The sequence below is a fragment of the Bradyrhizobium oropedii genome (assembly GCF_020889685.1).
GTDB classification, from domain to species: domain Bacteria; phylum Pseudomonadota; class Alphaproteobacteria; order Rhizobiales; family Xanthobacteraceae; genus Bradyrhizobium; species Bradyrhizobium oropedii.
On sequence record NZ_JACMYO010000056.1, the window covers coordinates 1 to 45,126 of the forward strand.

Here is a 45,126-nt window from a genome sequence, read left to right on the forward strand (position 1 = left end):
GCCGCGGCCGCCGGTGTGGCGGCCGGCGCTGGCGCGGCGCCCTTGGCGGGCGGCGTCTGCGACCAAGCTGCGCTCGACGCGAGCAACGATACGGTCCCTGCGAAAATCAGACCTGCCGCAATGCGCATGGCGTGTTCCCTGCTGATCGCGCTCCAGGTGGCGGCATCGCCGCGACCGGGCCGCTTTCGCCCCCAACCGATCGTACCCTAGTCGCAGTCGCGACGCCAAGGCAATGAACGCGGCGAGCCTGTGCCCAAAATCCTCGTGGGATCAGTTAATTCCGGGGATTATCGCCGCTTGTCAGGCGGCCGCCAATGCCCGTGCGATCCCGGTCTTGATGCGGGTATCGTCGGGCGTGACCGACTCAGGGAAGACGTCAGCAATGTAGCCGTCGCGGCCGATCAGGTATTTGTGGAAGTTCCAGCGCGGCACGTCCTTCGGCCGGGCCTCCGCCGCCCACCGGTAAAACGGATGCGCGCCCGCTCCCCGGACCACCGCTTTCGCTGCGATCGGGAAGGTGACGCCGTACTGATGCTGCGCGGTCTCGGCGATCTCGGTCGGGCCGCCGGGTTCCTGGCCGCCGAAATCGTTGGAGGGGACGCCGATGATGACGAAGCCGCGATCGCGGAATTCGGTCCACAATTGCTGCAGCCCTGCATATTGCGGCGTGAATCCACAGAGCGAGGCGGTGTTCACGATCATCAGGGGATGGCCGGCGTAGTCGGCAAGGCGAATGTCGCCGCCGCTGAGTGCCGGGAACGAGAAGGCGTAAGCCGTGATCCGGCTCATCGCGGGCTGCTCGGCATGCAACGCACGGGATCCTGCGGCCGCGGCGAACGCCGCCACGATCAGTGTCCTGCGGTCCATCATGGTCTCGTCCCCGGAACGGATGTTCCGGCGATTATAGTCCAGCAGGGCAAGCGCGGGCCTTCAAGAAGGCGTTATGGCTTGCAGTCAGCGCAGCGGCAGGATGAAGTCGGTGCCTTCGCCGGTCTCGCCCTGGTTGACGCCGAGGTCGGACACGATGATCGATCCGCCGGTGCCGAGCGCTTCGTTGACCCGCGCCATTGCGTCGGCCGGAATCGAGATGCGGTCGAGTGCCTCTGCCGGGGTATTGGTTGCCGGCTGCGGCTTGGCTTCGACCGGTGATGCGGCCGCCACCTTGCGGCGATGCGAGGCACGCTCCTCGACGTCGATGCGCGCGGCATTGCGGGTCGGCAGCGTCACCACCGACCAGCGCAGTTGGTTCGTATCGGTCTTGTCGGCTTCCGCCGTGAACACGTGGGTACCGAGCGGCCGGTCACTTTCCGCGATCGTCACCGGCACCTCGAACAGCGGCGCAAAGTTCTGCCGCACATAGAGCTTGGAATCCTTCCGGCTGATGAACACCGCGATCTGGCCGGCGCGCTTCGGCGCGTCGATCCTGGCGACGCCCGGCAGCCGGGCCGGATCCTTGGCTACATCCTTCTTGGCATCGGGCGCATCGGCGGTAGCTGCCTCGGCGGGCTTGTCAGCGGTCTTGACCGCATCCGTAGTCTTGGCCGTGTCCGTAGCCTTAGCCGTGTCCTTGCTTGCCGCGTCAGCCTTGGCCGCATCGGTCTTCGATTGATCGGACTTCGATTGATCGGTCTTGGGCGCATCCGCAACGCCGGGCGTGGCGGCGTCCGCCTTCAGCTCGTCGGCCTTGGCTTCGGCCTTCACCGGGTCGTTCGCGGAGACCTCGGTCTTCGGCGTGTCGGTACTGCCGGTGGATTCGCCGACCGTCTTGTCGTCGGTGGCGACGCTGCTGTTGCCGGCGGCGGAATTGGTTTCGGCCGGCGTGTCAGCGGCGGTGGTCTCGGGCTTGGTCAGCTCGGGCCTGTCAGCCGCAAGCTTCTCCGCGATGGCGTCGCGTGCGGCGGAAGTGGACGCATCGGACATCGTCACCGACGCGCTCGCCGCCGGCATCGCGCCGCTGGCATCGGCGGTGTGGGTGTTGTCGCGCAGCGAGGCGGCATGGCCGACGCTGCTGCGCAGATCGAGGCCGGTCTGCGGCTTGTCGGCGCCCTTGTCGGTCTTCACGCCGAGCGGCGCATCCATCTTCAGAACATCGTCGGCAACCGGCTGCGGCGGCGCGACCTTCTGCGTCACCAGCAACGGGTGCGAGAAATTCTCCGGAGAGATCGTGCCCGGCGTGACGAACACGCGGGCGCCCATCCGCGTCCAGTTGTACATCTTGACCGCAAACGACATCGGCATGCGGATGCAGCCATGGGAGGCCGGATAGCCGGGCAGCACACCGGCGTGCATCGCGATGCCCGACCAGGTGATGCGCTGCATGTACGGCATCGGGGCGCCGCTATAGATGTTGGACTGGTGGTACTTCTGCTTCTGGATGACGCTGAAGACGCCCATCGGGGTCGAGTGACCCTTCATGCCGGTCGACACCGGGCTCTCGGCGTAGAGGCCGTTGGCGTCGTAGACGCTGACCCGCTGCTGGTCGATCGAGACCGAGATGATCAGGGGACCCTGCGGCTTGCTGCCGGCCTCCTTCTCGAGTGCCGGATTCTTCTTGGTCAGATTGCGCTTCGGCTTCTGCCGGTGTTGCGCCGGCAGCGGCTCGTAATCGCCGCCGTAGTAGGCGGAGTCCCGGTTCCAGTAAAACAGCGCAGCATCGGCCTGTGAGGAAGCGGCGAGGGTGCCGGCCGCCGTCAGAATTGCAAACTGCCAGAACCGCCCATTCGCAGAATCAAAAATCGAAATCCGACGTCCGCTTGCGCGCATATTCCGAATCCCAGTCCAAACTATCCGTTGGTTGTTGCAGACGCCGAACGCGTTCACCAGCGCAAGCAATCTAACCCTTCCGTGAGGGGCAAAGTTTCGACGAAACAGTAACAAAAAAGCCTCACAAGAGGTTAAAGCGCACGGTCTGATCACCGAACTGTCAGCGCCTTCCTGTGCGGCGTTTGCGCACTACATAGGCGGGAACCATCCCGCGGAGACCTCAATGACATCGAGAACTGTGAGCTTGTGTGACGTGCGACTGTTGTCTCGATGGGGATGCGCGGCGCTGCTGATGGTGCTGAGCTTGGTGTTGACCTTGGGGCAGGCGGCTCCCGCGGCCGCAGCGGATGAGCCGGACCTGATTTTTCGCCGCTCGACCGTGTTCAAATGGGTGAGCCCCAACGACAAGCTCGCGACCTATGGCGTCGACGACCCCGAGGTCGAGGGCGTTGCCTGTCACTTCACGGTGCCGGAGAAGGGCGGCTTCAAGGGCTGGCTTGGCCTCGCCGAGGAAGTCTCCGACATCTCGCTGGCCTGCCGGCAGATCGGGCCGATCCGTTTCAAGAACAAGCTCGGCCAGGGCGACGACATGTTCCGGCAGCGCCGGTCGCTGTTCTTCAAGAAGATGCAGATCGTGCGCGGCTGCGACGCCAAGCGCAATGTACTGGTCTACATGGTCTATTCGGACAGGCTGATCGAAGGCTCGCCGAAGAATTCGACGTCGTCGGTGCCGATCATGCCCTGGGGCGCAGCCGACGCCACCGCCGTGCAGAAGTGCGGCGAGTTCATTCAATAGCCGGAGCAGGGACTTGGCCGGTTCGGCTGAAGCGGCGGGCGAGCTAGCGCTTGGTTTGCCCGAACTGCTTCGTACCGAGGCTGAGGCCGGGACGGACCGGACGGACCTTCGAGTCGCGGCAGCCGACGAGGCGGACCAGCTTCTGCGGCGCGCACTCGTTGTCGCCCATCACATAAGCGCCCTGCTGCGGCATCGCGGCCGTCATCTGTTGCTGCTGGCCGGATTTGCTCGCCGCGGATTCGTTGCCAACACCCATGTTGCCATTGCCCACGACCGACATCCTTCGTTGGATCGGATCACAACAACCGTTGTGATCGGGAATCACCACAACGTGCGACCGCGGAGATGGTTGCACGGCGCCCAGATGAGTCGGCCGAACCGTCGCCCGGTTCATGCGGCCCTTGCTGTGCTGCATCCTGTCTCAGCAGAGGAAAGTTAAGAAAGCGCGGTAGGGCGCTCAATTTGCACGCATAATCGAGCTATCCACAGCCAGGCAGGTTGAACGCTCGAAATCTTGAGCAGGCTGCCTGCAGCGTAGCGGCTACTGAAAACATTGGCATTTTTCGGCCAATGTTTCGTGGACCGCTCGTCGACGAAACAAGTCTCGCGCCGACGAAACCATTTTCAGCTTGTTCCGCAGAACTCCGGAAACGGCAGATCGTTATCAAGCCGTCAACACAACGGCGCCGGGCGCCAAGTCGGAATGACGGAGACAGCCAAATGCGGACCATGAGCCTGATCCTCGCCTTCGCCTTCGTGATGGCCGGTTCGTCGATGGCTGGCACCCCGGACAGCGGTTTGCCCGGCATCGGCACCTTCTCCTATAACGGCTCGCCGGTCGTCACCTCGGCCCCGATGGTGATGGCGCAGGCCAACTGAGCGCGACGCGACAAACAGAACTGCCGGTAAAGGCTCCCCATGTTGCTCCGTATCTGTTCCGCCGCGATCTTTGCATCGCTTGTTCTGGCGGGTTCCGCGCAAGGCCAATCCCAACTCCCGCTGGAGTCGATGCAGATCCGGTCGCTGTACCGGGTGCCTGAACCGCGCGACGAATTCGTCCGCCAGTGCGCGCCGCATATGCTCGGCCGCTGGGCGCATCCCGAGGCCGTGTGCGGCTGCCTGCATGATCATGCCGCTGCGACGGTGGATGATCCCGATCTCCGCCAGGCGCTGCTGCGCGGCATCAGCGAGACCGGCGTGCCGACGATCGAGACCGATTGGGTGCCGTCGTCCAAGCAAAGCGAGATCGGCCCGACCTTCACCAAGATCGCCAAGCCGACGCTGCAATGCATGTTCGAGCCGATCTCGAACTGAGCGGCGTGTTGATGCAATGACGATGCAGGCGCCTCGCGGAAGCGGGGCGTTATTTTTTGGCGAGGCGCGGCACGCAGCTGAGGGTCCGCACCACGCCGTTCTGGCTCAGCTTGGCGCCGATGACCTGCTTGATCTGTCCGGCTGGGCACGAGCCGTCATCGACAAGGACGCGCTGACCGACCCGGAGGTCGACGATGTCGCCCTCGCGCATGTAGGATTGCTCCGCGGCGGCGGAGTGAACCATCGCGCCAAGTGCTGCGGCGCTGACCAGCGCGACCAATCCGATGCGCGGCATCGCGGCCTCCTTCACTTGTTCTGGATCTTGACCCCATCGGGGCCGACATTGATCTGCAGGCCTTCGGGCTGCTTCTTCGCCTGATAAAGATTGTAGCCGAGCATGCCTGCGATCACGACCAGCGCGCCGATCACGAGATACAGGACGTTCCGATTGGGCATCCGGTATCTCCGTAAGCGGACACTGACTGAACGGGGCGACCTTAGTCAGGCGGCTGCGATTCTCCTAGAGCGTGGCAGCCTGGCGGCTGGCTTGACAGATATCTTGCGCGTCGCGCGCAGCGCAGTCAGCGTTGTCTTCGCCAGCTGTTCCGCCGACGCGACGAGTTGCGGAACCGGATGACCGGAAAATCCCAGCACGAATCCTGGCAATGGCCGCGCGCGATAATAGGTCTCGGCGAGCAGCCAGCCACCGACGCCGGCGGCCGCCTTGGCCTGCGCGGCCACCAGCGGATCCGTCGAAGGATCGAGCCGCGCCACGAGGTGCAGGCCCTGCGACGGCACGGGAACTGTGAGCTCGCCTTCGGATGCATTCTGAAGCGTCGATGCCAACACGTCGCGCGCCTCGCGATAAAGCTTGCGCGCCTTGCGCAGATTCGCGGCGAAGGCGCCGGAGTTCAGCATGTCGGCGACCGCGCCTTCCATCAGGGTGCCGGGGAAGCGATCCAGCGCGGCGCGCGCCGCCGTCACCGGACCGATCAAGGCCTCTGGCAGGGCGCAGTAACCGATCCGCAATCCCGGAAACAGCGTCTTTGCAAACGTGCCCATGTAGATCACACGCCGCAAATGATCGATGCCCGCGAGCGACAACAGCGGCGCGCCGTCATAGCGGAACTCGCTGTCGTAATCGTCCTCGAACACGAAGGCCCCGGCATTCCTGGCCCAGTCGAGCAATTCAAGCCGGCGCGGCATCGACATCTGCACGCCGAGCGGAAACTGGTGCGATGGTGTGACGTAGGCGGCGCGCGCGCTCGGCGCGGACGCGCGGCCCTTGTCGACGCGCATGCCGGAGCCGTCGACCGGCACCGACACCGGCCGATAGCCGCAATGCTCGATCGCGCGCCGCGCAGCCGGATAGCCGGGGTCCTCGCACCAGACCTGGTCGCCCGGCTTGAGGATAGCCCCTAACACGATCCGCAGCGCATGCAGCGTGCCCGACGCCAGCATGATCTGGTCGGGGTCGCAGCGCAGCCCGCGCGCCGACAGCAAATGGTCTGATATCGCGGCGCGCAGCTCGCTGCTGCCGCGGGGATCGCCGTAGTGCAGGTGCTCGGAGCCGAAGGCGCGCAGCCTGCGGCCTGCAAAGGCGCGGAAGCGCTGCAACGCGCGCTCATCGATATGGGTGCAGCCGAGCGACAGCGCATTGTGCTGCGGCGGCTCGATCTCGATCCTGGCACGCCGCGGCGCTGTGACCTGCGCCGGAATGCGCGCGGCGACGAAGGTTCCGGAGCCGGTGGTTGCCACCGCAAAGCCATCGGCGATCAGCCGCTCATAGGCCGTGGTGACGGCGTTGCGGCGAAAGCCGGTCTGCCTGGCGAGGGTGCGCGACGGCGGCAGCGGCTCGCCGGGCTTGACGAGGCCGCCGACGATGGTGCGGCACAGCGCCTGATAGAGCCGCTGCTGCGAGGCCGCGCCCGCCGTCACATGCGGGCCGGTGAGGTCGAGTGGCAGCTCCGGCTTGCGCGCCGCGGGCTTGCGGGAATTGGTCGGAATCTTTCGCATGGAATTGGCACTATCGCAGACCAAATGGGCCGCTACAACTCTGGACATATTCCAGATTTCGCGAGGCTCACCGTGACCGAAGGCGCATCCACTCCGTCCTACCCCAAGTCGTCCTACCCAATGTCGTCCCGCAACCGGGTGAAGCGCCGCCACGATCGCGGCTTCTACGACCACGCCACCGTGCACAAGATCCTGGACGCCTCGATGCTGTGCCACGTCTCCTATGTGATCGACGGTCAGCCCTATTGCACGCCGACCTTCTTCTGGCGCGAGGGCACCAAGCTCTATTGGCACGGCTCGAGCGCAAGCCGGATGCTGGAGAACCAGTCCGAGGGCCAGCGCGTCTGCCTGACGGTCGCCCATCTCGACAGCCTGGTGCTGGCGCGCTGCGGCTTCAACCATTCGGCCGACTATCGCGCGGTGATGGCGTTCGGCTCGGCCTATCTTGTTACCGATCCCGAGGAGAAGGAGCGGGCGATCGTCGCGATGGTCGACCGCTTCTTTCCCGAGCGCACCGGGAGCCTGCGCGCCAGCAACAAGCAGGAGATCAAGGCGACCTCGTTCATCGCGATGGAGATCGAGGAGGCCTCGGCGAAGGTGCGCGCCAAGGGCGTCGCCGACGACGACGAGGATTACGAATTGCCGATCTATGCCGAGCGCATTCCGGTGCGCACCGTGCTCGGCGCGCCCGAGCCGTGTCCGCGGCTGCTCGACGGCGTGACGCGGCCTGCGACGCTCGATGGCTATTCGGAAGGCCGTCTGCTCGAAGATGCATTGCGGGATGCCTATTTTGCGCAATACCCCGCTGAGTGAAATCAGGTTACGTTGCGGCTCCCACCTTTCTGCCTTTCCCGATGGAGCCACCGCATGACTGCCGAGACGCAACAACGAATCCTTGCCGCCGTTGACGAAGGATTCGATGCGCAGCTTGCGACGACGCAGGCCTTTGTCGCGATCCCCTCGACCCGCGGCGCCGAGGGGCCGTGCCAGGACATGATCGCCGATCTCCTGCGCGAGCGCGGTTATGAGGTCGACGACTGGCACATCAATCTCGACGAGCTGAAGGACCTGCGCGGCTTCGGCCCGATCGAGCATGATTTCTCCAAGGCCCGCACGGTGGTGGGTACCTACCGTCCGGCCATCAACGCCGGCAAATCGCTGATCCTGCAGGGCCACTGCGACGTGGTGCCGACCGGCCCGCTGGAGATGTGGGAGACGCCGCCGTTCTCGCCGGTCATCAAGGACGGCAGGATGTACGGCCGCGGCGCCTGCGACATGAAGTCCGGCACCATCGCCGCGCTCTATGCGCTGGATGCGATCAAGAAGGCCGGGCTGAGGCCGACGGCGCGGATTCACTTCCAGTCCGTGATCGAGGAGGAGAGCACCGGTGTCGGTGCGCTGTCGACCTTGCAGCGCGGTTATCGTGCCGATGCCTGCTTCATTCCGGAGCCGACCAACGGCAAGATGATCCGCTCACAGGTCGGCGTGATCTGGTTCCGGCTGAAGGTGCGCGGCTTCCCGGTGCATGTGTTCGAAGCCGGTGCGGGCTCGAACGCGATCATGGCGGCGTATCATCTCGTGCACGCGCTGGAGAAGCTCGAGATCGCCTGGAACGAGCGCGCCAAGGCCGACCGCCATTTCACGGACGTCAATCATCCGATCAACTTCAATCCCGGCATCATCAAGGGCGGCGACTGGGCGTCCAGCGTGCCGGCCTGGTGCGACGTCGACTGCCGCATCGCGGTGCTGCCGGGCTGGTCGATCGCCGAATGCCAGAAGGAGATTCTGGCCTGCGTGTCGGCGGCGGCGCGCGATCATCGTTTCCTCTCCAACAATCCGCCGCAGGTGGAATGGTCGGGATTCCTGTCGGAAGGCTATGAGCTGGTGAACTCCGAGGCGCCGGAAGCCGCCTTCGCCAAGGCGCATCAGGCGGTCTATGGCGGCGCGGTGGAAGATCGCGCCTTCACCGCGCTGACCGACACGCGCTTCTACGGCCTGAACTACGACATCCCGAGCCTTTGCTTCGGCGCCAACGGCGCGGCAATGCACGGCTTCAACGAATATGTCGATCTGGACTCGCTGCGGAAGTCGACCAAGGCCATGGCGCTGTTCATCGCGGAATGGTGCGGGGTGGAGAAGGCGTAGCCTTTTGTGTTGCGGGCTCAGCGCGCTATCGCTCCGCTTGCCGGGGGGCTCGGGCGAGGATCACTGCCCGAGTGGAGAGAGCCCGGCGCTTCGCCGCTGGCCTCCGCAATCGGGAGAGGCGAATCGAACCCGCGGCCCAATCGACCACTTGCCTGAAAAAGCGGTCCCGATGCTTTAAGCTTCAAATAAGGGCTGGGCGAACAACCCCGCCGGTGGCAAAGTGGCGTCCGATCGACGGCGAATCCTCGGAGAGCCACGATGCGCGATTGGGATGATGCCTACGCCAATTCGGCCCACGTGCCGGGTTCGGACGAGCTGCCGGCACGGTGGGCGGAGCGCGCGGCGGCCTATCGCGCCAGACTCAAATCATTCAAGCCGGACATCGCTTATGGATCCGAAGAGCGGCAGCGTCTCGACTTGGTCTTGCCGGACGGCGACAGCAAGGGTCTCGTCGTCTTCGTGCATGGCGGTTATTGGATGCGCTTCGATAAATCGTCATGGACCGACCTCGCGGAGGGCGCGCGAAGCCACGGCTGGACGGTGGCGCTGCCAAGCTACACGCTGACACCGGCCGTGCGCATCTCCGACATCACGACCGAGATCGCGGTCGCGATTGCCTCGGCTGCCGCCCAGGTCTCGGGGCCTATTCGATTGGCCGGCCATTCCGCAGGCGGCCATCTCGTTACGCGCATGCTGTGCGACGACGGCCTTCTCGAACCTGAGGTCTACGACAGGATCGTGGCGACGCTGTCGATCAGCGGTCTGCACGACCTGCGACCGCTCCTGAAGACCGTGATGAACGAGACGCTCCGGATGAACATGGGCGAGGCAGCGCTCGAAAGCGCCGCCTTGCATTTGCCACGGGGCAAGTCGCCGCTTACCACCTGGGTCGGCGGTAGCGAACGACCCGAGTTTATCCGTCAGGCAGAGCTGATGGCCAACATCTGGACCGGATTCGACGTGCCCACGCACCTCGTCGTCGACCCCGGGCATAACCATTTTACTGTTGTCGATGGGTTGAAGGATCCATCCTCCGCCATCACGAGGCGTCTTCTGGGCCTTGTTTGAGGCAGTGGATCGATCGAGAGGATGTGTCATGAGCAGCAACGACTACGATCCCGCGGTCGAGGGCGCCGAGACCGATTTCGCCCGGAAAATGTCGTATGGCGACTACCTGCGGCTCGATGCACTGCTTGGCGCCCAGCATCCGATTTCGGAGGCGCACGACGAGATGCTCTTCATCATCCAGCATCAAACCTCCGAACTGTGGATGCGGCTCGCCATCCACGAGCTCCGTGCCGCCCGTCACGCCATCGCCCGCGAAGATGTGTCGCCGGCGATGAAGATGCTCGCGCGTGTCTCCCGCATCTTCGAGCAGCTGAACAATGCCTGGGATGTGCTGCGTACCATGACGCCCAGCGAGTACACCCATTTCCGTTCGCGGCTGGGCCAATCCTCTGGCTTCCAGTCGTATCAATACCGGCTGATCGAGTATCTGCTCGGCAATCGCAATGAGGCGATGTTGAAACCGCACGCGCATGACCCCGAGGTGGTGGCTTTGCTCAAGATCGAGCTTGCGACGCCGAGCCTTTATGACGAGGTGCTCCGGTTTGCCGACCGCAAGGGGCTCACCATGCCCGTGACCGTCCTGTCACGCGACGTCCACGACACCCATCACTTCGACGAGGGCGTGATGCAAGCCTGGCGCCGCGTCTACGAAGCTCCCGAAGCCAACTGGACGCTCTACGAGCTCGCCGAGAAACTGGTCGACTTCGAAGATTATTTTCGTCGATGGCGCTTCAATCACGTGACGACGGTGGAGCGCGTCATCGGCTTCAAGCGCGGCACTGGCGGCACCGATGGGGTCAGCTATCTGAAGCGGATGCTCGAGGTCGAGCTGTTTCCTGAACTGTGGCGCGTCCGTACCATCCTCTGAGCGAATGGCCATGATCGAAGCGAAATCGCAATTGCGCGTCTACGACGACACCAAGGCAATGTTCCATCTGCCCGCGGATGTCATCTATCTTGACGGCAACTCGCTCGGTGCGCTGCCTACGGGCGTTGCCGAACGCGTTGCGCATGTCATCACGGCCGAGTGGGGCGATGAGCTCATTCGCGCCTGGAACAGCGCTGGCTGGTACGTGCAGCCACGCCGCCTTGGCGACCGCCTCGCTCGCCTGATCGGCGCCGCGCCAGGCACGGTAATGATCGGCGATACGTTGTCGCTCAAAGTTTATCAGGCGCTTGCGGCCGCGCTCGAGATGAACCAGGAGCGCAAGGCCGTTCTGTCCGATACGGGTAATTTCCCGACCGATCTCTATATGGCGGAAGGGCTGATCGCCACGCTCGGGCGTGGACATCAATTGCGGCTGACGGCCCCGGAGGAGGTCGAGCCATCGCTGTCGGACGAGATTGCGGTGCTCTATTTGACTGAGGTCGACTACCGCACCGGCCGTCGCCACGACATGCGGACCCTGACCGCGAAGGCGCATGCGCTAGGCATCGTCACGGTCTGGGATCTCGCGCATTCGGCCGGCGCGCTGCCTGTCGATCTTGCCGGCGTCGGCGTCGATTTCGCAGCCGGCTGCACCTACAAATATCTCAACGCGGGCCCCGGCGCTCCGGCCTTCCTCTACGTCGCGCCCCGGCATGCTGATCAGGCGCGCGCTGCGTTGTCGGGCTGGATGGGGCACGCAAAGCCGTTCGCTTTCGATCTCGGCTATCAACCTGCGGGCGGCGTCGAGCGCATGCGTGTCGGCACACCGCCGGTGCTGGCGATGGCCGCGCTGGAGGCATCGCTCGACATCTGGGATCGGGTCGATATTGGCGAAGTCCGCGCGCGCTCACTCGCGCTCGGCGACTTGCTGATAGCTGAGATCGCGCGACGCTGTCCGTCGCTGAGGCTGGTAACGCCGCGGGCGCATGCGCAGCGCGGCTCGCAGGTTTCCTTCGCCTTCGCCGGCGGGTATGCCGCCATGCAGGCGCTGATTGCCCGCGGCGTGATCGGCGACTTCCGGGCGCCGGACATCATGCGGTTCGGGATCACGCCGCTCTATATCGGCGAAGCCGAGGTGCTGAAGGCCGCCGAGATCATTGAGGAGGTGATCAATGGCGAGGTGTGGCGCCGGCAAGAATATCAGGTCGTGAATGCGGTGACGTGAGCAACGAGCGTTATCCCGAAGCCTCATAGTGACTGCGGCGAGCAATCAAAGGTGCCGCGCCCATAACGCCTTCACGATCGCATCGAGCCCATCGGTCAGCGCGGCAGGGCCGGGCTGCAGGATGATCGGCGACTTGATCTCGACGATGCGGTCGTTGCGGACAGCCGGAATGTCGCTCCAGCCGGGGCGCTGGCGGATGCGGTCGGGCACGACCTTCTTGCCGCACCAGGAGGCCAGGATCACGTCGGGCATCGCCTCGCGCACGGCATCCGGCGTGACGATGCGATCCTTGGCGGCTTTATAGGTGCGTAGGTGCGGCAATGCGTCCGTGCCGCCGGCGATCTCGATCAGGTCGGAGACCCAGCCGATGCCGCTGATCAGGGGATCGTCCCATTCCTCAAAATAGACTTTTGGCCGCGGCCCCGGGCGCGGCGCGGCCGCAATTGCGGCCAGCCGTTGCTCGAGGTTTTGCGCGAGCCCACCGGCGCGATCGGCGGCGTCGACCATCGCGCCGAGGGTGCGGATCATCGCCAGGATGCCGGCGACGTCACGCTGGTTGAAGACATGGACGGCGACGCCGGCACGCACGAGATCGGCAACGATGTCGGCCTGCAGATCGGAGAAGGCGAGCACCAGATCGGGGTCGAGCGCCAGAATCTTCGGAATGTCGGCGGATATGAAGGCGGACACGCGCGGCTTCTCGCGGCGCACCCGCGGCGGCCGGACCGCATAGCCGGAGACGCCGACGATGCGGTCCTGCTCACCGAGCAGATAGAGCGTCTCGACCGTCTCTTCGGTGAGGCAGACGATCCGGCGGGGAGGGAAGTCGCGCATCGGCGAGGGTATGCAGGCTGGGCGGCACATTGTCACGGTGGCGATAACGTCATGGTCGCCATTACCTCGGACGTCATTGCCGGGCCCGATCGGGCAATCCATCATACCGGCACCAAACCTCGAAGAAGGCCACAAAGCAGGGAGTGCCCATGACGCCGCTCGAAAAGATCCAGTCGATGAAGATGCCGTTTGCGGAACTTAAGGGCGTCACCTTCACCGAGGCGGGCCAGGATCGCGTGGTCGCGAAAATGCTGGTGCGGCCGGACCTCTGCACCCTCCGCAACACGATCCACGGCGGCGCGGTGATGGCCTTTGCGGACTCGGTCGGCGCCGCTGCCACCGTGATCAACCTGCCTGAAGACGCCAAGGGCACCACGACGCTGGAGAGCAAGACCAACTTCATCGGCGGCGCTAAGGAGGGCACCACCGTGATCGCGACGGCGACGCCGGTGCACCGGGGCCGGCGGACCCAGGTCTGGCAGACCAGGCTGGAAACCGAGGACGGCAAGCTGGTCGCGGTGGTCACTCAAACGCAATTGGTACTATGATGGGGCAATGATGTGATTTATCGATCACATCATTGTTTACTTAAATGAATCTAGACACTTGAATTATATTGTGCGGCGCACAATATAGAGCTGCTAGGGACTCGACGCCTCCTCGAGGGCTACCAAGAGGAGTTATGAAATGAACTATGATTCCATCCGTCCGACGGCTGCCAAGGGTACCGTGCGGACGTTGAGCCAGCAGGAGGAACTACCTCTGCTGCGCGATCATTTGCTGCGGCTGGATCGTACGAGCCGTCATGATCGTTTTCATGGCTTCATCGACGACAGCTTCATCCGCCGTTATGCCGAGCGCTGCGCTAACGACGGGACGGTCATCATCGCTTATTTCGAGGATGGCGTGGTCCGCGGGGCGGCGGAACTGCATCCGCCGGAGCAGTCACCGAATGCCCAGCCCGAGATCGCCTTCAGCGTGGAGCGGTCGGTGCGGCGCGCAAGGGCGTCGGCAGCACGCTGTTCCGCAAGCTGATCGCCGAGGCACATGCCAAGGGCTACACCAACCTGCGCATCACCACCGGCGCGCAGAACGACGCGATGCGTGCGCTCGCCACCAAGTTCGGTGCGCAGCTGACCTTCCGCCACGGTGAGTCCACCGGCAGCATCGACCTGACCGAGCAGCACCAGGCTGAACCGGCGCCGGCACTCGCCCCGGTTACACCGGTCGAAGCTGCGCGCGCGATCGTCGACATGAACCGCGCCTATTGGCGCATGGTGATGCAGATGTCCGGCTGGGGCAGGGCGGCTTGAGCTGAGATCTCGGATCAAACGTAAAAAGGGCAATCCGCTCAGCGGATTGCCCTTTTTCTTTGAGTAAACGGATGTCGCTGCTCAGGTGCCGGTGCGCTTGTCGGTCGCGAAGCGGCGGACCACGCGGCGCTCGACCACGACCGAGCGCTGCGCGCCCTGTTCGCCGGCGATCACGCGGGTTGCGGTGCCGGTGCGGGCGCTGACGCGCGCGGTCTTCTTCACCTCGGCCAGGACTTCCTCATAAGGCAGTCCCATCAGGGACGACGCGATCTCGGCCTGGGCCTCCACGTCATCGGTAATACCGATGGCGGCGAAGATTGCCTCCTCAAGCGTCGGCGGATCGTGCCGCACGCGCCTTGTGCCGTATTTGGTGTTCCAGTCTCCGCTCATCGCCGCCTCATCCTTGAATCGCGGGAGATACGTAAGGTGCCCAATGTTGCATTGCAATATGAATGTGAGATGGCAATCCAGCCATGCAGCTAGAGTCTCTCAATCTTGTGAGCGTCATAAAGTTCGATCGTGGTCGCTGCTGCGGCAAGAGATTGCAGGGACCGCACGAAATCACGTGACGCAGGGACTGCGAAATGCGCCGCCAGCGCGCCGCGGTCGGCCCATTGCTCGAAAAACACCAGCCGGAGCGGATTCTCGCAGTCGACGTGGACCGCGTGCGAGATGCAGCCGGGCTCGGTGCGCGAGCGATGGACATGCTCGAGGCTCAGCCGTCGCACTTCGTCGAAGCTGTCGGGGCGGGCGGTGACGCTGCCGGTGACGACGATCATGATCTCCCCCAGTTTGTTACGGGGCGGCTTCGGCCCCTGATGCACTCATCGGCTGTTGCGGCCAGCGCTTCAGCGCGGCGCGGCCGGCATCGGTCAGCACATAGATGCCGCGCTCGGCACGATCGAACCAGCCATAGACATTATGCAGCAGGATCTTGCCGGCGTCTGGAATGTCGGCCCGCAGGTCGCGAACCCGCCGTGGCCCGTCCGAGAGTGCACAGGCACAGGCAAGCGCCTGCTGGCGGTAGGCGGTCATGATCGGCGCGCGCGTCGATCCGCCCATGGCGGGATCGCCCTTGCGCTTGCGGTGCTCGGTGATCAGGCGGGAGCGCTTCTTCGGATTGCGCCTGATAGCCGTGGTCGGCGGCGACACCAGCACCTCGACGTCGCCGCGATCGGTGACGCCGAGCATGCCGAAGCCGAGCCGCCGGCACAGATTGCGATAGCGCGCGTCGCTCTCGCGGCCCTTGCCGCGGGCCGACACCTTGGCCGCGATCCACACCTCGTCGGCGGCGGCGGCGCGATCAACCGCCTGCAGGATCAGTTCGAGATTGAAGGCGAGCTTCAGTTCACCGATCACGACAACGGGTGGGTCGTCGCCGCTCAATGCCACGAGGTCGCAGCCGCCGATCTCGCCCTTCACCGCGAAGCCGAGCTTTTCGAGGAAGCGTTTGACGGGCAGGTAAAGCGCGGTTTCCAACGGCGAGGGCTCCGGCGGCCGTTCCGGCCGCGACTCGATTCGCAGCAGCATAGCCGGATCGACCGCTGCCGACGTGGACGGAATTTGCTCACAGCGCGCCTGAGCGGCTATTGTGAGGCGGGGACAACGGCGCGACCATTTCATGATCCGGAACGGGCTCTATCACATCACCATCGAATTTCTCGACGGCGTCTCGGGCGGCAACCAGGGTGTCATGGTGCTGCGTGACGGCCAGATGCGCGGCGGCGACTCGTTCTTCTTCGCCCATGGCAGCTACACCGCGGCCGACGGCAAGTGGAAGGGCGAGGTCACCAACGAGGAGCACTCGCCGACCTATGGCGAGCGCCCGGTGTGGGAGCGCAAGGTGGTGACGATCGGATTTACCGGCACCTACACCGATCAGACCGCCGAGGGCGACGGCATGGCGCTCGCCGGCAAGCAGAGCATCCGCTTCAAGTCGAAGCTGCGGTTGCTGGTTGCGGACTAGACCCGCCCGTTCACCGGCAGCAGCGCGCCGGTGACGGCGCTTGCGGCGTCGCTCGCGAGGAACAGGATCACCTCGGCGAGTTCCTTCGGCGTCACCCATTTGGAGATATCGGCTTTCGGCATCGCGGCGCGATTGGCTGCCGTATCGATGATCGAGGGCAGCACGGCGTTGACCGTTACCTTGCCTTTGAGTTCCGCAGCGAGCGACTCAGTGAGGCGGTGCACGCCGGCCTTCGAGGCGGCATAGGGGCCCATGCCGGATGCGGCCTGCAAGGCGCCCAGCGCACCGATATTGATGATCCGTCCGGCGCCGGACTTGATCAGATGCGGGATGGCCGCGCGCGACGTGTTGAAGGCGGTCATCACATTCATCGCATACATGCGCTGCCACGTTGTGGGATCGCCGTCGCTCACGGCTTCGAAGGTAAAACCGCCGGCGATGTTGATCAGCCCGTCGAGCCGGCCGAAATGCGCTGCCGCCTTGTCGATCGCAGCCTTCGCCTGCGCCGTGTCGGTGAGGTCGACGCCGCCAAGCTCGATGCGGTCGGCCGTCGCCGCAAGCTGCGAGGCGGCATGGTCGATACCGGCGACGCGCGCACCGCGCGCCAGCGCCTGTTCGGTGACCACTTTGCCGAGCGCGCCGAGCGCGCCGGTGATGACGATGGCTTTTCCGTTCATGGCGGTCTCCGTACTCGTAGGCAGGCAGGGTGCTCACTATGATCGGGCGGATTTCATTTGCAATGCCGCTGATTTCACCTCCTACTGCGCGCATTCATCAGTTCATTCGCGTCAAGGATGTTTGCGATGCCGACTTCCAGGCCGTGCGAAACCCATCTCGAACTCGTCAAGTTCGGACATCCGTTGCCGCACTTTGCAGAGGCGCTCCGGCATCAGCGCAAGATCAAGGTGGTGGCGCTCGGATCGTCGTCGACGGCGGGCGCCGACAACATTCTGCCATTTCCGCCGCGGCTCGAGATGCTGCTGCGGCAACGCTTCTTCGGCCGGATGATCGACGTGATCAATCGCGGGATCGGTGGCCAGGAGGCGCCGGAGGAATATTCGCGCATCGAGTCCGACGTGACGGCTGAGGCGCCGGTGCTGGTGATCTGGCAGGTCGGGACCAACGCGGTCTACAAGAGCTACAATCCCGCCGAGGTGCGCGCCACGCTGGAGGCAGGGCTCGACGTGCTCGCCGCGCTGCCGCTCGACGTCGTTGTGATGGACTCTCAGTACACGCAGGCGATCGTCGGAACGCAAGCCGCGCTCAATCTCGCGAACATCATCATGCCTATGATTGCGGACGTCACGACCAGCAAGCGGGTCAACCTGTTCAGCCGCTTCGCGCTGATGAAGCGCTGGGTCGATGACGGGATTCCGCTCGCTGAACTCGACGATGGCGGGCAGCTTCACACCAGCGAATGGGCGACAGGTTGCGTGACGCAGGCGCTGTTCGGCGCGATCGACGACGCCTTGAAGCCGGAGGCGATCACGTGAGCCGGACTACGTAAGACTACGGTAATGGGCCGGTTGGATAAAATTTGCAGCAGTTCCGTAAGTCGTTTGCAGAACCCTTCTCGTAGAAGCGGAACTCCAGCCAAGGTAGGGGTTTTCGATGGGATATCTTCCGGACCACGGTTTACCGCTCGTTCAGCTTAAGGAGCAGCGGCGCGATCTTGTGGTGGCGCTGCAAAACCGTAACGGACCAGTGGGCAGCTGGGAATTGATGCAGATCGCAGCGATCCAGCAGGCGATCTCGGCATTCGAGGACGTGATTGCCGACCTCGATGCGGAGCTCGAGCTCGAGGCCGCCGCGGCCTGAGCCGAGTGAACTGATCAGCGAGCTGATCAAGAGAACTGATCAGGCCTGCAGATAGCGACCTTCAAGCGCCTTGCGCTCGGCCTGGCCGAGCCCGAGGCCTTCGCGGAAATAACCGTCGAGACTGCCGTAGTCGGCATCGATCGCCTCGAACGAAGCCTCCAGAAATGCTGCGCGCACGGTGCCGAGCACCTGCTTGACGTCGTCGGGCAGCTCGGTGCTGTGGGCCGGATCGCGCTTGTAGAACTGATTGGTCAGGAGATAATCGTCCGCGATCACCTCACCGGACACGCCGAGCGCGTGCAGGATCAGCGCGCAGGCAAAGCCGGTGCGATCCTTGCCTGCGGTGCAGTGGATTACCAACGGCGCATGGTCCTCGAGCAGATGGGCAAACAGCGTGCGGTAGCGCGCCGTGTTGTCCTGAACGTAGCCGCGGTAGGAATCCCGCATCACATCGATCGCATCGGCTTCGGATAATTCACGGTTGCTTGCGATCTCGCGCAGTGAAGCCACCACCGTCGGCTCGACGGGGAGCGAATGCACGGTGACGTCGGTCATGCCGCACAGCGCCTCGGCGCGCTCGGCGACGCCGCGAAAATCGAACGCGCTTTTGACCCCGAGGGAGCGCACCACGGCAACGTCCTGCTCGGTGAGATGCGCAAGATGATTGGAGCGGAAGATCTGCCGCCAGCGCACCGTCCGGCCGTCACGCGTCTGGTAACCGCCGAGGTCGCGGAAATTGCTGGCGCCGGCGAGATTGAGGTGACGGGCAGGGGCTTCTGACATCGGCGGGCCTGTTGCAGCTTGTGAGGTCTTGGCGCAGGAGTATCGGCGCAGACAGGTCTATAACCGGCCTCTCGGGGGGAGAATATGACTTATCGCGGGGGCGCCATTCTCATCGGCGCGATTCTTGTCGAGGTTTGGAGTTTCTCGGCGGCATCGGCGCAATCCGCCTTCCGGAATTATCGCTGTGCCGACGGCACACAGTTCATCGCGGCGTTCTTCAACGGCGATAACCGCGCGCATCTGCAACTCGACGGCAAGGCGGTGACGCTGACCAAGCGGCTGTCGCTGTCGGGCGCGCGCTACAGAGGCGGCGGTGTCACGCTCGAGATCACTCGCGCCGGACTTACCAGGCTTCGGCATGCGAAGCGGCCGGTGACGGCCTGCGAACTGGTGGCATGAAAAAAGGGCCGAAACGCTGTGTTCCGACCCTTTCCTACTGCCCTGATGCCGTCTGACGTTTTTGCGTCACGCGTCTCTGCCGGATCGACATCAGTGATCGCGGCTCGGCTTGGCGTCCTCGATCGCCGCCTGGTGGTACCAGCTCTCGCTGCATGCCGAGGTCTCGACCTCAGCGGCAAGATCGCGCGCCGGTCGCATTTCGCCGTAGCGGCGTCCGCCGAGAGCCGCGCGGCCCCCAGCCGGGAATTGATAGATCGTTGCCGATCCCTGATTTTGGCCCGTGGTGATCATGTCAAAGTCTCCTTTGGCCGGAGCGAGCCTCCATGGTGCGCCCGACTCATTCGCGTGTGGTTACCGTCACTTTGATATCGGTCCGGGCCCGACAGGGCGCAAGCTGACTAACAAATAGTCGGACTCTGTCTAATTCGTGTGCAAATCCCGGTTTGCATCCTGCGAGGCAGGATGCAGCTGACCAACACTTGGGCCGGGGCCATGGCTGCCGGGCGACCGACGTTTGGACGCAAACTGTCACATAGGGCTGCCGCCGCATTAATCGAGTGCTGATGCCGTAGCCGAATTTGCTGCAGAAACGGGCGGCGGAGCGGGCCGAGAGAAGATTTTGGCTGACCGCAGCGCATGCCAGCCGCGCTGCTATGTCGCAGCTAAAAATGCGATGTCCGCTGTGGACATCCCCGGCCCGGCGGGTGCCGCAGTGCAGCGACTGGCATTTTAATTGCTTAGTAAGAGCCGGCCGATGGTGGCCGGGTACGCGTGCGGCGGCCGACTGGCTTTCGGTTCCGCACGGTTTTGCATCATCAACAGAGAGGTTCAATGACCAAGTACAAGCTCGAGTATATCTGGCTCGACGGATATACGCCGACGCCGAGCCTGCGCGGTAAGACGCAGATCAAGGAATTCGCGTCGTTCCCGACCCTCGAACAGCTCCCGCTGTGGGGCTTTGACGGTTCGTCCACCCAGCAGGCTGAAGGCCACAGCTCTGACTGCGTGCTGAAGCCGGTCGCCTGCTATCCCGACGCCGCGCGCGAGAACGGCGTGCTGGTGATGTGCGAAGTCATGATGCCCGACGGCAAGACGCCGCATGTCTCGAACAAGCGCGCCACCGTGCTGGACGACGAGGGCGCCTGGTTCGGCTTCGAGCAGGAGTACTTCTTCTACAAGGACGGCCGTCCGCTCGGCTTCCCGGAAGCCGGTTATCCCGCGCCGCAGGGCCCGTACTATACCGGCGTCGGCTATTCGAACGTCGGCAGCGTCGCCCGCAAGATCGTGGAAGAGCACCTCAATCTCTGTCTCGCCGCCGGCATCAACCACGAAGGCATCAACGCCGAAGTGGCCAAGGGCCAGTGGGAATTCCAGATCTTCGGCAAGGGCTCCAAGACCGCCGCTGACCAGATGTGGATGGCTCGCTATCTGATGCTGCGCCTCACCGAGAGCTACGGCATCGACATCGAATTCCACTGCAAGCCGCTGGGCGACACCGACTGGAACGGCTCGGGCATGCACGCCAACTTCTCGACCAAGTACATGCGCGAAGTCGGCGGCAAGGAATATTTCGAAAGCCTGATGAAGGCCTTCGACAAGAACCTGATGGACCATATCGCGGTCTACGGCCCGGACAACGACAAGCGCTTGACCGGCAAGCACGAGACCGCGCCGTGGAACAAGTTCAGCTACGGCGTGGCTGATCGTGGTGCCTCGATCCGCGTGCCGCACTCCTTCGTCAACAATGGCTACAAGGGCTATCTGGAAGACCGCCGCCCGAACTCCCAAGGCGACCCCTACCAGATCGCTTCGCAGATCCTGAAGACGATCTCCGAAGTGCCGACCGGCGCCAAGGCTGCGGCTTAATATGGCTGCGGCTTAAGTAACGATCGGAGCCGGATGGAGCCATCCGGTACTGTAATAGGGTCCGCCAGGGCGACTGCCTTGGCGGACCTTTGCACTTTAACGACAGTCTTTGCGGGCGGCGCTCCGCCGAAAGCGGTTTCGCTGCGTTATGAACCGCGCTAGACAACGCTTGTATCTTGGCTGCCGGGGACACGGCGCTTGTTTGAGGGGTTTTACAAGGTCCGGTTCGAGCTGGGCGGCACCGTCGGCCGCGGCGTGATGTATGCCGGCGACGGCAAGATGCTCGGCGGCAACTCGGCGTTCGCCCATATCGGCACCTACGAGAAGGATGGCGACGACGTCGCGGTCGAGATTCAGACCGTCCGCCACAACCCCGACCTGAACTACCGCGCGATGGCCGGTACCGACGACGCGACGCTGCTCGCCAAGGGCTGGCCAGACGGCGATCTCTACCGCTTCAAGGGCGAGCTGAGGGAATTGCCCGGCGTGCCGTTCCAGTCGGTGATGACGCCGATCACGGGAGACGAAGTCCCGATCGCCGGCGGGGTTGGCGAGGGCGGTATCGTCAACGGCCTCTATTCGATCCACATCCAGCTGCTCGATGGGGTCGGTGGCAGCCTGACGGGTGTGATGCTGCTGAACAACGGCCGCATCCTCGGTGGCGATGCGTTCTTCTACTATCTCGGCACCTACACGTCAGAGAAAGGCCGCTGGAAGGGCCAGATCCTCAATCAGGAACACACCTCGGCGATGGGCGAGAACCCGATCTTCGGTGGCCATGAGGTCGGGATCGGCTTTGCCGGCACCTGCGACGCGGAGAGCGCCGTGCTGGAGGCGACCGCGCTTGCGGGCAAGCGCAGCCTGCGCCTCACCGCCGCACTCAAGCTGATGCGGCGGGCCTAAGCGACATGAGCAGTTCGGTTCGCGTGCTCTCGACATTGGCACTGAAGGGCGCGGTCGCGCGCCTTGCCGAAGCTTATCTGGCGGCGAGCGGCGTGCGGATTGATGCCGATTTCGCGCCGACCCTGGCGCTGCTCGAACGCCTGCGCGGCGGCGAGGGTGCCGATCTCGTGATCCTGACCCGTGAAGGCCTCGCCGAGATGATCGGCGAGCGCCGCGTTGCGCGGGACAGTGCGGTCGATCTCGCGCGCTCCTATGTCGGCGTCGCAGTGAAGGCGGGTGCCGTTCATCCCGACATCGCGACCGAAGCCGCGCTGCGTGCGGCTCTACTCGGCGCGCGGGCCGTGGCCTATTCGCGGCTCGGTGCCAGCGGCATCCTGTTCGCGCAGCTGATCGCGCGTCTCGGCATTGCGGAGGCGACCAACGCGCGGGCGGTGATCATTCCGATGGGCTTCACCGCGGAAAGGCTTGTCACCGGTGAAGCCGATCTTGCGATCCAGCAGATCAGCGAGTTGAAGCAGGTCGACGGTATCGAGGTCGTCGGGCCAATTCCCCTGGGCTTGCAGACGCCGGCGGTGTTCTCCGCGGGCCGCATGACGACGTCGGAGCGCACGGAGGCGGCCGATCATCTGCTGCGCTACCTGTCCTCGGCCGATGTCGCGCCGGTACTGCGCGAGACCGGACTCGAGCCTTGAATTTGCCTGCACCGCGACGCAACCTGCTGATCATGTTCAAACCGCTCCAAGCCATTCTTGTTGCCGCGGCGCTGGCAGCGCCGGTGCTTGCTCGTGCGCAATCGGCCGACCTCGTGCTGTGCGACCGGCTCGCCGCCGATCCCTCTGATCCCGACAAGCCGGCCGACGTGAAGGGCGTGGGCGACATCGCATCGGCCGATGTCGCGACCGCGATCAAGTATTGCGCGGTGGCGGCAAAATCGTCGCGCCGCGCGATGTACGAGCTCGGCCGCGCCTACGCCGCCAACCGGCAGACGGCGGAAGCCGCAAGCGCCTGGCGCAAGGCCGCCGACAAGGGCTCGACATCGGCGATGGTCGAGCTCGGCGTGCTCTACGGCAACGGCACCGGCGTCGCCAAAGACGAGGCGCAGGCGCGCAAATTGTTCGAGCGTGCGGCGCAGGCCGGCAACGCGCGCGGCGTCAGCAATCTTGCGGCGCTCGGCGGCGGTGGTCCGGCGTCCGACCCCGCACGCGCGCGCGAATTGCTCGCAAAGTCCGCCGAGACCAATGCCGAGGCGCAGTATCAGCTCGGCATGATGCTGGCTGACGGCAAGGGCGGTGCGCAGGATGATGCCGGCGCGCGCGCGTTGTTCGAGAAGGCTGCCGCGCAGAACCATCCGGGCGCGCTGGAGCGGATGGGCGCCTTCGCGCAGGCCGGCCGCGGCGGGCCGAAGGATGGCGATGCGGCAAAAGCCTATTATGAACGGGCAGCCGCGCTCGGCGACGAGGACGCCAAGAAGGCACTTGAGCGCGCGCGCTGTCCCTATGTCATCAAGGACAAGCGCGGCAACGCCGTGACCAATCTCTGCTTCTAATCAAACAGGAACGTCAGCGCCTGCGTCTCGTTGATATGCGAAACGCATTGGCGAGGCGACCTCATGATCCGCAAGCTGCGTTCCGGCGAGTACCGGCTGTATTCCCGCAAGGTCAATCCGAAGACCGGCAAGCGCCGCAATCTCGGCACCTTCAAGTCGCGCGCGGCCGCCGAGAAGCACGAGCGCGACGTGCAGTACTTCAAGCGCCACTGATTCAGTGCGCTAGGGCGGGCAGGCCGCGCCGGTTTTCACCCAGGCCTCGACCAGCGCGCCGGCCTGCGCCTGCGTGCCGGGTGCCGGCGAGCGGCCGAAGCCGGGATGCCAGGCCCAGCCTACCAGCGTGTCCTTGCCGATATGCTCGACCAGGTCCTCGACCTTGCGGCCGCCGTTGCGCGCGGGGTCGCGGATCTGGGCGCAGATCTCGCCGACGGTCTTGCCGGCCCAGGCCATCTCGTGCGGCGCGAGATGCCATTCAGGATGCCCGGGCACGCGGCCGGGATCGAAATTGGCGTGCTGGTGGCAAATCGAGCAGCGCATCGTCGCAACGCCGTGGCCGTCGATACCGCGCGTGACGGGCGGCTGGTGCATGCGGCTGATATCGCCTTGCCGCGGGTTGTCGCCTGCGGGGTGGCAATTGGTGCAGCGGGGATGGGTCAGCACCTTGCCGAGCTCGGTGAAGATCGCCGCAGAGCGCTGTTCGACGTTCTCGATTCCGGCAAAGCTTTCCGGCGAGGCGAGGGCTTGGCTCGCGCTCTCCGACGCCGCGTATCCTGCGCACAGGCTGGTCGCGACTGCTGTCAGCACTGCAATGATCCGAAACCGCGTTTCCGATGGCATCGCTCGCGCGCTCATTTGTTGGCGGTCAGATAGCGGCTGGAATCGGCGAGGATCACATCGCGCGCCGCCTGGTGATATTTGATGTAGCCGGTGCAGCGGCACAGATGGCCGTCGAGCGCATCCGCAATCACGGTCTCGAGCTGGTCGCGCGCGACCGGCGTTTTTGCCAGCCGTTCAAGCAGCACCTGGCCCTCATTGAGGAAGCCGGCGGTGCAATAGCCGCACTGGAACGCGAAGTGGTCGATGAAGGCGCGCTGCAACGCCGAGAGTTCGCCGTCTTTGGCGTGGCCCTCGACGGTGCGGATCGCCATGCCGTCGAAATTCGCTGCCGGCACCACGCAGGTCGGGCTGGTGTAGCTGGTGCCGTCGGGATTATCGATGATGACGGCGCAGCTCAGGCATTGCGCGGCGCCGCAGCCGAACTTGGTGCCGGTCATCCCAAGCATTTCGCGCAGGAAGTCGTTCATCGAGAGGTCGTCACGGACCTCGATCGGGCCGTGCTTGTGGCCGTTGATGGTGAGGTTGAGCGTCGTCACGCAAGCGCTCCCTTGAGCAGGGCTGATGTCACCGGGAGTGAGCGGAAGCGATGGCCGGTGGCATCGTTGATGGCGTTGAGCAGCGCCGGCACGATCGGGATCATCACCACCTCGGCCATGCCCTTGGGCGCTTCGTCCGGCGTCAGCGGCGGTAACATCTCGATCTCTAGGTCGTGCAGCGGCAGGTCGGAGCCGCGCGCGATCAGGTACTGGCCGAGATTCCACTGCCCGTTGCCGGGGCCGCCTTCGAACGGCGGCAGGGTCTCGAGCAGCGCGTAGCCGACGCCCATCGCGAACCCGCCATGGGACTGGCCGAGCACGACTTCGGGCACCAGCGCCTGGCCGCATTCGAACACGCTATAGGCCTTGGCAATGCGCAGGATGCCGGTCGCGCGCTCGATCTCGACGCGGACCAGCGTGCCGCACATCGAGGTGTAGGCAGTGCCGATCCGGTTGTTGTCGGTTGGCGGAAACTTCACGCTGACGCGGTCGATCCGCTCGAACCTGCCGCGGCCACGGCGGATCGCCAGCGCATCGATCTCGGCGCGGTATTGCTCGCCGAACAAGGGGAAACGTGCGCGCGACCAGGCCCAGCGCGAGAAGCTGTGCGCTACCGCGCCGGTGACGAAGCCGCGCTTATGCGCGGTTGCCGCAAGCTGCGACAATGGCAGCGGTGCGAGATCGTCGAGCACCAGTTGCCCGTCCTGCCAGCGTGCCTTGTCCCACTGCCGCGCGCGCGGATCGGCCTTGCCGATGTGCCAGAGCTCGAGCGCTGCCGGCCACAGGCCGAAGCGGAAGATGACGCGCGCCGCCTCGGCCGCCGAATGCGTGCCGACATGGGCGCCGATCGAGGCACTCGTTGCCGAGCTGATCGCGGGCACCCAGCGCGGGTTCTTCTCGGCGAGGTCCTGGGTCTTCTGATCCATCGTGTAGGGATCGCCCGAGGTGACGAGCCCGAGCGCGTCGTAGCTGTCGACCCGGGAGACGGCGACTTCGTCGGCGACGGCGCCGAGATGGATCGCGACCCGGTTCGCAAGTGCGGTACCGATGCCGTTGCCCATCTCGACATGATCGCAGTGGATCGCGATCCGTCCGTCGGGATCGATCTCGACCCGGCCGAGCGAGCAATCCGCGCCCGCGCCGTAATCCTTGGTGACGCAGGCGACGCCGGTGCCGACCAGCCGTCCCTCCGGGGCGTTCTGCTTGAACGCGGCGCGCTGCTGCCAGATCGGATGCGTCTCGAGCTTGTCGAGCATTTCGGGCGTGCGCACCGACACGATGTAGGGATTGCCGGTCATGGTCCGGCCGTTCTGTTTCAGCGCATTGTTGCGGCGGAATGCGATCGGATCGACCTTGAGCTCGCTCGCGACCTCGTCGATCAGCACTTCGAGCGCGGTCATGGTCTGCAGCGTGCCGTAGCCGCGCATCGAGCCTGCGGTCACGCCGCGTGAATGCAGCGCCACGGTGGTGACGTCGACCTTCGGGACGTCGTAGATGCCGATCGCTGCGGTCGCAGCGACGGTTGCGACATTGGCGGAGAAGTTGGCGAGCCCGCCGCCGTCGAGCACATGGTCGGCGGCGAACGCCGTGATCTTGCCGCTCGCGCGATCGATGCCGATCCGCGAGCGCATCTTGATCGGGTGGCGTTTGATGCCGCCCTGGAATTGCTGGTAGCGGTCGTGCGCGAGCCGCACCGGCCGTCCCGGGAAGAACATCGCCGCCAGCGCGACGTAAAGCACGAACGGGGTGTGGTCGCGGCCGCCGAAGCCGCCGCCGACATGGGCGAACTGCGCGTTGATGTGCGAGGGCCTGAACGGGGAACGGGCCTTTCCCAGCATGAAGGCGATCGACTCGGTCGCCTCATAGGGCGACTGCACGCCGAGCACCAGTTCGAGCGTTTCCCTGTTGTCGCTGCACCAGGCGAGCCCGCTCTCCGGCTCGAGGAACATCGGATCGACCGACTGGGTCTCGAACTCGCGGTCGAGCACGAGCTGTGACGGATCATCCTTGTCGAGCTGGGCGCGGATCTGCTCGCCATAGGTGGCGGCCTTGGCGTAGTCGGCCTTGGTCTCCTTGGCGAGCGGCAGCCAGACCGGCAGCGCCGCATTCTGGATGCGGCTCGGCGAAACCCAGCCGGCCAGGATTGGCGAGTAGACGTCGGGCGCGTCGGGCGTGGCGCCGGCCACCCGCGTGAAGCGATAGGCGCCAAAGTTCGGCAGGGTGACCGGGCCGGTCTCGTCGCCGAATTTGACGAAGCCGACATCGCGCAGCGCGAGGCGCGCCCGATCGAAGGCGTCGAACTGCTCGAAGATCAACAGCGCGACCGGCTGTCCCAGATAGATCGGCGTCTTGCCGATCGGGCAGAACAGGTCACCGGTGTAGAAATCCGGCACCCGCGCGCCGATCCGGTCAAGATCGGCTGCGGTGACGACAACGGACGGCTTCGCCGGACCGTCGAGGCGGGCGAGGTCCATGCCGGCATAGACATGCGTGGCATCATTGGCGCGGACCAGGATGGCGTGCGAGGTGGTCGCAGGCCAGCCCGGCATGTCGGCGGCACGAAAATCGGAGGCGTAGAGTTTTGCGCCGGTGACCTTCGCCACCCCGTCGACACGGCCTGCGCCCTTGGCCGCCGGATTGAAATGGCCGCGCCCGGGCAGTGTCTCGCGGCTCGTGAAAGCCGGCTCCTTCGCGAGCGCCAGATGCGACAGGCTGACCGAAATGCCGCCCGCCGACAGCCACTTCACGAATTCGCGTCGCGAGGGTCGCATGGTCGGATCTTTCATCAACACCTCGACGGCATATCGCGCCGGGGTTTAACGATTGGTACAATACACGCGAAAGTATTGCGGCAAAGCCGATGCAATCGCAACGCCGCAATAGGTCGTAGCCCTCTCACTTGTCGCTTTGGCCTCACTTGAGGTCGGCAATGGTGGCCGGTCCCGGGCCCGGCGTGATCAGCGTCGGCCACTGCTTGGAACCGAACGGCACCAGCGGCGGCAGGAAGGTCGTCATGCCGCGCTTCTTGGTCTCGGCGATGATCGCCTCGCGCGCGTCACCCCCCATCAACTCATAGTCCATCAGATGGTAGCTGCCGAAGAACAGCGCGCCGACCGAGCGGTCGGCGATGATCCGGGTCAGCGATTCCAGCATGTCCGACGGCGTCGTCGTGAAGGAGATGGTCTCGATCAGCATCAGGCGGCTGTTGATGGCATCGGGCCCGAAGAACTGGGCCAGCACGCTGAAGATCACGTTGTTCTGCCGCGCCACATAGATCGTGTTGCTCGCGCCGTAGGTCTTGTCCCAGTCGGCGCCGAGCTGGGTCTTCCAGTCGGCCATCACCGTCATCCAGTGCGCGACCTGGGTCTGCGCGGCCCAGGCGACGTTCTTGGCCAGCAGCGGCGCCTGCTTCTTGCCGAACGCCTCGAGCGTCGCGAAGGGGATGGCGCCGGCGGTGAGGCATTCGTCCATGAAGGCAAGGTTGTTCTTGAGAATGGCGCGGTTGTTGTCGCGCCAGTCCGCCTGCATCGGCGTGGCATCGAGCCCGTCGAGCGCCGACTGCATCCGGCTGCGATAGGCCTGCATCGACCCGCGCCATGATTTGTCGTCGGGATTGTTGACATAGGGGCCGACCACCTCGGCCAGCGCCATGGTGCTGTGGCCGACCGACTTGAGCAACTGATAGACGATCGGCACCTGCGGCGCCTCGGTCGGCGGCTTGCCGGGCCGGTACAGGATCAGGCGGCCGCCGGCGCCGGAGAACAGGCCGAGGATCACCGGATGCTTGTCGAGGACGTTCTTCTGGAAGATCCTTGCCGCATCGCCGTAGAGCTCGAACATGCCGGTGTTGAGTGCAAGCACGTCCTTGGTCGCGACATCGGCCGGCGTCGACGAGGTCTTGCCCGAGATCGGTGCCATGTAGTCGGGCAGCGACTGGGCCAGAGCGGCACCGCCACTGCCGAGCAACAACGCCAGTGCGGCGACCAAACGGAAACGATGGGTCATGTGATGCTCCTCGCAGCCTCCGACCATGCCGAAGTCCGCGATGCGGCCTCTCGACGATGGCGGATGCGCAATTCTTTTCTGACGCAAATGAACTGGGATGGGCGATCCCGCAGGACGCAACACGACGAGGACGGGTGCTTACAGCTAAGCGACGAATCGGCGGGTGTCCACACCCGGAGATTACCCGGGTGGCTGCGCCATAACGTCATACGCCGCCGGAGTCAGCGGAGCTTTCTCATTCAGGGAATCGATCGCGGCGACCGGCTTGCCGATGGCCTCAATCCTTGATCAGAAGCACGCCGCCGATGATGAGCGCGATGCCGGCCAGCCGTGACACCGACACCGGGTGCTGCGCCAGCCCGAACATGCCGAAATGGTCCATCGCGATCCCCGCGACCATCTGACCCGCGACCACCAGCGCCAGCAAAGTGGCAGCGCCGAGCGACGGCAGCAGCAGGATCATCAGCAAAATGAAGACGCCGCCGAGGATGCCGCCGCTCCAGGCCCACCAAGGCACAGCCGTCACCAGTTTCCAGGACGGAACCGGCTCCCGCGTTGCGACCAGCACGACCGCCATCGTCACGAGCCCGCCAAGATAGCTGACCAGCCCGGCCCATGCCGGCGAGTTGAGGGCGGATCGCAGATTGCCATTCAGGACTTGCTGCGTGGCTACGCTGATGCCGGCGCCGAGCGCGAGAAGATAGAGAAACCAGACCTGCATGTGATGCCCCAGAACCGATCGCCGAAGGATTCCTGTCATATTCCATCGGCAACGATCGTGGCATGCATGAAGCGCGGCGCGAAACCCGCGGAATGGGCTTCCACCTACGTCCCAGATCGAATAAGAGGCCGCAAACCCTCATTTCCCCAGCATTAAAGCATGATCCGCCTCGATAACGTCTCCAAGCAAGTCGGCCACCAGATCCTCTTCATCGAAGCCTCCGCCGCGCTCCAGAAGGGCGAGAAGATCGGCCTTGTCGGGCCGAACGGTGCCGGCAAGACCACCCTGTTCCGGATGATCTCGGGCCGGGAAGTCCCGGATGAGGGCCAGGTCTCGCTCGATCGCGGCATCTCGATCGGCTATTTCAGCCAGGATGTCGGCGAGATGTCCGGCCGCAGCGCGGTCGCCGAGGTGATGGACGGGGCGGGACCTGTCAGCGTGGTCGCGGCCGAGCTGCGGGAACTCGAGGCCGCGATGGCCGATCCCGACAAGGCCGATGAGATGGACGACATCATCGCGCGCTATGGCGAGGTGCAGCACCAGTTCGAGGAGCTCGACGGTTACGCCCTCGACGGCCGCGCGCGCGAGGCGCTGGCGGGCCTCGGCTTCAGCCAGGAGATGATGGACGGCGACGTCGGCAAGCTCTCGGGCGGCTGGAAGATGCGCGTGGCGCTGGCCCGCATCCTGCTGATGCGTCCCGACGTCATGCTGCTCGACGAGCCGAGCAACCATCTCGATCTCGAAAGCCTGATCTGGCTCGAGCAGTTTCTGAAGGGTTACGAAGGCGCGCTCTTGATGACCTCGCATGACCGCGAGTTCATCAACCGCATCATCAACAAGGTGGTCGAGATCGACGGCGGCCAGCTCACCAGCTATTCCGGCAATTACGAGTTCTACGAACAGCAGCGCGCGCTCTCTGACAAGCAGCAGCAGGCGCAGTTCGAGCGGCAGCAGGCGATGCTCGCCAAGGAGATCAAGTTCATCGAGCGTTTCAAGGCGCGCGCCTCGCACGCTGCCCAGGTGCAGAGCCGGGTCAAGAAGCTCGACAAGATCGAGCGGGTCGAGCCGCCGCGGCGGCGCCAGACGGTGGCGTTCGAATTCCAGCCGGCGCCGCGCTCCGGCGAGGACGTCGTCAGCCTGAAGAACGTTCACAAGGCCTATGGCAGCAAGCGGATCTATGACGGGCTCGACTTCATGATCCGTCGCCGCGAGCGCTGGTGCGTGATGGGCATCAACGGCGCCGGCAAGTCGACGCTCTTGAAACTGGTCGCCGGTTCAACCGAGCCCGACGACGGCGCGGTCGCGGTCGGCGGCAGCGTCAAGATGGGCTATTTCGCCCAGCACGCGATGGATCTGCTCGACGGCGAGCGCACCGTATTCCAGTCGCTGGAAGATGCATTTCCGCAGGCCGGGCAGGGCTCTCTGCGCGCGCTTGCCGGCTGCTTCGGCTTCTCGGGCGACGACGTCGAGAAGAAATGCCGGGTGCTCTCGGGCGGCGAGAAGGCGCGACTGGTGATGGCCAAGATGCTGTTCGATCCGCCGAACTTCCTGGTGCTCGACGAACCGACCAACCATCTCGATCTCGCCACCAAGGAAATGCTGATCAACGCGCTCGCCGAGTTCGAGGGCACCATGCTGTTCGTCTCGCATGACCGGCATTTCCTCGCCGCGCTCTCCAACCGCGTGCTGGAGTTGACGCCGGAAGGCATTCACCAATTTGGCGGCGGCTACACCGAATATGTCGCGCGCACCGGCCACGAAGCGCCGGGGCTGCGGAGCTAGCTCAAGCCCGCCACCGCGCGCAAAACGCTTCGACGTCGCCGGACTGGAATTCCGGGAGGCGCTCCCAGATGGTGTCGGCCGGCCAATTCCACCAGGCGATCTGCGACAGCTCGGCTGCGATCTTGCGGCTGAACCGCTCCCTGATCGGCCGGGCCGGCACGCCGCCGACGATCGTGTAGGGCGCGACGTCGCGCGAGACCACTGCGCCGGCTGCCAGCACCGCGCCGTCTCCGACGGTGACGCCGGGCAGCACGATCACGCCATGGCCGATCCAGACGTCGTTGCCGATCACGACGCGGTCCGCGCGCCGATCGCTGAAGAAGCCGTGATCGCGCTCGGCGGAGGCCGAGTAATATTCCGGGCAGTAGGTGAAGCGATGCTGCGACGGGCGCTCGACCGGATGATTGGGCGCACCGATCCGGACCTGCGCGGCGATGGCGCAGAAGCGACCGATCACGGCGTCGGCGACCATGCAGCCGCTGCCGAGATAGGAGTAATCGCCAAGCTCGGTGTATTCGATCGCGGTGTCGCCGAGGACTTCGCAGCAACGTCCGACCTTGACCTCCCGCAGCTTGACCGTCGGCTCGATGACGGTTTCGGCAAGCTTGGGGAGGGTTGGGTTCGATTCAGTCATATGATTGTCCTCGATCGGGCAATTCGCGCGGTGCGGTATCTATCACGGCGAGCGGGCAAGGCGATGGTGGTTCGCAGTTTGCTGCCGCGGCCTGGTTCTTGAACTCGTCGACAACGGCAATCGCCTTGTTGAGCAAGTCCGCGGCCGGAATCAAGGCGCTAACCGGGTCGAGAAATATACACTGCAGATTGTTGCGCTATCGAAGGTATCGCGATTCGCATGCTTGCGTTTCAGGCCTCGATAGGTTCTAAGCCCGGTGACTTCATGACCGTTGGCATGAACAAGAAGCGCGCTGCGTGGCTTTACCACATTCTGGACAGAGTTGCATCGTAGCTCGCGCGCCCCCCCAAATTCAGAGGATTTCAGCATGGCCAAGATGACGAAGAATCAATTGATCGACTCGATTGCCGAGGGCACGCAGATATCGAAGAACGACGTGAGGACCGTCATCGAGCATATGGCGACTGTTGGCTACAAGGAGCTGAACGAATCCGGTGAGTTCGTCATTCCTGGCTTTGTGAAAATGTCTGTCGTGCATAAGCCTGCCACGGAAGCTCGCAGCGGTGTAAATCCTTTCACGAAAGAGCCGATGGAATTTGCAGCGAAGCCGGCCAGCAAGTCGGTCAAGGCGTCACCTCTCAAGGTCGCCAAGGACGCTGTTTAAAGACTACGGTTTGCGTCAGGCCACGCGCGCAAGCAATGCAACGGCGCATGGCCTGCCGCGCTGTCTCCGGCTTGTCCGCCTCAGCATCGCCCGCTACGCTTCACGGAAATGCGGGAGTGAAACGGCATGAAGCAGATCAGGATCGGCGACATCACGATCGACGCGGTGATCGAGCGCGAGGGGCCGTGGCGGCGGCCGTAGGATTTCTTCCCGACCTACAACGATGATGTGTTCAAGCATCATTGAAGACGATGGAGCCGGAAGTCTTCGATGCCGCGCGCGGCATGATGGTGATCACCTACCAGACCTTCGTGGTGCGGACGCCGCGCTACACCATCCTGGTCGACACCTGCACCGGTGAGGACAAGGGACACCCGCCGCCGTTCGACTTCCCGGGCAAAGAGCGCTGGCGCAACGAACTGTTTGCGCTCGGCATCTCCTACGAGCAGATCGACTACGTGTTCTGCACCCATCTGCATATTGACCACACCGGCTGGAACACCACGCTGCGTGACGGGCGCTGGGTGCCGACCTTCCCGAACGCGAAATACGTCTTCCACAAGGGGGAGTATGCGGCCTGGGAGACCGAGAATGCCAAGGGCGCCAATCCGCCCGGCACGGTGTTTCGCGACAACTGCCTGCCGATTGTCGAGGCCGGGCAGGCGCTGTTGGTCGACGACGACTATGCGCTCGACGACACCGTCACGCTGACGCCGACGCCGGGCCACTCGCCCTGCCATTGCTGCGTCAACATCTTCTCGAAGGGGCAGCGCGCGGTGGTCGCCGGCGATCTGATGCACCACGCGATCCAGTGCCGCGAGCCGGAGTGGTCGGCCAAGCCGGATTGGGATCCGAAGCAGTCGGCTCTATCGCGGCGAAAATTCTTTGCCTCGGTTGCCGAGACCGACACGCTGATCCTGCCGATCCATTTTCCCGCCCCGACGGTCGGTCTGATCAAGCCGGACGGCGATCGCTTCGACTATCGCTTCAAGCGGGAGTAGGCGCGGGCCGCCGGGTGCTCGGTGCTGTCAGACGCGCGCGGTGCGGGTGCGCCGCGGGACCTGGGTCAGAAACCGTTCGAGATCAGCGCACAGGCGATGCGCGAGCTCCTCATCGATCGCGAACGTCGCGACGGTGCCGGCGCAGTCGATTTCGATGGTCCCGCGCAATGGCACGGCGGAGGTGGTCGACACCTCGATATCTGTCGCTCTTTGCGTTGTCATGTCGTCAACTTCCCCTTCAGGCCGGTCTCCGTAAATTCTCATTTCGGAATGACGGCGCGTCCCTTGCGCTTTCTTTCTTCGATGAATCTGACGCCGATCTCGCTGCCGTCGACACGGAGCAGCTCGCAGCGGCGGAAGGCCAGTCCGCGCGAGGACAGCACCAGGAAGAACTCCTGCGCCTTCAGCACGTCGAGTGTTCCATCGACCTCGAGCCGGGCGCCGCTCTGCGAGACGTCGAGCAGGATGCAGCTCCGCCGCCATGTGCCGTCGACGCCCATGAGGTTGACGGGATGGTGCGTATCGAGTTTGACGCGCTCCGCCCTGCGGTCACCATACGTCATGACACGACTCACACCGCCCGAGAGCGTTTCGCAATCACCGCGGCCCGCGCCTCTGCATAGTCGATCGTGGCTGGCGGGTTTGCGGAGGCGCGGGCTGTGCCGGCATCGATGGCGGCGCGGATCGTGTCCCGAAGTTCGGGACGTGCGAGCTTGAGCAGCCGGACCTGCTGGCGCGGCGTGGATCGCATCACGAGATCGGCGACAACACGGTGAGGCAGGTCGCTGCGCGCGATCAACCCGTCCGCAATATCGTCGTCGCGCTCGGCGGCATCGACCATCATCGCAAGACCCGCGCTGGTCATGGCGGCGCCGGGATTGCCCGCGAGAACGCGAAGCACGCTGCTGTCGCCCCGCATCAGCAGAATGTCCGTGAGCTCCGCGTTGACCGCCTTGCGGCCGGCGATCGCGCAGAGGTGTCCCTCGGCCCGCATCCAGGCGATGTCGATCAGGTCGGCATCCGGAATGCAGTCGCACTTTCGCAGGATCGGCGCGGCGACATCGGCGTCATCATGGTTGGCCAGGCGGCGTGCGAGCTCCCGCGGCACCACAGGCAAGTCGGCGAGCGAGCGGCTGAGCGTGGTCAGGGTCCGCAGCTCGACGCCGTCGGTCAGGCGAACCAGGATGCCGTCGAACATCTCGACGTGATGCGCGCTGAGGCGGTGAACGTCATCCAGAAACAGGCTGGCCACCTCCCGCAGCATGCGCGTGCGGAGATCGGGGGAGCCGGCTTTCAAGACATGGTCGAGTTCGGCAAAAAGATCGGGCGTTGCAATGACTGTCATTGCGGTACCTAAAATGTTCCGCGACGAGGAACATCAGTGTTCCCAACGTCAATCTGCTCCCCGAATCTTTAATAGGGGTATAGAGTTTGATGGGGAGAGCCGAACCACCGGTGGATATTCCGGTAAACACTATCGAAATTCGGCAGCAGTGATACTTTGTCTGATTGTTAGGTCCGTCCAACGGACTGCATTTTTCCCGATTGAATTTATTGGACGATTCGCATTTGGTGCATGGACATTATCGATGATGCGGGCACGCAGGACGCCGCGCCGCGCGCAAATTTTCAAGATCATTTCATAGGAGCGGTCATTTGACGGCGCCATTGCTGGTGCCGAGAGTCTTTCGTTTTGACGATGTTGATGCATTCCGGAGTTCGATCCGAAATCTGGATGTTGATTTCACGCCGCTTGCGCGGAAGATTTCGGCCGAGCAGATCATCCTGAGTTTGCCGGGATGCGAGCTCAACTACACGCAGTCCTTTCCGAGGATCGTCGACGCGCAGCTTGCGCCGCATGCCACCGCGGTCGGCTTCACGATGGACGATGGCGTTCCGATGCGGTTCAACGGCGTCGAGCGCGATCGGGCCGTGATCGTGCTTGGCGGCGGCGGTGCGTTCTACACCTCCGTGGAGGAGACACCCCGCCAATATGCCTCGGTGATCTTCACGCCCGAGATGGTCGACCGTGGTTGGCCGAACCCTGGTCTGCATTTCAGCATCCACGAGATTTCTCAACGCGCGCAGGATCGGCTGCGTGAAGTGGTCAGGCAGGTTCTGCTCGTCACGTCGGAGCAGGTGACGATTGCGGAGTTTGCCACCGGGGCGTCGATCAAGGAGACGTTGCTCGCCGTGATCGACAACGCGTTCGCCGAGATCGTGCCGGCCAAGTGGGCGACACGGGCCAACACGACGCGCCAGTTCAAGGTCTTCAACGACGCGCGCGCCATCCTGGCCGGCGACGTCGCCCATCCGATCTACAGCGGCGAGCTCGCCAGGCAGATCGGCGTGTCCGTGCGCACGCTGCACGACGCTATTCTGCGCTACCGGGGCGTCAGCCTGCATCGCTACCTGAAGTTGCGCCGGCTCTGGCTGGTACGCCAGCAACTGCTCGCCGGGGCGCCGAGCGTCAAGGCCTGCGCGCTGGCCTATGGATTTTGGCACCTGAGCGATTTCTCGCGGAGCTACCGGTCGCAGTTCGGCGAAGCACCGTCGGAGACGCTGGCGGCCTCGCGCCGCCCAAGCGTCCCGCGCGCCGATCCGTCATCGCGCAGACACGAATCGTAACAATTCGTCTGAACGGAATCTTAACGCCGGCCGAGGAACCTGTTGGTACGATTCCACCAGAGGCGGCCTGATGCATCCCCGGCGATTTGCGCGTGTTCGACCGACGGGATGCGTGTCCAGTGTGGTCAAGCTCCAGCTTGAACCGAAGGCGCCGCTGATCGAATGCCGGCTGGTGGATTATTCCGCCGGCGGGGCCTGCCTGGAATTTTCCAAGCCCATCCAGCTGCCGGAACGTTTTGAAATGTTCCACGGCAATACGAAGAAGCGCTGCCGGCGGGTCTGGAGCAGGGGCGTGCGGGTCGGCGTCTCGTTCTGAGCGCCCACCGACCGGGGTTCATCACCCGTCAACAGCCGTTCGGGCCGCGCCCGGCGCGACCCGATGGTTGGTCCCGATCAAGGAGGGCGATTTGCCCGGCGAGGGGGCTCAGGCGCCGCTCTGGCACTTCTTCATGAACGAGTTCTTGGCCGCGCCGGCGAGCTTCTTGCCGTCGGAACCGACCGCCTTGGTCTCGCAGGAATCCATCGTGCATTTCTTCATGAACGAGGTCTTGGCCGCGCCGGCCAGCGGCTTGCCGTCCTTGCCGACGGCCTTTGTCTCGCAGGAGGCGTCCTGAGCAAATGCCGAACCGGCGGCAAAGGTCGCGATCACGGCCGCCAAGAAAATCCGCTTCATCTGGGTTCTCCCTAAACCAAACCAGTGGCCGGATTGGATATCGGATTCTTGGCCCGATCAAGTTCCCACAGCCAAATTTGTCTATAAAATGCCCGGATAGTCGTGAGAAAATTCCGCGTGCAGTGCGGAACAAAATGGGGGACACGCGGAATGGAGTTCGAGGCGCTGGTACAGACACGCAAAAGCGTGCGCGGGTTCAAGAAGCGGCCGGTGTCGCGGGCGACCGTCGAGGAGATCATCGAGGTGGCCAAGCGCGCGCCGTCCTCGATGAACACCCAGCCCTGGCACGTCCACGTCCTGACCGGGGCGCCGCTGGAGGAAGTGCGCCGCCGCAATATGGATGAGATGATCGCCGGCGCCAAAGCCAAGCGCGACATCGTCAGCCACGGCGAGTACCAGGGCGTGCACCGCGGCCGCCAGGTCGACATCGCCAAGAAGCTGTTCGGCGCCATGGGCATCGCCCGCGACGACAAGCCGATGCGGCAGGACTGGGTGCTGCGCGGTTTCCGCCAGTTCGACGCCCCGGTCTCGCTGGTCCTGACCTACGACCGCATCCTCGATCCCGGCGCGGTCTGCCATTTCGATCTCGGCGCGCTCTGCTACGGCATCGTGCTGGCGGCCTGGGATCGCGGCCTTGGCAGCGTCATCAACGGCCAGGGCATCATGCGCTCCGACATCGTGCGCGAGGTCGCCAATATCCCGGAAGACCAGGTGATCATGACCTGCGTCGCGATGGGCTATCCCGACGACAGCTTTGCCGCCAACGCGGTGCGGTCGGACCGCGAGGCCAACAGCGACTTCGTCAGCTACGTCGGCTTTGCCGACTAGGCACGCCTGTATCTGGCAGCGAGGATCACACGCTGTTCAACAAGACTAGAACGGCGCTCGAGGCGCCGATCGTCGATCGCTCCCTTGCAGCCGACAACCTCGTGCTGCGTGATGACTTGGTCGAGGCGCCCGCGCATCTGGCGCAATTGCGCGGTCGCTGACCGCGCCGCGGGATATTGAATTCCGCACCATGAAACCCTCGCGCGACAGTGAGCGTGGGTGCGCGTTTCCGCTATTTGTGCCGACAAAAAATGCGCTACTGGATTTGTGAAGCACAACAGCACAGGCGAGGAATCCCAGATGAGCGATGACGAACAGACAGCCATGATCCGCGAGACCGTCGCGAGATTCGTCGATCGCGAACTGATCCCGCTCGAGCCGCAATATCTGAAATCGAAACTGCCCGGCAGCGATCATCCCGAGCTCACGCCGGAACAGCGCAAACGGCTGCGCGACGTCTCGAAGGAACTCGGCCTCTGGGGCCTCGATGCACCCGAGGATCTCGGCGGCCACGACCTGCCGACGCGGACGATGGCTGCGGTGCACGAAGAGCTCGGCCGCAGCTGTGTGCCGTTCGTGCTGCCGCCGGACTCGCCGAACCTGCGCATGCTGCAGGCGGTCGGCACCGACGCGCAGAAGAAGAAATATCTGCAGCCCTATATCGAGGGCCGGATGACATCGGCGATCGCGATCTCCGAGCCCGGCGCCGGCGGCGATCCCGCAGGGATGAAGACGCGTGCGGTGCTCGAAGGCGAAGAGTGGGTATTGAACGGCCGCAAGATCTGGATCAGCAATGCGCGCGCTGCCGACTTCATCATCGTGATGGCGCGGGTCGGCAACGATCAGCGCCAGGGCGGCATCACCTCCTTCATCGTCGAGAAGGGCACGGCGGGCTTCATCATCGAACGCGAGATCCCGATGGTCGGCGGCGGCTCGACCTATGAGATCGTGTTCGAGGACTGCCGCATCCCGAAGGATTCGGTGCTCGGCGAGGTCGGCAAGGGCTACGCGCCGATGCAGCTTCGCCTGCGCACGCGTCGGCTCGAGATGGGATCGACCTGCGTCGGCATCACCAAGCGCGCGCTCGACATGATGTGCGAGCACGCCAAGCAGCGCGAGACGTTCGGCGTCAAGCTCGCCGAGCGCCAGGCGATCCAGTGGTGGATTGCTGATATCTCCACCCGCATGCATGCGTGCCGGCTGATGGTGCGCGAGGCCGCCGACAAGACCGACCGCGGCGAGGACATCCGCCACGAGGCCTCGATGATCAAGGTGTTCGCGACCGAGATGGCCTATGACGCCTGCGACCATGCCATGCAGACGCTCGGCGCACTCGGCGTGACGCTGGAATTGCCGCTGAACGCGCTCTGGCAGAAGGCCCGCCTGATGCGGGTGTACGAAGGCCCGAGCGAGGTCCATCGCCAGGCGATCGCCCGCCGCGTACTTGGTCTGCGTGGCGGCTAGAGGGCTGCCAAACCTCGTCATTGCGAGGAGCGAAAGCGACGAAGCAATCCATGCTGCCACTTGCGGTGCGATGGATTGCTTCGCCGCGCTCGCAATGACGGGGAGCAAATATCTGCCCCCTTTGACAGCGGCGTGCCGTCGATTATGCCGCCCGCACGTCTGACAGGAAGCGGTTGACCTGGCCGGCGAGGTCCTTGGACTGCGTCGAGAGCTGCTCGGCCGCGCCCAGCACCTGGGTTGCCGCCGCGCCGGTGTCGTCGGCGGCGCGCTGCACGCCGGAGATGTTGGAATTGACTTCCTGCGTGCCGCGCGCGGCTTCCTGAACGCTGCGCGAGATTTCCTTGGTCGCCGAGCCCTGTTCCTCGATTGCGGCGGCAATCGCGGTGCCGATCTGGTCGATCTCGGTGATGACGTCGACGACGCTGCGGATGGCGGTCACGGTCTCGTCGCTGGCGGTCTGGATCGCGGTGATCTGCTCGGAAATCTCCGTGGTTGCCTTCGCGGTCTGGCCGGCCAGCGACTTCACTTCTGAGGCGACGACGGCAAAGCCGCGGCCGGCCTCGCCGGCGCGGGCTGCCTCGATGGTGGCGTTGAGCGCGAGCAAATTGGTCTGCGCGGCGATGCTCTGGATCAACGTCACGACGTCGCCGATCTTCTGAGCGCCCTCGGCCAGCGAGCGGGCGGTGTCGCCGGTGCGCCGGGCATGATCGACCGCGCGCGCGGCGATCTCGGTCGAGGTCGCGACCTGGCGGGCGATCTCCGAGATCGAGGAGGTCAGTTCTTCGGTCGCGCTCGCGACCGTCTGCACGTTGGTCGAAGTCTGATCGGATGCCGCCGCGACGACCGCGGCCTGCCGGTTGGTTGCTGCGGCGGTGGCCGACATCGATTGCGCCGTGTTCTCCATCACCGAAGACGCCGCGGACAACCCGCCGACCAGCTCCGTGACTTTGGCCTCGAATGCGCGTGTCAGATCGTCGAGCACGCGGGCGCGGCGCATCTTGACGTCGTTCTCGGCTTCCTTCTCGGTCGCGAGGTGATCGGCGTCGATCTTGTTGTCCTTGAACACCTGCACGGCGGCAGCCATCGCGCCGATCTCGTCGTTGCGCGCGGCGCCCGGGATCGCCTCGGCGACGTCACCCGCGGCGAGACGCGACATCCGGCCGGTGAGGGCGGCGATCGGGTTGAGGATGCGGCGGCGGACCATGACGATCAGGGCGGCGCTGACGGCAATGACCGCGAGCAGCCCGGTCAGTGCCACCACGAAGCTGACGCGTGCCGATGAATAGGCGGCGGTAAGACCTTGCTCGGCATTCTCGTAGAACGCGTCGCGGACGGTGATGATGGCGGCGAGGCCGATTTGCGATTCTGGGTAATAGGCGTCGAGATCCAGCTCGTACTTGCCGGTCACTGCGCCTTCCTTGGCAAGCTTCAGCGCCTTGCCGAACCGCTCGACATAATCGGCCTGCATCTTGCCGAGCGCCGTCATGACGTTGGCAGGCGTCGCGGGATTGTTGCGCAGCTCCTGCAAGGTCGAGAGGATCTGCTCGGTGCGGCCGGTCGAGCGATAGAGCTCCAGTTTCTCCGGCTCGGTCGCGACACGCCTGGCGCCGACCAGCGCCTTGTGCAGGCTGGCATTCAGGCCGCCGATGTCGCGCAAGGTCCAGGCGACGTTGGCGTAGTTGGCCTGGCGATAGGCATTGCCGTCGAGGCCGGCAAGGCGGCGCACCTGCTCGTCGAGCAGCGTGGTGACGCCGGCATTGAACACGGAATTGTCGGCGACGATCTTGCCGGCGGCCGCGCGGCGGGCATCGGCTGGCCCTGCGATCGCAGTCGCGATGGCGTCGCGCAGTCCGGTAAACTTCACCTTCAGCGCGTCGATCTCGCGCGCGACGGCCTCGCCATCGTCGAGCGATCCCGGCAGGGTGGCGCGCACCTGGTTGACCTTGGCAAGCGCACCGTCGGTCAGCTGGCGCTGACGGTCGAGTTCGGCAATCTGCTTCGGATCGATCGTGGCCCCCCCAAGCAAAAGGTTGGTGGCGTAGCCACGCTCGGGGTTCATGTAACGCGGGATATCGCCAACGGCGCGGACGATTTCGAGCCGGCTCTGCGCGGTCGAGATCTTGTCCATGGTCTGGTACTTGGTGACAGCGACATAGGCCGCCAGTCCGCCGCCGACCGCTGATAACGAGACGATCGCGGCCGTCAGGAGAGTACCGATTTTCATGGGATGCGCGCCATTCTTGACGGGAGGAGAGGCCTCAACCGTACCGGGTGCGCATTAAGCTTGGGTTTATGATCCGGGAGCCGCGGCGGTCCCGACCGTCTCGATCATTCGAAAGTCGAAGGCGCCGCAGCGCCCGGCCGCGCGCAGCGGCACGGCGCGACAGTCAGTGCTCGTCGTCGTCAGCGCCCTTGGTCGCGGCGCGGTGCTGGGTCGCGCCGTTGGAGCCCGCTTCGCCGCAGGGAAGCTGGTTCCAAGTGCCGTCGGCGGCCTGTTGGTAGGCCTGGCAGCCGGTCGAATTGGTTGTGGTGGCGGCTTTCTCGTCGGCTTTCTGCCGCTCGGCACTCTTCGCCAGCGCCGGCGTGGCAACGGCGGCGATGGCCGCGAGCGAGCCTGCGAAAACCAGCTTTGCGATTCGCATGTCGGGTTCTCCTTCTCGAAGCGAACGCATATCCAGAAAACAAATCTGGCAATTTTTGGCCGCGGCGAGGGACCTGCGACGAATTGCTTAATGTCGGGAAAACGCGCCGGATATGCCGTTAACATCTGCGCGCCAGCCGCAGGACGGCTGTCGCAGCGCTGTGGTAGGATCGCGCCATCATGACCCACCGCATTCTCGTTCTCTACGGCTCCTATCGTTCGGATCGCATGGGCATCCGGCTGGCGCACTTCGTCGTCGACGGCCTTCGCGCCCGCGGCGACGATGTCGAGCTGATCGATGCCAAGGAGGTCGGCCTGCCGATGCTCGACCGGATGTACAAGGAACATCCCAAGGGGCAGGCGCCGGCCGTGCTCGAAACGCTCGCTGGAAAAATCCGCGACGCCGACGGCTTCCTGTTCGTCACCGGCGAGTACAATTGGGGCATGCAGCCCGGGCTCAAGAACCTGACCGATCATTTCCTCGAGGAATGGTTCTGGCGTCCGGCGGCGATCGCAAGCTATTCGGCGGGGCGGTTCGCCGGTGCGCGTGCCGCGACCGCCTGGCACGGCACGTTGTCGGAGATGGGCATGGTGGTGGTGTCGAGCACGATCAGCGCGGGGCCGATCGCGCAGACCTTGTCGGCCGACGGCAAGCCGATCGGCGAGGGCGGTAAATCGCTGGAGCGCGCCTTTCCTCGCTTTGCCGACGACTTCACCTGGTGGATCGAAGCCGCCAAGGCACAGCGGGCGCGCAAGCCGCCACCATACTGAGCGCAGGTCTGAAAGTCCGGGAGTTGCGGGATCATGAGCCTTTTCACATCGCCCTTCGATCCCGTTCGGGAAGCGGCTTTGGTGACCGGCGCCGGCAACGGCATCGGCCGCGCCATCGCGCAGGCGCTGGTCGGCGACGGCGTGCGCACGGTGTTCGCCGATCTGCATGAAGACAAGGTCGTCGCCGCGATCAAGGCCGCTCCGCGTCCCGAACTCGCAGTGCCTTGGATCGGCGATCTCGCACAGCGCGTGGCGTGCGATGCCCTGCTGGCACATGCGCAAGCTTCACTCGGGCAGGTGACGCACTTCGTCCATAGCGCCTCGCCGCCGCGCCGCGAGGCCGATCATGCGATGGCGGTCGACGACGAAACCTGGCGGCAGATGCACGCGGTCAATCTCGATGCCGGCTTTCATCTGTCGCGCGAACTGGCGCGCAAGCTGATCGCGGCGAAGACGCCGGGCTCGTTCCTGCTGCTCACCTCGCTGCATGCCGGCACGCCGCGCAACCTGCCGCATTACTCGTCGGCGAAGGCCGGCATGGCGATGCTGGTGAAGGAGCTGGCCAAGAGCTGGGGCCGCTATGGCATCCGCGTCAATGCGCTGGTGCCGGGCGCGATTGCGGCCGGCGGCTTCGTCGCCGATCCTGCGCTTGCAAGGCACATCCCGCTTGGCCGGCTTGGCCAGGCGGACGATCTCGCGCCGATGGCGCTCGCCGTGCTGTCGCACAAGCTCTCCGGCTACGTCACCGGCGCATCGATCGTGGTCGACGGCGGCCTGTCGCTGACCAACTGGTTCGCGCCGCCGGAGCTTGATTGAGGATTCTTGTTTGACGCGTTTTCTTCACGCGAACCGGTGCCCACTTCGCTCGAAAACGCTTTCTATTCCTTCGTCCTGATGTAGCCCGCAAGCCGCGACTTCTGGTCCTGGCACCAGGTCGTCATGCTGCCGGCGCGGCGCTGGTCGAGGTCGGTGGACTGGGTTGCGATCGCGACTTCGGTCATCAGGTCGTCGGGCTGCTTCTCGCCCATCTTGCCGCCGGTGTGCATGAAGGCGATCGCCTTGCGCACCTGCTCGGTGGTGCCGTCGGGCAGGTGCATGTCCTGCGCCCGCTGCACAAGATCCTGATAGACGAGATCGGTGCCGGGGCACTCGACCTTGGCCGCAAAGGCCTGCAGCACCATCGTGACATAGGCCGCGCGCGGATCGGCGTGGGCCGGTGTTGCCGCCACAATCAGGCCGCCGATCAGCAAAGCGTAACGCATCGAATTCCTCCCGAGGTTTTAGACATTTTGTCGCAAGGCTAGCGTCCGCGGGAACCGACTGCAACCGTCAGGACACACTTGCCGGAGGAACCGATCAAACGGCCGTGTTCCAGCCGGGGCTGCCACGATTTCAGCACGATTTCGGCAGCAAGTGCCAAAAGTTGACGCAGGGGAGAATGATCGTGTCGAAGTTGGGGCTTGCTGCGGTGCTGGTGGGTTCGCTTGCGCTTGGCGGCTGTATGCAGGCGACGCTGTCGCCGGTGTCGGATGCCGCGATGACGCCGCGCGATCGGCAATTGCTGGCGCATCCGCCCTATGCGGACGCCAAGATCCCCGATCAGTTCCAGCGCCACATTGTCGATTACACGCGGAAGGAGCAGCCGGGCTCGATCCTGGTCGATACCGACGCGCGCTATCTCTATTACGTGCTGCCCGGCGGCAAGGCGATCCGCTACGGCGTCGCCGTCGGCGAGGAGGCGATGGCATTTTCCGGTGTTGCCACTGTCGGTCGCCTGGCCGAATGGCCCGATTGGGTTCCGACCAAGGATATTCAGGAGCGGCTCGGGCCGTATCCGGCGCGCGTCGCCGGTGGACCCGCCAACCCGCTCGGCGCCCGGGGCATCTACCTCTACCAGGGCAACAAGGACACGCTGTATCGCATCCACGGCACCAACCAGCCCGAATATATCGGGCAGGCGATCTCGTCGGGCTGCATCCGCATGAACAATGCCGACGTCATCGATCTCTACCAGCACGTCAAGCCGGGCGCGACCGTGGTGGTGCTGCCGCCGGGACAGAGCGCGTAATTCGAATACCGAAGTGCAATGCGGCCGATTGCGTCATCGCGATCGGCCGCATTTTTTCAGCCGTCAGTCAGCCTTCAGCGCAGCGGCATCGGCGGCCGAACCACCGGGCCGCCATCATCCGCGTCGACTACACTGGACTGTTGCTGCGGTTGCACGGGCCGCGGTGCCACGGCCGATTGCGGGGAGACCGCAACCGGGGCCGGTAGCGGCGCTGCTGATGCGGGCGGTGGCGGCGGGATGTAGGCCTGTG

Annotated in this window: 54 protein-coding genes and 2 pseudogenes; 29 read left to right on the top strand and 27 right to left on the bottom strand. The window is 64.6% G+C overall.

What is annotated here, in order from left to right:
* Positions 1–300 precede the first annotated feature (300 nt).
* Entirely contained in the window at positions 301–870 is a 570-nt protein-coding gene (locus H8A95_RS17555; protein ID WP_229184252.1) for a glutathione peroxidase, read from the bottom strand.
* Between the two features lie 84 nt (positions 871–954).
* Positions 955–2,763 (bottom strand): L,D-transpeptidase, encoded by a 1,809-nt coding sequence (locus H8A95_RS17560; RefSeq protein WP_229184253.1) that lies wholly within the window; start codon positions 2,761–2,763, stop codon positions 955–957.
* Positions 2,764–2,986: 223 nt separating this feature from the next.
* Here H8A95_RS17560 and H8A95_RS17565 point away from each other — a divergent pair, with 223 nt between their 5' ends.
* On the top strand, positions 2,987–3,559 hold the full coding sequence (locus tag H8A95_RS17565; RefSeq protein ID WP_229184254.1) for a CreA family protein: 573 nt from the start codon (positions 2,987–2,989) through the stop codon (positions 3,557–3,559).
* A gap of 43 nt (positions 3,560–3,602) precedes the next feature.
* Here H8A95_RS17565 and H8A95_RS17570 read toward each other — a convergent pair whose 3' ends face one another.
* Entirely contained in the window at positions 3,603–3,974 is a 372-nt protein-coding gene (locus H8A95_RS17570; RefSeq protein WP_229184255.1) for a hypothetical protein, read from the bottom strand.
* 305 nt (positions 3,975–4,279) lie between these two features.
* Here H8A95_RS17570 and H8A95_RS17575 point away from each other — a divergent pair, with 305 nt between their 5' ends.
* Together H8A95_RS17575 and H8A95_RS17580 are read left to right on the top strand one after the other, a co-directional pair.
* Positions 4,280–4,438 (top strand): hypothetical protein, encoded by a 159-nt coding sequence (locus H8A95_RS17575; RefSeq protein ID WP_229184256.1) that lies wholly within the window; start codon positions 4,280–4,282, stop codon positions 4,436–4,438.
* A 39-nt stretch (positions 4,439–4,477) separates the two neighbouring features.
* Complete coding sequence (locus tag H8A95_RS17580) at positions 4,478–4,873, top strand: hypothetical protein (protein ID WP_229184257.1); 396 nt, start codon at positions 4,478–4,480, stop codon at positions 4,871–4,873.
* Between the two features lie 49 nt (positions 4,874–4,922).
* Here H8A95_RS17580 and H8A95_RS17585 read toward each other — a convergent pair whose 3' ends face one another.
* From H8A95_RS17585 to pdxR, 3 genes are read right to left on the bottom strand one after another with little or no spacing between them, the layout of a single operon-like run.
* The gene (locus H8A95_RS17585; RefSeq protein ID WP_338027868.1) at positions 4,923–5,168 is read right to left on the bottom strand and encodes a DUF6719 family protein; all 246 of its coding nucleotides are present in this window, start codon (positions 5,166–5,168) and stop codon (positions 4,923–4,925) included.
* A gap of 11 nt (positions 5,169–5,179) precedes the next feature.
* A complete protein-coding gene (locus H8A95_RS17590) occupies positions 5,180–5,329 on the bottom strand; it encodes a hypothetical protein (RefSeq protein ID WP_165445530.1) in 150 nt (49 codons plus the stop codon).
* 45 nt (positions 5,330–5,374) lie between these two features.
* Positions 5,375–6,889 carry a MocR-like pyridoxine biosynthesis transcription factor PdxR gene (pdxR, locus tag H8A95_RS17595; RefSeq protein WP_229184258.1) on the bottom strand — a complete coding sequence of 505 codons (1,515 nt, stop codon included), beginning with the start codon at positions 6,887–6,889 and terminating at the stop codon, positions 5,375–5,377.
* A 120-nt stretch (positions 6,890–7,009) separates the two neighbouring features.
* On the opposite strand from pdxR, the gene H8A95_RS17600 reads away from it, so the two are divergent.
* From H8A95_RS17600 to kynU, 5 genes are all read left to right on the top strand, one after another.
* Positions 7,010–7,702, top strand: coding sequence for a pyridoxamine 5'-phosphate oxidase family protein (locus tag H8A95_RS17600; protein ID WP_229184293.1), 693 nt, complete (start codon positions 7,010–7,012; stop codon positions 7,700–7,702).
* Between the two features lie 54 nt (positions 7,703–7,756).
* Complete coding sequence (locus H8A95_RS17605) at positions 7,757–9,034, top strand: ArgE/DapE family deacylase (RefSeq protein WP_229184259.1); 1,278 nt, start codon at positions 7,757–7,759, stop codon at positions 9,032–9,034.
* A 258-nt stretch (positions 9,035–9,292) separates the two neighbouring features.
* Entirely contained in the window at positions 9,293–10,102 is an 810-nt protein-coding gene (locus tag H8A95_RS17610; protein WP_229184260.1) for an alpha/beta hydrolase, read from the top strand.
* A gap of 28 nt (positions 10,103–10,130) precedes the next feature.
* Positions 10,131–10,970, top strand: a complete 840-nt coding sequence (kynA, locus tag H8A95_RS17615) for a tryptophan 2,3-dioxygenase (protein ID WP_229184261.1) — start codon at positions 10,131–10,133, stop codon at positions 10,968–10,970.
* A gap of 10 nt (positions 10,971–10,980) precedes the next feature.
* The gene (gene kynU, locus H8A95_RS17620; protein WP_229184262.1) at positions 10,981–12,195 is read left to right on the top strand and encodes a kynureninase; all 1,215 of its coding nucleotides are present in this window, start codon (positions 10,981–10,983) and stop codon (positions 12,193–12,195) included.
* Positions 12,196–12,240: 45 nt separating this feature from the next.
* Here kynU and H8A95_RS17625 read toward each other — a convergent pair whose 3' ends face one another.
* Positions 12,241–13,029 (bottom strand): cobalamin-binding protein, encoded by a 789-nt coding sequence (locus H8A95_RS17625; RefSeq protein WP_229184263.1) that lies wholly within the window; start codon positions 13,027–13,029, stop codon positions 12,241–12,243.
* Between the two features lie 149 nt (positions 13,030–13,178).
* On the opposite strand from H8A95_RS17625, the gene H8A95_RS17630 reads away from it, so the two are divergent.
* Together H8A95_RS17630 and H8A95_RS17635 are read left to right on the top strand one after the other, a co-directional pair.
* Positions 13,179–13,577 carry a PaaI family thioesterase gene (locus H8A95_RS17630; RefSeq protein ID WP_092113549.1) on the top strand — a complete coding sequence of 133 codons (399 nt, stop codon included), beginning with the start codon at positions 13,179–13,181 and terminating at the stop codon, positions 13,575–13,577.
* A 139-nt stretch (positions 13,578–13,716) separates the two neighbouring features.
* Positions 13,717–14,342: pseudogene (locus tag H8A95_RS17635) on the top strand (N-acetyltransferase family protein).
* Between the two features lie 81 nt (positions 14,343–14,423).
* Here H8A95_RS17635 and H8A95_RS17640 read toward each other — a convergent pair.
* The 3 genes from H8A95_RS17640 to H8A95_RS17650 all read right to left on the bottom strand — a co-directional run bounded on the left by H8A95_RS17640 (position 14,424) and on the right by H8A95_RS17650 (position 15,821).
* Complete coding sequence (locus tag H8A95_RS17640) at positions 14,424–14,732, bottom strand: hypothetical protein (protein ID WP_229184264.1); 309 nt, start codon at positions 14,730–14,732, stop codon at positions 14,424–14,426.
* Between the two features lie 89 nt (positions 14,733–14,821).
* Complete coding sequence (locus tag H8A95_RS17645) at positions 14,822–15,121, bottom strand: putative quinol monooxygenase (protein WP_163151116.1); 300 nt, start codon at positions 15,119–15,121, stop codon at positions 14,822–14,824.
* 16 nt (positions 15,122–15,137) lie between these two features.
* A complete protein-coding gene (locus H8A95_RS17650) occupies positions 15,138–15,821 on the bottom strand; it encodes a DUF2161 domain-containing phosphodiesterase (RefSeq protein WP_229184294.1) in 684 nt (227 codons plus the stop codon).
* Positions 15,822–15,963: 142 nt separating this feature from the next.
* Between H8A95_RS17650 and H8A95_RS17655 the strand changes: the two genes are divergently transcribed.
* Entirely contained in the window at positions 15,964–16,308 is a 345-nt protein-coding gene (locus H8A95_RS17655; protein WP_229184265.1) for a GrlR family regulatory protein, read from the top strand.
* On the opposite strand, the gene fabG is transcribed toward H8A95_RS17655, so the two are convergent.
* Positions 16,305–16,985 carry a 3-oxoacyl-ACP reductase FabG gene (fabG, locus tag H8A95_RS17660; RefSeq protein ID WP_229184266.1) on the bottom strand — a complete coding sequence of 227 codons (681 nt, stop codon included), beginning with the start codon at positions 16,983–16,985 and terminating at the stop codon, positions 16,305–16,307. The two genes, H8A95_RS17655 and fabG, sit on opposite strands and share 4 nt — an antisense overlap.
* A gap of 126 nt (positions 16,986–17,111) precedes the next feature.
* On the opposite strand from fabG, the gene H8A95_RS17665 reads away from it, so the two are divergent.
* The gene (locus tag H8A95_RS17665) at positions 17,112–17,801 is read left to right on the top strand and encodes an SGNH/GDSL hydrolase family protein (RefSeq protein WP_229184267.1); all 690 of its coding nucleotides are present in this window, start codon (positions 17,112–17,114) and stop codon (positions 17,799–17,801) included.
* A gap of 118 nt (positions 17,802–17,919) precedes the next feature.
* Positions 17,920–18,126 carry a hypothetical protein gene (locus H8A95_RS17670; protein WP_163151108.1) on the top strand — a complete coding sequence of 69 codons (207 nt, stop codon included), beginning with the start codon at positions 17,920–17,922 and terminating at the stop codon, positions 18,124–18,126.
* A gap of 39 nt (positions 18,127–18,165) precedes the next feature.
* Here H8A95_RS17670 and H8A95_RS17675 read toward each other — a convergent pair whose 3' ends face one another.
* A complete protein-coding gene (locus tag H8A95_RS17675) occupies positions 18,166–18,909 on the bottom strand; it encodes a tyrosine-protein phosphatase (RefSeq protein WP_229184268.1) in 744 nt (247 codons plus the stop codon).
* An 84-nt stretch (positions 18,910–18,993) separates the two neighbouring features.
* Between H8A95_RS17675 and H8A95_RS17680 the strand changes: the two genes are divergently transcribed.
* The gene (locus tag H8A95_RS17680) at positions 18,994–19,308 is read left to right on the top strand and encodes an MliC family protein (protein WP_229184269.1); all 315 of its coding nucleotides are present in this window, start codon (positions 18,994–18,996) and stop codon (positions 19,306–19,308) included.
* A 90-nt stretch (positions 19,309–19,398) separates the two neighbouring features.
* On the opposite strand, the gene H8A95_RS17685 is transcribed toward H8A95_RS17680, so the two are convergent.
* Positions 19,399–19,599: a DUF2735 domain-containing protein gene (locus tag H8A95_RS17685; RefSeq protein ID WP_229184270.1), complete on the bottom strand. Its 201-nt coding sequence runs from the start codon at positions 19,597–19,599 to the stop codon at positions 19,399–19,401.
* Between the two features lie 540 nt (positions 19,600–20,139).
* Here H8A95_RS17685 and H8A95_RS17690 point away from each other — a divergent pair.
* The 5 genes from H8A95_RS17690 (at position 20,140) to H8A95_RS17710 (ending at position 23,836) form a co-directional block, all read left to right on the top strand.
* Positions 20,140–21,174, top strand: a complete 1,035-nt coding sequence (locus tag H8A95_RS17690; protein WP_229184271.1) for a glutamine synthetase beta-grasp domain-containing protein — start codon at positions 20,140–20,142, stop codon at positions 21,172–21,174.
* A gap of 198 nt (positions 21,175–21,372) precedes the next feature.
* The gene (locus H8A95_RS17695; protein ID WP_229184272.1) at positions 21,373–22,077 is read left to right on the top strand and encodes a hypothetical protein; all 705 of its coding nucleotides are present in this window, start codon (positions 21,373–21,375) and stop codon (positions 22,075–22,077) included.
* 5 nt (positions 22,078–22,082) lie between these two features.
* Positions 22,083–22,769: a substrate-binding domain-containing protein gene (locus tag H8A95_RS17700; RefSeq protein ID WP_229184273.1), complete on the top strand. Its 687-nt coding sequence runs from the start codon at positions 22,083–22,085 to the stop codon at positions 22,767–22,769.
* A 32-nt stretch (positions 22,770–22,801) separates the two neighbouring features.
* Positions 22,802–23,623, top strand: coding sequence for a tetratricopeptide repeat protein (locus tag H8A95_RS17705; RefSeq protein WP_229184274.1), 822 nt, complete (start codon positions 22,802–22,804; stop codon positions 23,621–23,623).
* A 63-nt stretch (positions 23,624–23,686) separates the two neighbouring features.
* Complete coding sequence (locus H8A95_RS17710; RefSeq protein ID WP_016843021.1) at positions 23,687–23,836, top strand: hypothetical protein; 150 nt, start codon at positions 23,687–23,689, stop codon at positions 23,834–23,836.
* Between the two features lie 9 nt (positions 23,837–23,845).
* Here the strand turns inward: H8A95_RS17710 and H8A95_RS17715 are convergent, their stop codons facing one another.
* From H8A95_RS17715 to H8A95_RS17735, 5 genes are all read right to left on the bottom strand, one after another.
* Entirely contained in the window at positions 23,846–24,460 is a 615-nt protein-coding gene (locus H8A95_RS17715) for an Isoquinoline 1-oxidoreductase subunit (RefSeq protein WP_229184275.1), read from the bottom strand.
* Positions 24,461–24,471: 11 nt separating this feature from the next.
* Positions 24,472–24,996, bottom strand: coding sequence for a (2Fe-2S)-binding protein (locus H8A95_RS17720; protein ID WP_229184276.1), 525 nt, complete (start codon positions 24,994–24,996; stop codon positions 24,472–24,474).
* Positions 24,993–27,767 carry a xanthine dehydrogenase family protein molybdopterin-binding subunit gene (locus tag H8A95_RS17725; RefSeq protein ID WP_229184295.1) on the bottom strand — a complete coding sequence of 925 codons (2,775 nt, stop codon included), beginning with the start codon at positions 27,765–27,767 and terminating at the stop codon, positions 24,993–24,995. The genes H8A95_RS17720 and H8A95_RS17725 overlap by 4 nt, the downstream gene beginning before the upstream one ends.
* A 142-nt stretch (positions 27,768–27,909) precedes the next feature.
* A complete protein-coding gene (locus H8A95_RS17730) occupies positions 27,910–29,001 on the bottom strand; it encodes a hypothetical protein (RefSeq protein WP_229184277.1) in 1,092 nt (363 codons plus the stop codon).
* A 277-nt stretch (positions 29,002–29,278) separates the two neighbouring features.
* The gene (locus tag H8A95_RS17735; RefSeq protein ID WP_229184278.1) at positions 29,279–29,722 is read right to left on the bottom strand and encodes a DMT family transporter; all 444 of its coding nucleotides are present in this window, start codon (positions 29,720–29,722) and stop codon (positions 29,279–29,281) included.
* Positions 29,723–29,881: 159 nt separating this feature from the next.
* Here H8A95_RS17735 and H8A95_RS17740 point away from each other — a divergent pair, with 159 nt between their 5' ends.
* On the top strand, positions 29,882–31,504 hold the full coding sequence (locus H8A95_RS17740) for an ABC-F family ATP-binding cassette domain-containing protein (RefSeq protein WP_229184279.1): 1,623 nt from the start codon (positions 29,882–29,884) through the stop codon (positions 31,502–31,504).
* Position 31,505: 1 nt separating this feature from the next.
* Here the strand turns inward: H8A95_RS17740 and H8A95_RS17745 are convergent, their stop codons facing one another.
* On the bottom strand, positions 31,506–32,138 hold the full coding sequence (locus H8A95_RS17745; protein WP_229184280.1) for a DapH/DapD/GlmU-related protein: 633 nt from the start codon (positions 32,136–32,138) through the stop codon (positions 31,506–31,508).
* 367 nt (positions 32,139–32,505) lie between these two features.
* Here H8A95_RS17745 and H8A95_RS17750 point away from each other — a divergent pair, with 367 nt between their 5' ends.
* Complete coding sequence (locus H8A95_RS17750) at positions 32,506–32,802, top strand: HU family DNA-binding protein (RefSeq protein WP_229184281.1); 297 nt, start codon at positions 32,506–32,508, stop codon at positions 32,800–32,802.
* 126 nt (positions 32,803–32,928) lie between these two features.
* Positions 32,929–33,803: pseudogene (locus tag H8A95_RS17755) on the top strand (MBL fold metallo-hydrolase).
* Positions 33,804–33,830: 27 nt separating this feature from the next.
* On the opposite strand, the gene H8A95_RS17760 reads toward H8A95_RS17755, so the two are convergent.
* The 4 genes from H8A95_RS17760 to H8A95_RS17775 form a co-directional block, all read right to left on the bottom strand.
* Positions 33,831–34,025 carry a hypothetical protein gene (locus H8A95_RS17760; protein ID WP_229184282.1) on the bottom strand — a complete coding sequence of 65 codons (195 nt, stop codon included), beginning with the start codon at positions 34,023–34,025 and terminating at the stop codon, positions 33,831–33,833.
* A 38-nt stretch (positions 34,026–34,063) separates the two neighbouring features.
* A complete protein-coding gene (locus H8A95_RS17765) occupies positions 34,064–34,366 on the bottom strand; it encodes a PilZ domain-containing protein (protein ID WP_229184283.1) in 303 nt (100 codons plus the stop codon).
* 8 nt (positions 34,367–34,374) lie between these two features.
* Positions 34,375–35,148 (bottom strand): DUF2336 domain-containing protein, encoded by a 774-nt coding sequence (locus tag H8A95_RS17770; protein WP_229184284.1) that lies wholly within the window; start codon positions 35,146–35,148, stop codon positions 34,375–34,377.
* Positions 35,149–35,438: 290 nt separating this feature from the next.
* The gene (locus tag H8A95_RS17775) at positions 35,439–35,663 is read right to left on the bottom strand and encodes a hypothetical protein (protein WP_229184298.1); all 225 of its coding nucleotides are present in this window, start codon (positions 35,661–35,663) and stop codon (positions 35,439–35,441) included.
* 21 nt (positions 35,664–35,684) lie between these two features.
* Here H8A95_RS17775 and H8A95_RS17780 point away from each other — a divergent pair, with 21 nt between their 5' ends.
* Positions 35,685–36,431, top strand: coding sequence for an AraC family transcriptional regulator (locus H8A95_RS17780; RefSeq protein ID WP_338027870.1), 747 nt, complete (start codon positions 35,685–35,687; stop codon positions 36,429–36,431).
* A 70-nt stretch (positions 36,432–36,501) separates the two neighbouring features.
* On the top strand, positions 36,502–36,747 hold the full coding sequence (locus H8A95_RS17785; protein ID WP_163151073.1) for a PilZ domain-containing protein: 246 nt from the start codon (positions 36,502–36,504) through the stop codon (positions 36,745–36,747).
* A gap of 108 nt (positions 36,748–36,855) precedes the next feature.
* Here H8A95_RS17785 and H8A95_RS17790 read toward each other — a convergent pair whose 3' ends face one another.
* The gene (locus H8A95_RS17790) at positions 36,856–37,104 is read right to left on the bottom strand and encodes a hypothetical protein (RefSeq protein ID WP_229184285.1); all 249 of its coding nucleotides are present in this window, start codon (positions 37,102–37,104) and stop codon (positions 36,856–36,858) included.
* 150 nt (positions 37,105–37,254) lie between these two features.
* Between H8A95_RS17790 and H8A95_RS17795 the strand changes: the two genes are divergently transcribed.
* Positions 37,255–37,932, top strand: a complete 678-nt coding sequence (locus H8A95_RS17795; protein WP_163151069.1) for a nitroreductase — start codon at positions 37,255–37,257, stop codon at positions 37,930–37,932.
* Positions 37,933–38,232: 300 nt separating this feature from the next.
* Complete coding sequence (locus H8A95_RS17800; protein ID WP_163151067.1) at positions 38,233–39,396, top strand: acyl-CoA dehydrogenase family protein; 1,164 nt, start codon at positions 38,233–38,235, stop codon at positions 39,394–39,396.
* 142 nt (positions 39,397–39,538) lie between these two features.
* Here H8A95_RS17800 and H8A95_RS17805 read toward each other — a convergent pair whose 3' ends face one another.
* Complete coding sequence (locus H8A95_RS17805; RefSeq protein WP_229184286.1) at positions 39,539–41,620, bottom strand: methyl-accepting chemotaxis protein; 2,082 nt, start codon at positions 41,618–41,620, stop codon at positions 39,539–39,541.
* Positions 41,621–41,783: 163 nt separating this feature from the next.
* On the bottom strand, positions 41,784–42,038 hold the full coding sequence (locus H8A95_RS17810; protein ID WP_229184287.1) for a hypothetical protein: 255 nt from the start codon (positions 42,036–42,038) through the stop codon (positions 41,784–41,786).
* A gap of 179 nt (positions 42,039–42,217) precedes the next feature.
* Here H8A95_RS17810 and H8A95_RS17815 point away from each other — a divergent pair, with 179 nt between their 5' ends.
* Both H8A95_RS17815 and H8A95_RS17820 read left to right on the top strand, forming a co-directional pair.
* A complete protein-coding gene (locus H8A95_RS17815; protein WP_229184288.1) occupies positions 42,218–42,808 on the top strand; it encodes an NADPH-dependent FMN reductase in 591 nt (196 codons plus the stop codon).
* 33 nt (positions 42,809–42,841) lie between these two features.
* Positions 42,842–43,624, top strand: a complete 783-nt coding sequence (locus tag H8A95_RS17820; RefSeq protein ID WP_229184289.1) for an SDR family NAD(P)-dependent oxidoreductase — start codon at positions 42,842–42,844, stop codon at positions 43,622–43,624.
* A 62-nt stretch (positions 43,625–43,686) separates the two neighbouring features.
* Here H8A95_RS17820 and H8A95_RS17825 read toward each other — a convergent pair whose 3' ends face one another.
* Positions 43,687–44,070 (bottom strand): hypothetical protein, encoded by a 384-nt coding sequence (locus H8A95_RS17825; RefSeq protein ID WP_229184290.1) that lies wholly within the window; start codon positions 44,068–44,070, stop codon positions 43,687–43,689.
* Positions 44,071–44,246: 176 nt separating this feature from the next.
* Between H8A95_RS17825 and H8A95_RS17830 the strand changes: the two genes are divergently transcribed.
* A complete protein-coding gene (locus H8A95_RS17830; protein ID WP_229184291.1) occupies positions 44,247–44,876 on the top strand; it encodes a L,D-transpeptidase in 630 nt (209 codons plus the stop codon).
* Positions 44,877–45,126: the final 250 nt, after the last annotated feature.

Bases quoted from the DNA above. Each gene is read 5' to 3' on its own strand.
- H8A95_RS17710 (WP_016843021.1), top strand. From the start codon at position 23,687: ATGATCCGCAAGCTGCGTTCCGGCGAGTACCGGCTGTATTCCCGCAAG.
- H8A95_RS17555 (WP_229184252.1), bottom strand. From the start codon at position 870: ATGATGGACCGCAGGACACTGATCGTGGCGGCGTTCGCCGCGGCCGCA.
- H8A95_RS17775 (WP_229184298.1), bottom strand. From the start codon at position 35,663: ATGCGGCGCAAGCTGCGCGTCGACGATCCTCGGAAAGGACTGCGTGTA.
- H8A95_RS17820 (WP_229184289.1), top strand. From the start codon at position 42,842: ATGAGCCTTTTCACATCGCCCTTCGATCCCGTTCGGGAAGCGGCTTTG.
- H8A95_RS17810 (WP_229184287.1), bottom strand. From the start codon at position 42,038: ATGCGAATCGCAAAGCTGGTTTTCGCAGGCTCGCTCGCGGCCATCGCC.
- H8A95_RS17715 (WP_229184275.1), bottom strand. From the start codon at position 24,460: ATGCCATCGGAAACGCGGTTTCGGATCATTGCAGTGCTGACAGCAGTC.
- H8A95_RS17700 (WP_229184273.1), top strand. From the start codon at position 22,083: ATGAGCAGTTCGGTTCGCGTGCTCTCGACATTGGCACTGAAGGGCGCG.
- H8A95_RS17590 (WP_165445530.1), bottom strand. From the start codon at position 5,329: ATGCCCAATCGGAACGTCCTGTATCTCGTGATCGGCGCGCTGGTCGTG.
- H8A95_RS17780 (WP_338027870.1), top strand. From the start codon at position 35,685: ATGGACGATGGCGTTCCGATGCGGTTCAACGGCGTCGAGCGCGATCGG.
- H8A95_RS17750 (WP_229184281.1), top strand. From the start codon at position 32,506: ATGGCCAAGATGACGAAGAATCAATTGATCGACTCGATTGCCGAGGGC.
- H8A95_RS17585 (WP_338027868.1), bottom strand. From the start codon at position 5,168: ATGCCGCGCATCGGATTGGTCGCGCTGGTCAGCGCCGCAGCACTTGGC.
- H8A95_RS17800 (WP_163151067.1), top strand. From the start codon at position 38,233: ATGAGCGATGACGAACAGACAGCCATGATCCGCGAGACCGTCGCGAGA.
- H8A95_RS17640 (WP_229184264.1), bottom strand. From the start codon at position 14,732: ATGAGCGGAGACTGGAACACCAAATACGGCACAAGGCGCGTGCGGCAC.
- H8A95_RS17630 (WP_092113549.1), top strand. From the start codon at position 13,179: ATGACGCCGCTCGAAAAGATCCAGTCGATGAAGATGCCGTTTGCGGAA.
- H8A95_RS17760 (WP_229184282.1), bottom strand. From the start codon at position 34,025: ATGACAACGCAAAGAGCGACAGATATCGAGGTGTCGACCACCTCCGCC.
- H8A95_RS17825 (WP_229184290.1), bottom strand. From the start codon at position 44,070: ATGCGTTACGCTTTGCTGATCGGCGGCCTGATTGTGGCGGCAACACCG.
- H8A95_RS17745 (WP_229184280.1), bottom strand. From the start codon at position 32,138: ATGACTGAATCGAACCCAACCCTCCCCAAGCTTGCCGAAACCGTCATC.
- H8A95_RS17685 (WP_229184270.1), bottom strand. From the start codon at position 19,599: ATGATCACCACGGGCCAAAATCAGGGATCGGCAACGATCTATCAATTC.
- H8A95_RS17625 (WP_229184263.1), bottom strand. From the start codon at position 13,029: ATGCGCGACTTCCCTCCCCGCCGGATCGTCTGCCTCACCGAAGAGACG.
- H8A95_RS17690 (WP_229184271.1), top strand. From the start codon at position 20,140: ATGACCAAGTACAAGCTCGAGTATATCTGGCTCGACGGATATACGCCG.
- H8A95_RS17790 (WP_229184285.1), bottom strand. From the start codon at position 37,104: ATGAAGCGGATTTTCTTGGCGGCCGTGATCGCGACCTTTGCCGCCGGT.
- H8A95_RS17725 (WP_229184295.1), bottom strand. From the start codon at position 27,767: ATGCGACCCTCGCGACGCGAATTCGTGAAGTGGCTGTCGGCGGGCGGC.
- H8A95_RS17665 (WP_229184267.1), top strand. From the start codon at position 17,112: ATGCCGACTTCCAGGCCGTGCGAAACCCATCTCGAACTCGTCAAGTTC.
- H8A95_RS17830 (WP_229184291.1), top strand. From the start codon at position 44,247: ATGATCGTGTCGAAGTTGGGGCTTGCTGCGGTGCTGGTGGGTTCGCTT.
- H8A95_RS17815 (WP_229184288.1), top strand. From the start codon at position 42,218: ATGACCCACCGCATTCTCGTTCTCTACGGCTCCTATCGTTCGGATCGC.
- H8A95_RS17575 (WP_229184256.1), top strand. From the start codon at position 4,280: ATGCGGACCATGAGCCTGATCCTCGCCTTCGCCTTCGTGATGGCCGGT.
- H8A95_RS17765 (WP_229184283.1), bottom strand. From the start codon at position 34,366: ATGACGTATGGTGACCGCAGGGCGGAGCGCGTCAAACTCGATACGCAC.
- H8A95_RS17675 (WP_229184268.1), bottom strand. From the start codon at position 18,909: ATGTCAGAAGCCCCTGCCCGTCACCTCAATCTCGCCGGCGCCAGCAAT.
- H8A95_RS17560 (WP_229184253.1), bottom strand. From the start codon at position 2,763: ATGCGCGCAAGCGGACGTCGGATTTCGATTTTTGATTCTGCGAATGGG.
- kynA (WP_229184261.1), top strand. From the start codon at position 10,131: ATGAGCAGCAACGACTACGATCCCGCGGTCGAGGGCGCCGAGACCGAT.
- H8A95_RS17805 (WP_229184286.1), bottom strand. From the start codon at position 41,620: ATGAAAATCGGTACTCTCCTGACGGCCGCGATCGTCTCGTTATCAGCG.
- H8A95_RS17600 (WP_229184293.1), top strand. From the start codon at position 7,010: ATGTCGTCCCGCAACCGGGTGAAGCGCCGCCACGATCGCGGCTTCTAC.
- H8A95_RS17645 (WP_163151116.1), bottom strand. From the start codon at position 15,121: ATGATCGTCGTCACCGGCAGCGTCACCGCCCGCCCCGACAGCTTCGAC.
- H8A95_RS17610 (WP_229184260.1), top strand. From the start codon at position 9,293: ATGCGCGATTGGGATGATGCCTACGCCAATTCGGCCCACGTGCCGGGT.
- H8A95_RS17680 (WP_229184269.1), top strand. From the start codon at position 18,994: ATGACTTATCGCGGGGGCGCCATTCTCATCGGCGCGATTCTTGTCGAG.
- H8A95_RS17795 (WP_163151069.1), top strand. From the start codon at position 37,255: ATGGAGTTCGAGGCGCTGGTACAGACACGCAAAAGCGTGCGCGGGTTC.
- H8A95_RS17605 (WP_229184259.1), top strand. From the start codon at position 7,757: ATGACTGCCGAGACGCAACAACGAATCCTTGCCGCCGTTGACGAAGGA.
- H8A95_RS17670 (WP_163151108.1), top strand. From the start codon at position 17,920: ATGGGATATCTTCCGGACCACGGTTTACCGCTCGTTCAGCTTAAGGAG.
- H8A95_RS17740 (WP_229184279.1), top strand. From the start codon at position 29,882: ATGATCCGCCTCGATAACGTCTCCAAGCAAGTCGGCCACCAGATCCTC.
- H8A95_RS17770 (WP_229184284.1), bottom strand. From the start codon at position 35,148: ATGACAGTCATTGCAACGCCCGATCTTTTTGCCGAACTCGACCATGTC.
- H8A95_RS17565 (WP_229184254.1), top strand. From the start codon at position 2,987: ATGACATCGAGAACTGTGAGCTTGTGTGACGTGCGACTGTTGTCTCGA.
- H8A95_RS17570 (WP_229184255.1), bottom strand. From the start codon at position 3,974: ATGCAGCACAGCAAGGGCCGCATGAACCGGGCGACGGTTCGGCCGACT.
- H8A95_RS17735 (WP_229184278.1), bottom strand. From the start codon at position 29,722: ATGCAGGTCTGGTTTCTCTATCTTCTCGCGCTCGGCGCCGGCATCAGC.
- H8A95_RS17785 (WP_163151073.1), top strand. From the start codon at position 36,502: ATGCATCCCCGGCGATTTGCGCGTGTTCGACCGACGGGATGCGTGTCC.
- kynU (WP_229184262.1), top strand. From the start codon at position 10,981: ATGATCGAAGCGAAATCGCAATTGCGCGTCTACGACGACACCAAGGCA.
- H8A95_RS17580 (WP_229184257.1), top strand. From the start codon at position 4,478: ATGTTGCTCCGTATCTGTTCCGCCGCGATCTTTGCATCGCTTGTTCTG.
- H8A95_RS17705 (WP_229184274.1), top strand. From the start codon at position 22,802: ATGTTCAAACCGCTCCAAGCCATTCTTGTTGCCGCGGCGCTGGCAGCG.
- pdxR (WP_229184258.1), bottom strand. From the start codon at position 6,889: ATGCGAAAGATTCCGACCAATTCCCGCAAGCCCGCGGCGCGCAAGCCG.
- H8A95_RS17730 (WP_229184277.1), bottom strand. From the start codon at position 29,001: ATGACCCATCGTTTCCGTTTGGTCGCCGCACTGGCGTTGTTGCTCGGC.
- H8A95_RS17655 (WP_229184265.1), top strand. From the start codon at position 15,964: ATGATCCGGAACGGGCTCTATCACATCACCATCGAATTTCTCGACGGC.
- fabG (WP_229184266.1), bottom strand. From the start codon at position 16,985: ATGAACGGAAAAGCCATCGTCATCACCGGCGCGCTCGGCGCGCTCGGC.